A 54,598-nucleotide genomic window follows, 5' to 3' on the forward strand; every position below is an offset into this window, starting at 1 on the left:
AAACAGAAAGATCAACTGGTAGTAATCCGTACTGAACATATTATACATTATTTTCAGTATAGTTGAGCTTATTATTGACTAGAGTCATGCTCCCCCAGCTACGCCCTGGATGAGGCGGTGGTGGACTACTATTACCGGGCAGCTCACCAAGCGGGGGCTCAATTTGCCCCCCGTTCTTTTCTCACCGGCAAGCTCAACTTGCCCATCGAAGACGACTTTCGCGTGGTGACCAAGCCCATGGTTCTGGTCTGGGGAGAACAGAACCGCCTCACCGGCCCAGAACAGGCAGAGCGATATCGCACCTTGCGCCCGGAGGTGCCGATATACCGGTTGCCAGGGGCTGCTTTTCCGCACATTGAAGCGCCGCAGACCTTTTTGTCGGTGGCTTTGCGCTTCTTGGCCGAAGCCGATCCTGCCCTGCCGGGATAGACAGATGGGGGATCCCTTCACCCCTTGGAAGAAAACAGCTGGGGATTGACGCAAGAAGCAGCCCTGACATCAGGGGGAACGACCGTACTCTCGGCTGACGCGACCACCCCCAGCCACTTCCCTGAGGGGAAAGGGGAGTTGATACAAGCCCGGCAACTTAAGTGGGCTCCCCGGCCTTATCTTCCCAGGGATCACCATCCACAGGAGTGGAGCTGGAAGGAGGAGGGGCAGGCTCAGAAGGAGGGGCCTCTTCTTTGGCATACTCCTGTTCCCAAGCCGGTTGTTCGGGGGCGGGTGCGGGCTCAGGCGGGCGTGGACGCACAGGCTGCGGCTCAGGTTCAGGCTCTTCTTCTGCGTAAACGTCTTCTTCTTCGGCTTCGTATTCCTCGTCGTATTCTTCTTCGTAATCTTCCTCGACGGCGGAACTCTCGACAGCACTGGGCAGGGCAGGAGCAGGGCTAACTCCGGCTTCCCAAGGGGGCTTGCCGATTCCCAGGGTTTCCAAAATCCCCTTGGCCAGTTGGGTTAGGCGGGTCTCAGCGCCATCGGCAACAATAAGGCGATCCCCGCCCACAGAGACAATCTCATCGGTGGAGAGCAGATAGGTGCTGAGGATAAAGCCGGGTAAAAAGGTGAGGCCAAGGTTGGAGAGCACCAAGCCCGTGATGATGCCGGAGACGGAGTTGAACTCAAAATCTTTAACTTTGCCAAGGCGGATCCCTTCTTCGGTTACCACCTCGCTGCCAACCACGCGACTCAGGCCCTCCAAGTCCAAGTTGTCGAAAACTTCTTCGCTGGGGACAAGAACTGCATCCTGACCCAAAGCTGTTACCTGCCGCAGCTCCATCAAACGGGGGGATCCGGCAAAGGCTTTCTCCAGCACCCCCAGCACCAGAACCTGCTTGGCTTCCAGATCCGCCCAAACTTCGCTGACTACCCCAAGCCGGGCTGCGTTGCCCTGGCTGATCACCTGCGTTCCCAGAACCTGTGACCGCCGACGAACCTCTGATCGCACCAGCGCAACAGATCCTTTCCCAGTCGTCATGATGGTTTCCCCGTCGTAAGTCAAAACGTTCCCGTTGTTGGGCTGCGTGTCTGACACAGTTCGCCAGAATTAAGTAAGTTAATAGTACCACTGCCTGTCTCCTCCCTCGCGGGCTGCCCAGGTGGGATCCCGGCCAATCTGCCTGCTCCAGGCCAGAAACTGCTCTGCCATCGCGCCCAGGGAATAGTGCTCTTCTGCCCGTTGCCGACAGCGGCTCCTGTCGATGTGATCTAGGCGCTCTACAGCCTCTGCCAAAGCTGCCACGTTGTCCGGCTCGACGATCCAGCCGGTTTCTCCATCGCTGACAATTTCCGCGGGCCCACCCCGGCGGTAGGTAATCACCGGCACGCCACAGGCCAAAGCTTCCACCGCCACCAAGCCAAAGGCCTCCACCCACTTGGGGGTCATGATCAAGGCTGAGCATTGCCCCAAGATCCGCTGCATTTGCGGGGTGGGCAAAAACCCTCGGTAATCCAATTGGGCATGCGGGTACTGCTCTTGGATCTGCTGCCAGTAGCCTGGCTCTTGCAGGTGGCCTAGGATCACCACCGGCCTTCCCGTCTTCTCGGCCAGGGCAGCACAGTCTTCTAGGCCCTTTTCGGAGGCAATGCGGCCAATCCAACACAGGGATCCATTCCCTTGGGGCACAAAGTCGTAGAGGCGCAGATCCACCCCGCAGGGCAGATAGACAAAGGGATCCCGACCTGCCGCCATCTCGGCTCGGGCAAAGGCAAAGGTCTGGGCTTGCGCCCGCGAATGCACCGCCAGCCGACCAGGGTAGCGATGGGCAATGTGCTCTAGAGCCTGATCGACGGCATCGCTGAGGGATCCCATGCTAACAATGTGGGCCACCGGGGTGCGGAAAAAATCCGTCAAATAAAACGAGAGCCAATCGTAGCTCCAGTTCACGATTAGATCGAACTGATCTTGCAGGTGGGCAGCCCGCTGCCACAGGTTGGCCAGCAGAGAGGGGGTGTGGATCAGAACCGGCTGATCGCGGCGCTGGGTTTGCGCATAGGCCGGGGGAAGGCCCGCCACCGGCTCGATCACCTCCTCCGGCAACTCCGCCATTCGGGATCCCACAGGGGCCAACACCCGCACTTGGGATCCCATCTGGAGTAAGACACGCGTCAGGTTGGCAAGATTGAGCTCCACACCACCACCGGCCCCGGATCCCAGAGGTCCAACAGGGGTGGAGAGGAACAGATAGCGGTAGGGACGAGCCATAGGGAGAGCCTCGGTAGCTCAGCCCATTGTCTTCTCAATCCGGATACCCGACTCCTTTTGCCTGGCCTCAAAGCCCACAGCCTGCCCAGAACTTTATGAGGCTTTGGCTACAAAAATTTCTCCCTTCTCCACCTTGACCTTGTAGATGGCCAGGTCTGCCTTGGCCGGGCCACGGGTACGGCTGCCATCGGCAGCAAAAGCCGAGCCATGACAGGGGCAGACAAAGTTCTCCCCCCGCCAGTTCACATCACACCCCGCATGGGGACAGGCGGCATCCAAAGCCAGCAGAGAATCTTCTTTTTGCGGATCCCCTACCAACCAGAGGGTGACGGTGTTTTTCCCAAAGGCGTTTTCCACCTTGAAGGGGCCATCTTTGAGATCGGCCAGGGTGGCAACTTTCACAAACTCCGGCTCAGAAGCCTTAGAGCCAGAAGCAGTTCCCTGGGCCAGGGCAAAACGGCGCTGGGTAAACCCAGGTAACCAACCCACCAACGAGCCAAAACCGAGAGCCAGCCAGCGAAGAAAACCACGACGATTGTTGTACATGGCTATGTGTCCTTGGAGGTGTGCGAAATGTAGGTCATGAGCCAGCAAAAGACCGGCCCCTTCAGAAGGGATCCCCGTACAAATGCTGCCCTTAACACTTTGTTACACCGGAACAGTTTCGGCCAGGGCCAAGCCGCACTTTTTCCGGCTAGAGTACGCAGCAGCAGGCATCTTGGTTGCTTCATTGATTTGGCCGATGGGATGGGATGGGATCCCTTTCGGCTGTTGTACGCCTGGAGCCTAGGGTCGGGAGGTAAACAGCTCAGCAACCGTGCAGACAAAGCCGGGCAACAGGGGAGAAGACAACGCATCCTGAGCCAACAGCGTTTCTACCAAGACCAACTGGGCCTGTTGTCTGCGATACACCTCTACTCTCTGAGCCAGCCGATCGACGATCCAGTACTCTTGCACCCCATACACAGAGTAGAGTTTCCGTTTTGCCAAGCGGTCTCGATCCTCATGAACTTTTCCAGGTGATAGGACTTCAACCACCAGCTCAGGGGCACCCCGAAAATGTCCTGCTTCATCTTGAATCTGTGATAGCCGCTCATAACTAACCCAAACAACATCGGGAGACACATTATCAAATTCGGAAAAGAGGATCCCTGGCATGATTGAGGGTTCTCCCAATCCTGTTTCTAGCGACCACCGATGCAGTGCGGAGAACAAACACCCGATAATGTGCTGATGTTTGTGATGAGGAGAGCGAGTCACCAGCAGTTCTCCGTCGATGATCTCGTAGCGGATCCATTCATTCTCTGGAAGAGCCTCGATATCCCGAGTAGTCCAGCGTACTTCTGTAGCAGTCATTAGCTATCCCTATAGCAATAAATGGTGCTATGCCCAGGGCACCCTGCTGCTGTACCTACGACACTGGGCCGACAACTGCAACGCTGTCGCAACAGCGGGAACCGCACTTGGCGTAGCCAAATCTTAGCCCAGGATCCCGTTCACCTAAGCGGGACAGAGTCCCTTTTCTGTGGCCACCATGCCTCAATGGATACAGCGTCCATGGAGCTGAATGATTGGGTTGAAGTATTGTGTGGGGCTAGTTGGGATAAATGCGCAAGCGGCGGTTGGGCTCTTCCCCAAAGCTTTGAGCCCGCAGGTGATAATGTTCCACCAACTGGTGTTGGAGCTTGCGGATCAGAGGCGAACGGGGCAAAAGTTCCACCGGCTGAGACTTGGGAATGACAATTTGCTCCACCGCCAGGCGGGCTTCTTCCAGAGCTTCGGTTTCATCGCCTGAGCTGGCGCGAATGAACAGCTCCAGGTCGGAATCGGATCCATCTTCGCTTTCGATGTTGAGGATGTGGCGCAGGGCGCGAGCCAGGGCAATCAGAGTATTGGCCTTGACGGTGTGAATCGGGATCTGGCGGGAGTGGGCCATCTGCTGGATCTTGGAACGGCTGCGCACTTGGGATCGCAAGGCCAAGACAATGTCCGCCCCATCCAGGTCTTTGGTGACATCCGCCGGCAGTTTCAGGGTTTGGATCACCTGCTCCAGGTAGAAGCGGCTCACTCCATAGGGATAAATCATCAGCGGCCCATCTGGATTCTGCTGCCGCTCTGGTGGGGCCAGGGCGGATCCCTCCCAGTCCAAATCTTCTTCATCAGAGCCCGATTCCGCTTTGGATTCGGCCACCACCTGAGGGGCAGGACGGGATCCCGCCGGCGTTAACGGGACAGAGTCCTCTTGCCTATCCAGGAGCAAACCCGATGCTCCTCCCTGCGGCGAGCGACTTTCAAGCGGCTCTGAAGGCAGAGCTTCCATCCGTCCAGAGCGTTGCCATCCTCCCCGCTCCCGTGCTGCGGAGATTGTGCTGCCGGCAGGGGGCCATTGGGGGCCAGATAGAGCCGGGCGCCCGTTTGCGCCAGCGGTGCTCCGCACTATCACCACCTGGCCGCGTTCGTCTAGACTGCGGGTTTGGGTCAGGGGCTCGCGGTTGCGCAAGAGGCGATCCACAGTGGCGGCCACATCTTCATGGATGACCCAGCGGGATCGCTCCAGCATCTCTATGGCAATCTCAAACGTAGGGGGAGCTTTGCGCTCCAACACACTCTTTTGAGAGCCGCGCCGCCGCGCCTCTTCATCTCCTAGGGTGACGGATTGGATCCCGCCTACCAAGTCGGAGAGGGTGGGATTTTTGATCAGGTTGTCGATGCGGTTGCCATGGGCGGTGGCCACCAGTTGTACCCCCCGCTCGGCAATGGTACGAGAGGCCAAAGCTTCCAGTTCAGTGCCGATCTCGTCGATAACTACCACTTCGGGCATGTGGTTTTCCACTGCCTCGATCATCACCTTGTGCTGCAGCTCTGGGCTGGCCACCTGCATCCGTCTGGCCCGACCAATACCCGGATGGGGCACGTCTCCATCGCCGGCAATCTCGTTGGAAGTGTCGATAATGACCACTCGTTTGCCCAGCTCATCCGCCAGCACACGGGCAATCTCCCGCAGGGCCGTGGTTTTGCCCACCCCTGGTCGGCCCAGCAACAGCATGGAGCGCCCCTGTTCCACCAGGTCGCGGATCATGCTGATCACGCCGATAACGCAGCGACCCACCCGACAGGTAAGGCCAATGATCGTGCCTTGGCGGTTGCGAATGGCACTGATCCGGTGCAGGGTAGAGGCAATGCCTGCGCGGTTGTCACTGCTGAACTCTCCAACCCGGCTGATCACCTGATCCAAGTCGGCCCGGGTGATCACGTCCTCGGAAAGGTAATCGGCAAAGCCGGGGAAGCGGGCTTCGGGGCGGCGACCCAAATCCAGCACCACCTCCACCAACCGATCCAAGTGGGGATGCTGTTCTAGGCGCTCGCGAATCGGAGCCGGCAGGATATCCAAAAGCTTGCTCAGGTCGTCGCTGTATTGAACCTGGCCGGGAAAGCCGGTACGTTCACGTAAGCGGTGCGGAGCACTTTCCGGATCCATCGACGGACTTGGGGTTGAGGGCTGTACGGGGAAACTCATGGCTGAGCAACGTCGTTAAACGCAGGAAAAACAGGTTTGCCTAAAAGCAACGGATCGCCGCTTTACTTGCTGCACCAACTGCTTGGCCAACGGGATCCCTGCCGCCAATCCGGGATTCCATCCTGACTCCGATGAGCTGTGGGCTGGCCCTTCCAGATAGGCTGACACCAACTGTCGCGCGTAGCTGCCGAAGGCTACCCCCGCCACCGGCCACCGGGGATCCAACAGCGGCACCGTTTGGGCGTTGGTTCCTCCTGCCAATTGCACATAGCCTGGCAGACCCATATTCAGTACCTTCTCGGCCAACTTTAGGGCAGCTTTGCCGGTGCCAGCTCCAATATCCCCACTCATAGGCCGGCCATCCACCTGCCAGATCAACACCTCCGGCAAGGGATCCATGAGGGCCAGCAGATCCCTCAAATAAGCCTCTAGGCCCGGACCATCGTTAAAGCTAATTGAGATGGCCTGGAGCTGAGGTAGCCAGGGCTTCAGGGATCCCCACAATTGCTCGAATGGCCTCTGGCGACCGATGCAGGTGTGAATCTCCACCGCTTGAATGCCCAGCTCGACCAAAGGCGGCAAAACTTCTGACAAAGCGACCTGGTAGCCGAAGGTGGCAATGCGCCGGTGGGGGCAAACCGGCTCGCAGCGCCCACAGCCGTAGCACAGCTCTGTCTGGATGTGGACTTGAGCAGGAAGGGCTGCCTGTGTCAAGGCATGGGGAGGACAGACTGCCAAACAAGGCTGAGGACAGTCGGCAGGACAAACAGGAGCCGTCAGCACCGCCTTGCGGAAATGCACGTCTTCGCCGTCATTGACGCTGACCATCAACCAAGGGGATCCCGCCTGGGGATCTTCGGCTTGTGCCCGTTGGATCCCTTCTTGAGCGGCCCGCACAATGGCCGGATCGGCAGCAACATCAATACAATCTGCCCCGGCCAGCGTGTAAAGGAAAGCCAGCTCCCGAACCGAGGGCAAGTGGTGGAAACTTGCGCCGCAGATCAGCTTAAACCAAGTACCCTGTTGCAGCGAGGCGGTTGGCAAGGTCACAGGCACGAGAAACCGCTAGCAGGATGGGGATCTGAGCCGCAGGCCATCTACTTGAGATGGTAGCAAAGAAATTTCCAGGATCCTGAAGAGATGTTCAGGCGCTCTGCAGAGGTTGCCAACGAATTGACCGTTCTCGGCCCAGTTCCACCACAAACTTCACTCCCTTGTCTTCCCGACTCAGCTTCACCAGGTAGGAGAGTTCCTGTTGGCTGAACACATGCCCCTCGTAAAACCAAAACACCAACCCCTTTGCTTTCGGGGGCAAGGTGGCCCGATACTGCTCGATCAACGCGGGAAAGAAATAGGTGCGCCGCTCCGATTTGCCCAGCGTGGCAGGCCGTACCCCATGAATGCGCGTCAAATAGCTGGCCAGATCCCCGATTCCCTTACTGGAGAGGGTGACCACCTCATACCCAGCTCCGCGCAGCCGCCGCAGGTAGTGCCCTTCGGATCCCCCCTCTGGGGTTACAAAGATGGCCAAAGCCCCAGATTGCTCCAGTTGCTGTACAAACTTTGCACCTGAGCCGACCAGCAGCATAGGAAGAACTCCATGACTCGTCTAGGGTTGGACAAGCAGCCCACCTGCGCTCATTGTAACGGGATGGCGCCTGAAGCTGGGGATAGAAGCTGCCAATGGAACCCATAGAATACTGGCTATCTCCCTGTTTTGCAGAAGGGAGCGTAAAGAAGGGTTAAGATACGGGTAACCTGCTTGCAGGTCTCAACCCACAGGTGGCGGACAAAGGCGGATGGATCCCCCTAGTAGGGATGGCCTCCCCGCCACTTACACAGCGACAACAGATGAACCTCATCATGCGACGACGCGAGCTGTTGACCTTGGCGGTGGCCGGGTTCGTCACAGCACCCCTCAGCTTGGCAGGAGAGCAAAGAGCAATGGCCCAACAGACTTATCCCTTCACCAAAACTGACGCCGAGTGGCGGCAACTGCTCACCGAAGAGCAATACTATGTGCTGCGCCAAGAGGGCACTGAGCCCCCCTTCCGCAACGCTTACTACGACAACAAAGCTGCGGGCATCTATGTCTGTGCCGGCTGTGGTCAGGAGCTGTTTTCCTCGGCGGCCAAGTACGACAGTGGCACCGGTTGGCCCAGCTTTTGGGAGCCGATTGCTCCCCATGTGATCGGCACCAAGACGGACTGGAAATTGTTTGTGCCCCGCACGGAAGTCCACTGCTCTAACTGCGGTGGGCATCTGGGGCATGTGTTTCGGGATGGCCCCCCACCCACGGGTTTGCGCTACTGCATCAATTCTGCTGCCCTCAAGTTCATCCCAGCCACCACTTAGAAATCCTCTTGGCTCCAGCTAAAACTGAGCCGCCTGTCTGGGTGAGCCTATGTCGGACTACACGTTCCTGGATGCTGCTTCGATTCTGCTGCGGGAGGGCCTGGAAGCTCTCTTGGTGCTGGTGGCACTGCTGGCCCTTTTGAGCAAGAGCGGGCAATCGGCTCAGAAGCGCTGGGTGTGGATAGGGGGATCCGCGGGCTTGCTGGCAGCGGTGATGCTCGGTCTGCTGGTGAAGCTGTTTTTCCAGCAGATGCTCACCCACACGCGACAAGAGGTGCTGGAAGGGATCACCGGGCTGGTGGCAGCAGGTTTGTTGTTCTCGGTCAGCCTTTGGTTGCACCGCCGGGCTGCAGTGGCTTCTTGGCAAACCTTTGTGCGGGAACAGGCGCAGGCGGCACTGGCCACGGGTCAGGTTTTTTCCTTGGCTTTTCTGGCCTTTGTGGCGGTGTTTCGCGAGGGGGCGGAAACGGTGCTGTTTTATGTGGGGTTGGCCTCTTCTCTCTCGGCAAAAGATTTTTGGCTGGGGATCGGCCTGGGATCCCTGGTGTTGGTGGCACTGGCGATCTTGCTGCTGCAGGTGGGGCTGAAATTGCCGCTGGGAGTTTTTTTCCGGGGTCTAAGTCTGCTGATTTTCTACTTGGGCTTTAAGTTTTTGGGCAGTGGCTTGCACGCTCTGCAGGTGGCGGACTGGCTGCCCATCACTCCTCTTGTTGGGATCCCAAAGCTGCGCTGGCTGGGCATATATCCCACTTGGCAGACGCTGCTCCCCCAACTGCTGCTGCTGGGAATAGCCTTCGCCTTGTGGGTGGGGCAATGGCTGCGAGCTGATTCTGCTCAGAGGCTTTCTTCGTGAAAAACGCTCTCCACCGGCACTGGGGATCCCATAAGCCATAAGTTTGATGAATCCCTGTCCTGGTTTTGATGGATGGCAATGATGCAGGTCACAATTTCATAGTCGTTTCAGGTTGGGACAAGGCGACCGAGGTACTGGGAAAAGCCTTCTGGCCCTGTGCATCTAACGTTTTAAGTGCGGGTGCAGTGTCCTGGTTTGAATCAAAATGACCCTAAAAAGAAAGCGCTCTGTACGTCGCGCCTGAAACCGCACCTAGTCAAGCCTTCCAGTCCAAGAAAGCAAAGCCTACCGGCAGGGATCCGGCAGGCCGCTGGATTTTGTCGGAGATCCCCAGTAGGAAACCCTGTCGATCGCTACGGAATCGACAGAGAGCATCCACTCTGTGGGGTTCCCGAGAATCAGGTATCGTAGACCCGGCATTCAACAGCATCTGGGTTTTCAGCGCAGTGCTTCTCTAGGCTGCTGGGAGTCCTCGGCTGGTGGCTGCGAGCTGCCAGCACTTCTTCAACCGCATCCCAGGCCGCACGGCAGTGGGGATCCCCTTCGCCGTACTCAGAGCAGACGTTGCGAGCATTTTCCAGCTCTTTGGCGATCACTTCAGACAGTCCCATGTTCTCAAGCTCCTTTAGACTAGATGGGGCCGGTGGCCCGCTGATGTAACCGGTTGACGCAGAACCTGTAGGGATTCGGTGTAACCGAGGATCAACAGGTAAAAACCAGCCGATCCAGACGGGGAATAAGTTCAGGATAATGACCTTGTGCCAACCGAATTGATCAACCGGATACATTACCTATTCTAAACAGTGACGGCAGGGGGGTGCAGCTGCGCTTTCGCGATCTCTTTGGGATCAGGATGCGCAGGGATCCCTCAGGCTCCAAACAGTTGTTCAATCCGTTGCCGCACCTGCTCTGGGGATCCCTGTTGACGCACTTGACCTTCCGAGAGCAAAATCGCCCCATCTGCCCATTCCAGTTCCGCCAGCCGATGGGTTACCCAGAGGGCGGTGATGCCTTCTTGATCCACCAGTTGCCGGATGCACCGCAGCAAATCCGCCTGGCTGTCGGGATCCAACAGGGCTGTCGGCTCGTCCAAAAGCAGCACCTCGCTGCGCCGGGCCAAAGCCCCTGCCACTGCCACTCGTTGCTTCTGTCCGCCGCTGAGGCCGTGGATGGGCCGACGGATCAGGTGCTTTAATCCGACTTGCTCCAAGGCTGTTTCCACCCGCTGGTGAATTTCCGCCAAGGTCAGAGCCTCTGCTCCCAAGCCAAAGGCCACATCGGCTCCCACCGTGGGCATGAACAGTTGGTGATCCGGGTTTTGAAACACATAGCCCAGCCGACCGCGAATCTCCAGGTGGCCCGAAAGGGGCTGGGGATGGGTCAGGGATCCGGACAACAGTTGCAACAAAGTGGACTTGCCGCTGCCATTGGGCCCCAACAGCATCCACAACTGGCCCTTGGGAATGACAAAACTGCACGCCTGCAAAACCGGCGGACGTTCCGGCCAAGCAAAGGTCAGGCTCTCCACCCGAATGGCCACCTCAGACATGGGGATCCCTTAGCGGCAGAGAGAAAAGGGCTGTCCTCAGCTTTGCAACTGGGCCAAAAAACCGGGACGGGCTCCCATGGGGCTGGCGCCGCCCGACTTGGAAGTCATTTGCACGCCACATAGCTCACCGGTGAGCAGAAACACCTTTTTGCCGGTGCGGTCGCAGGTCAGCTCCAAACTCTGAGGGGATCCACTCTGCAGAGCATTGACGATGCTTTGGTAGGCCCGGTTGGCCGCTTCTTCCTCTTTTTGGTGGACAACGATGGGGGCAGGGTTCCCTTTCAGGAGCAGTTCCAGAGTGTACATGGCTGACCGTTGCGTAGTGGGCCGTGGGACAAAAGAGAGGCACCCAGAGGACGCCGTTGGCGACAGCAGGACGAAGTCCTTTTCCAGTATCGCAGGTTGGGCCAGGGTACCGGCAGGCTCAACAAATGACGGGGGAGTTTCTCTCGCCAGATTAGGCCAGGCCGGTGCCGAGAAAAGGCAGCAGGCTAATCAGCAACAGGCCCAACGTGGCCAGGGATCCCGCCAAGAAGGAGAGGGATCGCCCAATGGGAATATCGGCAATGTAGAAAAAGTTGTAGAGCAGCCGCGCCAGCAGAAACACCCCACACAGCACAGCTACCCCTTCATCTCCGCTGAGGCCAAAATACCAGGGATCCGAGTGAGGGCCGGTGATGTAGGCGATCAACGCTGCTGCCGCAAACATCCCAAAGGTCTCAAACCCGTTGGCATGAGCCCAGGTGGCCCGCTGTCCATATGGAGGTAGCCTATCGAACATAGCCCGAGGAGCATGCAGGTCGTAGCCAACGCGGGCACGGGCATAGCCCACCACCCCCATGGGCAGATAGACCAAGAGCATGGCTGCCGCGATGGAGAACAGGGGGATGGCTACGAGAGGAGGATTTGGCAACATAAGATAGGCAAAAGGGCGGTGCACAATGACAGAGGAGAGAAAAGAGCCCAGCTTGGGTGGGAGCTATTGCCGGGAAAATCAACACCAGAACCATTATCCATCTATCGGGCTGTCTATCCAGGCAGATGCTTGCGTCAGGAAATCTTGCGGATTTGCCGGCGGCGCTCCTCATATTCAGCGCGGGTGATCAAGCCCTGTTTCAACTGGCTTTCCAACTGCTGTTCGGGATCCCGGGCTTCTCGCCCTTCCACACTGGTCCATTCCAGCTCGATCAACTCTCGGTTGAATCGAAAATCGAAATCGGCATTGCTCATGGTCAGGATCCACAGCCCTTCCAGCAAACAAAGGGCGCGTACCCCGTAGCTGAGGATCTGCAGCGGGATGGAAGGAACGAACACCATCAGCCCCACCACCAAGTAGCCCCAGCCCCAGCGTTGGTGCCCCATATAGAAGCGCTGCAACCCTGGAATGAACACCCCCAGCATCGCCAGCCAACCGGCCACCTCGCGGACCAACCGCCGACGTTCCTGTGGGGGCATATCAGGGCCCCTGCTCTCGGCCATAGACTGCACCAGCTAGATGTGCCATTAAGCTAGCTCAGTTTTGGCCGCACAGGGCTCAGGAACTTGGATCCAACCTCAGAAGATTTTTGAGCAGTATCCCGCCGCCTATACTTGATGGGGGCGGTTCGGGGAAGGAACATGGCAGAGCGGGAACTATCGGTAGCGATCTTGGCAGCGGGCAAAGGTACCCGGATGCGGTCGCAGTTGCCCAAGGTGCTGCACAAACTGGGATCCCTGTCTTTGATCGAGCGGCTGCTGCGCACGGTGCTGACGTTAAAGCCCCACCGCTGTCTGGTGGTCGTGGGTTATGAACAAGAGCAGGTGCGCCAAGCCCTGCGGGAGTACCCGGTTGAATTTGTGGAGCAGGCCCAGCAATTGGGCACCGGACACGCCGTTCAACAGCTGTTGCCCGTCCTGGGCGGTTTTCAGGGGGATCTGCTGGTGATCAACGGGGATGTGCCCCTGCTGCGGGCAGAAACCCTGCAAGCTCTGGTGGAGCGCCACCGCCAGATGAACCCAGAGGTAACCTTGCTCTCGGCTCAGGTGGCGGATCCCTATGGCTATGGGCGGGTATTTTGCGATGCCCAACAGCGGGTGCTGGAACTGGTGGAAGAGCGAGACTGCACCCCGGCCCAACGGCAAAATCGCCGCATCAACAGTGGGGTGTATTGTTTTCACTGGCCGGCTCTGGCCCAGGTTTTGCCCCATCTCAACAGCAACAACGCACAGCAGGAGTACTACCTAACAGATGCCGTCAAGCGGGTGGGCAAAGCCATCGCTCTGGATGTTGCCGATCCGCAAGAAATTGTGGGCGTCAACGACCGCCGCCAACTGGCCCAGGCGTACCAGATTTTGCAGGATCGCCTCAAAGAAGCCTGGATGGAAGCCGGGGTCACCTTTGTGGATCCCGACAGCAGCAGCCTCGAGGAAACGGTGGAATTGGCCCCCGATGTGATCATCGAGCCCCAAACCCATCTGCGAGGGGTGTGCCGCATTGGCTCGGGAACCCGCCTGGGGCCGGGCAGTTGGATCGAGTCCAGCGAGATTGGATCTGGGTGTCACATTCTCTACTCGGTGGTCAGCCACAGCCGCATCGGCAACCAGGTTTGGATAGGCCCCTACGCCCACGTGCGCCCCCACAGCCAGATCGGGGATCATTGCCGCATCGGCAACTTTGTGGAAACCAAAAATGCCCAGATTGGATCCCACAGCAATGCCGCCCACTTGGCCTACCTGGGCGATGCCAAGCTGGGATCCCAGGTCAACATCGGGGCGGGCACCATCATCGCCAACTACGACGGCCAGCAAAAGCACTTTACCGAAATTGGGGATCGCAGCAAAACAGGCGCCAACTCGGTGTTGGTGGCTCCTTTGCAGGTGGGATCCAATGTCACCATTGCTGCCGGCTCCACCATCCCTGCCCGCTACCCCCTGCCGGATGACTGCTTGGTGATCGCTCGCTCCCGCCCAGTGGTCAAGCCCGGCTGGCGACCCGGGATCCGCTCTTCCCGCCCCCAGGAGCCCCAGCCCATGCCGCCGGGATCCCTCAAGATTTATCCCTTGCGCCTTTTCCCCGGCCAAGATCTCAAGCAGGAACTAGAGCGATTGGCCCGGCAGCAGCCCTTGCAAGCGGGGTTTGTCCTCAGCGCCGTCGGCAGCCTTAGCCAAGCCACCCTGCGCCTGGCCGACCAAATGGGGGATCACCTGCTGTCGGAACGCCTGGAGATCCTGGCCCTGAGTGGATCCCTGTGCCCTGACGGAGTCCATCTCCATCTCACCGTTGCCGATGCCCGAGGCCAAACCTGGGGGGGACACCTGCGCCCCGGCTGCCTCATCTACACCACCGCCGAAATTGTCCTCGCCGATAGCCCGGAGTATCGCTTCTCCCGTCAACCGGATCCGGCCACCGGCTACCTGGAGTTGCACATCCAACCCGTGGCAGGGGATCCCTGCTGGCCGTCCCCACCCCCCCAACCCCAGCAAAACCAGCAGACAAAACCAGAGGCTGACAACAGCAGGCCGAAAAGCTTACAGTAGTCAACATGAGTTACCTAAAGCTAAAGGGGGCTTGTGAGCGCCAAGCCGAAAGCTTCACGGAACTCATGGACGCTTTGCGGTGTGGCGGGCATATTACTGGGTTTTCGGACGCAACTCATTCTTAACCGCAAGCAAACAACTCTAGCCGCCCAACACGCTGGGGTAGCCCGCCACGCCTATAACTGGGGCTTAGAAGTCTGTCGGCAAGCCCTGGAGAACCAGCAAAAACTTCCCACCGCCATTGACCTGCACAAGCGCCTAGTGGCCGAGGTGAAGAAAGAACATCGCTGGTACTACCAGGTCTCCAAATGCGCCCCTCAGCAGGCATTACGCAACTTGGAGCAAGCCCTTAAGCGCTGGCGGGGTGGGTTGGGGAAGTTTCCCCGCTTCAAACGCAAGGGAGTGCGAGACAGCTTTTACCTGGAAGGGAGTATTCGCACTTCTGGCAACCGCATCAAGGTACCTATCTTCGGTTGGCTGCGCTGCGCAGAGCTGCTCCCGGTGACCACACCCAAGAACGTGGTTGTTAGCTTGAGAGCATGACTCTAGTCAATAATAAGCTCAACTATACTGAAAATAATGTATAATATGTTCAGTACGGATTACTACCAGTTGATCTTTCTGTTTACTTTCGAGTCTGCCAACATGGTAGCCAAAGCAAAGCAGAAAATTGGTAGTAAGACGACACGGAAACTGCGCTTTGGGTATTCTACTCAAAGCTTTGCGGGATACCGCCATTCTGGTTGGAAACAAACAGAATGCTATCGCTGCATAGTTGAACAGTGATGTTCAGCAGTGTTCAGCGTAAATGTATCAGACGCGACAGGCACTGAACACTCTGGAAGTGTTTGTTAGCGTTTCGTAGGTCTTTCGGAGCGGTCATCAGTACCCCGTTGAGCAGCCAGAAATTGTTAAGCTTAACGCACGGATGGCAGTATCCGGCCATGCCCCGAGTGACAACTGCTGACGATCTGCTGACAGAATATGCCTCTGGCGAGCGCAACTTTCAAGAATCCAACCTGGTGGGGGTGGACTTGGTGCGCTCCAACCTGCAAGGGGTGAATCTGAGAGGGGCCAACCTCTCCTTTGGCAAGCTGAGTGGCATTAACCTGCAGGAAGCCGATTTGCGCGGCGCCGATCTCAGCTCGGCCAACTTGATGGGGGCCAACCTCCGCGGGGCCAATCTTTGGGAAGCCAACTTGATCGGCGCGGATCTCAGCTTTGCCGACTTGCGGGAAGCCAACTTGCACGGTGCCTACCTTTGGGAAGCCAAGCTAACCCGTGCACAACTGCAGGGATCCGATCTAAGCGGGGCAAAAATCGGCGGAGCAGTGCTGACCGGCGCTGACCTCAGCGGAGCCACCCTACCCGACGGGAGTGTGCGGGCTTGAGCCACCCCCCCAGCAGACAAGGCAGAATGGAACTGTTGCGACGGGATCCCTGATGTTACTGCTGTTCAACTTGGTCTTGACACTGCTGCTGGCTTTGGGAGTGGCAGTCCTGGCCGGGCAAAACCCCACCACCCTGACCGTACATTTCTTAATGTGGCGCTCGGTGGAGCTGCCTTTGGGATTTCTCATCGCCGTGGCCGTCGGCCTGGGCCTGTTGACGGTGGGGCTGGGCTCTCTCCTCTGGCCTGGGCGCAGCTTTTCTGCCACCGCCCGCCAATTACAGGAACGGGTGCGCCAACTGGAAATGCAGGATCAACCGCCCCAATAACGGCCAATTCCCAAAGGGATCCCTCTGCTTTCTGGCTTTGGCTCAACAGCTTCGATCCCCTGCAATTCTACCTGCAATTCTATAGTTGACTTGACAATCTTGTCGCTGGCCCTAGGGAAAGCATGCTGGAATGGCCCACCGATGCGAGACTGGGCGTAAGCTGAGAAAGGATCCCTTCGCCGTCTGCTTGATCAGTGCGTATCTCCAACCGTAACCATGGCTTATTTCCAACCTACTTCCCCGGATAGCTCTCCCCAAGACCCACGGGCCCTGCGCAAAGCCCTGCGCGGATCCAGCACCTACTTTGCCAAGGGATTTGAAGAACACAAGGATCAGGCTCAACTGGAGCTGCAAACCACCTACAAAAGCCCCCTTGTGGAGCAAATCCGTGCCCAGTCCTACCGCTATCAGCGGGGCGACATTACCATTCACCTGGCCAGGGCCTTTGGCTTTTGCTGGGGCGTGGAACGGGCGGTGGAATATGCCTATGAAGCGCGGCGACGCTTTCCGGATCGGCAACTGTGGATCACCAACGAGATCATCCACAACCCTCTGGTAAACCAGCACCTGAAGGAGATGGGGATCCGCTTTGTGGAGAAAGGCCCAGACGGCAAGAAGGACTTCTCTCAGATCCGGCCCCAAGATGTGGTGATTTGGCCTGCTTTTGGGGCAAGTGCATCGGAAATGGCGTTTTTTCGGTCGCAGGGCAATGAGATTGTCGATACCACCTGCCCCTGGGTTTCCCGCGTGTGGAACCAAGTGGACAAGCACCGCGCGGCCCAATTTACCTCTGTGATCCACGGCAAGTACAACCACGAAGAAACCGTAGCCACCAGCTCCTTTGCCGAAAAGTACCTGGTGGTGCTGAACCTGGAAGAAGCGGAATGGGTCGCCCGCTACATTTTGCAGGGCGGAGATGCGGCAGAATTTCGGCGGCGCTTCGGCAAGGCCACTTCCCCCGGTTTTGATCCGGATCGCGATCTGGAGCGGATCGGCATCGCCAACCAAACCACCATGCTAGAGGGGGAGACCCGCGCCATTGCTAAGCTCTTTGAGACCACTATGCTGCGCAAATATGGCCCCCAGGAGTTAGACAACCACTTCATGAGCTTCAACACCATCTGCAATGCCACCCAAGAGCGGCAGGATGCCATGTTCGAGCTGCTCGAGCAGCCTTTGGATGTGGTGGTGGTGATCGGGGGGTTTAATTCCTCGAATACCACCCACTTGCAGGAAATTGCCCTGGCCAAAGGCCTGCCTTCCTTCCATATCGATGGTCCTGACTGCATCCAACCCAACAACCGCATCCGCCACAAGCCCCTTCACCAAGACCCGACGGTTACCGAAGGGTGGCTACCCGATGGGCCGGTGCAAATCGGCATTACCTCCGGTGCCTCTACCCCAGACCGCGTTGTTGAAGAGGTGATTCAACGCATCTTCGCCCTGCGTGAAGAACCTCGGCGGATCCCTGCCTAGGGATCCCTTCCCTCTCCCTCTTGAGCGTGCTCAACACCCTTTTTCAGGTTTATCCTCCCTTGCTGGGCTGGACGCTGCTGGGGTTTGCTCTCCAGAAGGGGCTGCCCGGCGGCTGGAATCGTTGGCTGGATCCCCACGCCTTGGGGCGATTCATGTTTTGGGTGGGAGTGCCCCTCAGCATTGTTGGGTTTATGCAGGGAGTGGATCTGTCGGGTCAAATCTGGATTGCTCCCCTGATCTGCTGGCTGTCGGTGGGGCTGGGGTTTGCCTTGACCAGCGCTTGGCTGTGGTGGCAGCACCGTGGTGTGGGGGATGTCCCCAACTGTTGGAGCAGCGCACAGCAGGGCAGCTTTCACCTGACCGCCACCCTGGGGAACACCGGGTATTTGGGCTATCCCATCTGTCTGGCTGTGGCCGGAAGGGCTTACTTTGGCTGGGCCCTGTTCTATGATCTGCTGGGCACTCTGTTCATGGCCTACGGGTTTGGCGTGTGGGTGGCCAGCCGCCACGGCAGTTCCCATGCTCAGCCTTGGCAGGTGGGCCTCCACATTCTGCGCACCCCTGCTCTTTGGTCTTTTGCTATGGGCCTACTGCTGACCCGCGAACCTCTGCCGGGTTGGCTCTCTCAAGCGTTGGCGGCTTTTGCTTGGAGCATGATCCCGCTCAGTTTGATGATTTTGGGGATGCGGCTGGCCCAGGTGAAGCGCTGGGGATCCTTTCTTGCCGCCGGAGTGGCCCTCTTGATCAAAATTGTGATTGTGCCGCTCTTGGTGGGAATCGGCCTTGCCTTCACCCCCTACCCGCCTCTGGCCAAGCTGGTGCTGGTCCTGCAGAGCGGTATGCCCCCCGCCATCGCCACCCTGGTGCTCACGGAAGAATACGACTTGGATCGGGAAATTACCGTAACTGCCTTGGCCGTGGGGTACTTAGCCGCCTTGCTGACCTTGCCCCTCTGGCTGGGACTCTGGGGATCCTAATAGGCCAGGTGAGACAAGGTTTGCTCGAGGTAGCTATGCACCAGTTGATCCAGCTCTGCTTCCTGAGTGGGCAACTCCCGGCCCTGGAGCCATCCCCGAAAACCCGAGCTTTCCACAATGGCCTGCCGCAATGGCTTCCAAACTGCTTGCGTGCGCAGTGCTGTATCGGAGCTGAGAGCAGGACTGATCATGAGAAGAAGGTGAGTAGGAGTGATTCACCCTCAGAATAGCTTGGATCCCAGTTGACTTTGGCTCTCTAGGATACAAATCTCCCCTCTATGCTGAGCAAGCCTTCTCTCAGTCGCTCAAGCCAAAAAATCCTCAATATAGTCATTCCAAACTAGATTGAGACACTCCCCAGGCGTTCCGCGCTGCTTCCGCGGCCACCCCCAGACCTTCTCCCAGAGGGAGAGAGGAGCTGGACAGAAATGTTTCATTCCTGTTTAAAATGACCATACATCCCATCAACTCGAGCAAGAGGCCCAGGGATCCCTAAACGAACAATTGGCTGCGCTGCTCGACCCGTAAAGTTGGCCCCAAGGCATTGAGAAGAGAGACGCCGTAGCTGCGGACGATAATGCGGCTATCCAAAATAGCCACCCATCGAGTGGGGGAGCTGGGGTCTTCTCCCGAATCAGAGCCTTGCCGCAGAGGCGCGACGGCCCGTTGCAACTGGGCAGCAGCCACCGGCAAAAGGTACTGACGAAACCAGTCCTGCTGGGTGCGTTGCAGATATTGCACCCGTCCGGCCACCCTTGGGTCTTCCACAGAAGGGAAGGGCAAAGTGGTGATCACCATCAGTTCCGGGCGAGGCAAGCCGGCCTTGTGGTGTAGCCAGTAGGGCCAGTCGCAGACCAAAATGCCCTTTTCGCCGGGGAACGGGCTGTTTACCCGCACCCGCGAGCCGAATTCGGCAGCCAAAGCCGCCCCCACCTGTGCCTGCAGAGGTTGATCCGACACCAACACCACCACGAAGCCCTGCGCCTGAGGGATCAGCTTTTTCAGCTCTTGCAGCAGGTGATCCCGGAATAGAGGGCTATTGGGCAAGGGCAGGCGCGGCAAATACAGGGAAAGCTCCGCCCCGCCGGAACGTGGCCAGCTCTCCCCTGAAGCAAACCGCAGCGGCGTTAGATCCGGCAAGCCCAACCGTCGCCGGTAGGTTTCCGCCTGGCGATCCAGATCCAGCGCTTCCCCGATAATCACCACCGGCTGTGTGGCCCAAATGGGGGCCAGCCAATCGTGCAGAGCCGCCGGGCTGTGGTGAAGGGTGAGGCGACCGGTTTCTCGGTCGGTTTCGGCCCACCAAATCCATTTGGAGACGGGATCCCCCTCAGAGCTGAGCCGCCGGCGGATTTGATCCCAGGGATCCGGCAGCCAGCCGGGGTAGCCTGTCACCAAAGACAGCACAGCATCCAGGTGAACCTGTTCATCCGCATGAAGCAGACAGCGGGAAAGAGGCCGCCGCAAAAGCTGCAGGGACAAATTGACCTGAACCTGGGAGAGCTGCTCCGCCTCGGCAGGGAAGATTTGCCGGAGCTGTTGCCAATGGCTGGCTTCCAGGGTCACCGTTAGCGCCTGGTAGGCCCAATCTTCCAGGTCTTCGGCTCCATCCAGGATCAAAGGGATCCCTGTCGGCACTTGCGAGGATCCCTTTCTCAAGCGAGCTTGCAGCCAATCCAGGGGATCCACCAACAGCAACCCCTGGAAATCGGGATCCGGCCAACGGTCTTTTTGCAGGACGGGCTTATGCAACTGCAGGGTGTGCTGTAGCCAGGGGATCTCTTCCCCCAAAATTTGCGCCTGCACAGGAGCTGTAGCGCAGAGCAAGGTGGGGTTGGGCCACATCAGGGCCGGCAGCAGGTAACTGAGGCGGTGCTGACCCCCAGCAGGCACCTGGATCAAGGTGCTGCGACCCAACCGCAACCCTCGCGCCACCATGCGAGCCATCGTCAACTGGTGGGGCCACAGGGCTTCGGGAGACTGCCGCAAAAGCTGCCGCAACTGTTGGTGGACTTCAACCTCAATCACAGTTCAGTACGCCGGGGGTCTGCCACAGACGGTAGGGTGAACTAGCCTATTCTAGGGTAGAGAAGAAAACCAAATCCCATCTCTGGGGTGAGCGATGTCTCTTCTAGCTGCTGTTTCCACAGAGGGCCAACCCGTTGCACAGACGGGATCCCTGCTTCTAGACCGCTCCGGGTGGGGCCGCTTGCGCATGAAGGGATCCCCAGGCTTGGACTATCTGCACAACCGAAGCACCCAAAATCTGAAGGCCCTCAAGCCAGGGCAGGGGGCCGACACGGTTTTCGTGACCCCCACCGCCGGCATCCTGGATTTGGCAACGGTGTACGTGGGAGAAGAAGACTGCTGGATCTGGACTTCACCCCAGCGGCGCAGCCTGCTGATGCAGAGTTTGGGGCGCATGCTGCCTTTGGTGCGGGGAGCACAGTTGAAAGATGAGACAGATCAGACCTTTGGTTTTGGATTGCTCGGATCCCAGAGTCAGGCTCTCCTGGAGAAAGTGGTGAGCTCAGAAGAGATCCCGACCGGGCCCCATGAGCACCGCCCCGTGGAGATCCAGGGGATCCCTGTCCATCTGGCTTGTGGCACGGGTCTTGCCCAGCCGGGGTTTACCCTCTGGGGCACCATTGACCAGAAAGTCGCTCTTGAAGAATGCTTGCTCCAAGCCGGAGCCAAGCTGGCCCCACCTGAGCTGTGGGAAGTCCTCCGCCTAGAAGCGGGTCGCCCCGCCGCCGACCGAGAGCTGACCTCAGACTACAACCCCCTAGAAGCCGGCCTGTGGCAGGCTATTTCCCTTGACAAAGGTTGCTACGTTGGCCAGGAAGTCTTGGCCAAGCAGGTAACCTACCGGCGCATTCGGCAAACCCTGTGGGGGATCCGCCTTCAAGGAGAGGCTCAGCCCGGCACAGAGATTTTGCGGCAGGGGGAAAAGATTGGTTTACTGACCAGCGCGGGCTTGACTTCGCAAGGGTACCTGGGATTGGGATACGTGCGCACCAAGTTTGAGCCCGCCGAAGGTCTACAAGTAGAAGTCGGCTCGGTGCCGGGAGTCCTGACTCGAATGCCGTTTTTGAGCTTTCCGCCTATTGTCTGAGGTTGTTTTTGCAGACCTCTCTCCTCTCTTTTCTAGAGGGAGAAGCTTAGGCGAAACACCGCAACTCACCAGTCAAAGTGGCGGCGAAAGCGGGGATCCCGTCGATCCTTTTTGCGTCGGTTACAGGTTTTGCACAACGTTTGCAGATTGCTGATGTCGTTGCTGCCCCCTTGGGCAATGGGGATGATGTGATCGATCTGAAGCTGAACCTCTGGGGGCGACTTTCCGCAACCGCGACAACGGAAGCCGTCTCTTTGGAAAACATACTCCCGCACGGCTGCTGGAATTAGAATCCTTTCGCCGGATTTTCTTTCTTTCATCGTTATTCATCCATACTGCGAAGATCGTCCAGTGGAGACTTTTCATCTAGAGGTTCTAATATCTCTTGGTCGGGTTCTTTTATCAGAAATTCAGGATTGTCAGGATAAAAGTCAATCGTAACTTCTACTCTTACTTTTACTCTACCGGTCTGCCAACCGTTAGTTTTAGGAGAAAGAATCGAGCATGGAACTCCTTTATGGAAAAAATGAACCTGATCTTCATAGGGAATACCTGTTTCTATCTGTATCTCACACGAACTCAAGTAACTGTCTAGTCCTCTTCCCATTTGGTCAAACCTCAGGAAATAAGAATTGATAGAATCGCAAAGCTTGGAAATCATGTAGACTTCCTGCTTATTGTTCTCGTTGATAAAAGTGATAACTCCGTCTCGCAGTTGGCTAAGATTAATGGATGTTTTTGTCATCTTATCGACCTCAAGACATAGAGACAACTTGAACAGCCCGTAAATCATCCAGTATAGAATCCTCTAGTTTTCTGGGAGCGCTATCTCCAGAATCTCTATATGGGTCATCAGGAACAAACTCGAGATAAACTTTGACTGATATCTTGCCAGAGATCCACGACTTTCTGGGCTGTAAGACTCTAGATTCTATTCCATCCACGAGCATTCTAATGTCCGCATAAACCTTTCTTGATTGAAGGTAACCGTTTGTCTGGAAAATATCTGAAAGAAGGTAATTAATAATTGCACTATGCAAGCTACTTGGAAGGTAAACTTGATCACCAATCTCAACAACAGTTTCCCTATCATCTGACCTAAAAACTATCGGATCGACCACGGCATTGTCTCCTATTGCTAACAGACTTTACTGACTGACACCTCCCCGAATGTCATCCAAAGGCGATCTACTGCTCCCTGATCCCGTTTCTTCTGGCTCAAACTCAACCACTAGTCTCATCCTAACTCTACCAGCAATCCACGGTGAGCCAGGACGTAAGAGTTTAGCAGGAATTCCTTTCACGTTAGTTATTCCGTTCAAGTTGCTCCATAGAATCGAGACTCCCTTTTCGCTAAGTTTGCTGGATAAGTAGGATCTGATACTCTCATAAACAATCTCTGAGTACACCTGAGCAAACTCTTGCGAGTAGATTAGGCGTCCTCCTATATCAATGACAGTATTTTGGAAAATATCTAGCTCAACAAAGCACTCCTGAGATTGATCATTACTTGACACTTGCCCAACCCCCTCTATGTCTCTCTGGCTTAGGCTAGCTCTCACTTTCGCGAAGGTCATCCAGAGGGGATCCGCTGCTGCTCTCTGAGACTGTATCCTCTGGCTCAAACTCTACAATGATCCGCAATCTGACTCTGCCTTTTTCCCAATCTTTCTTGCCCGGCACCAAGAGCTGACAAGCAAGTCCCTGCCCAAACCACTTCGCTTCTTGCAACAATTTTTCTTCTGGCTTGGGAGCAAGAAGGCTACTGGCAATGTTGAGCAAGTCTTCCGGCGGCAGGATCCCTGAGGATCTCAAGGCAGCAATGAACAAGCGATGCAGCTCTTCTTTCTTGGTCAAGTCCTCTTGGGCCGCTTTGACCAAGTTGGCAACCTTGAAAGTTTTCTCCCTTACAGAGAGGATCCCTTCTGGGTGCTGCTGTAGAGGTATCGATTTGGATCCCATGACTTTATCTGGATCAAGTGAAAGGCCAAAAACAAAGACAAGCCGCTCTATCTCAGATCATCGAGAATGCTATCCAACTCTGGAAAACTCTCGTCTATGGGTGTAGAACGACCAAGAGCGACTGCTTCGCTTGCATTGCTGTCACCTACTTGCTGTTCAGGAAGACTTGCCAAAATCTGAACTGACTCACCAACAGAGGAAGGTTCAGGACGAGTAATCAAGGGCAGCATCTCACGATTGAGGCCCAAAGCTTGCAAGCAGAGGTTGATCCCAGAAACAGCTTGGTTGTACTTGTCTATGCTTGCCTCCAGTTCTTTCAGCCGCTGTTGGTTAAGCGCAATTTTCTCTTCAGCCTCTTTTCTGAGAGTTGCTTCCATGAACTGCTTTGCTTCTGGGTACTTTTGCAAAATCTCATCGGCTACTTGCTTGGCAACCGGCAATAGCTGAGTTTTTAGAGTATTGTTGGTCTCTTGTCGGAAGCTAGAACGCACTGTCTGGTTAATTTTCGGCTCAAAGTCAAGCTTGAGTAATTGTCGGATTCCAGGCTCTGCGTCGCGAATAGCAGAGATGTCGTATGATTGGCTGGTTTGTTTTAGGACTTCTCGAAACTGGTAGATCGAGAATGTTCCTTCGTCGTAGAAGCGGGGACTTTCTCTGAGGTAGCGGTCGCACTCTTTTCGGGCACCATTGACAAGAGAACTCAAAGTTACCTCCTTAACCAAAAGAAGCTTTTTCTCCAAGTCCCCATCGGATCCCAGTAGGCGAAACAACTGCCTGTAGTAGCTCGAGCTGCGAACTTCATCAACAAGGCGACGAAAGAAGTTCTCTACAAGCGTGCTGGCTGATTCTACCAGGATGTCCTCTAGATGGTTGGACAAATAATAAAAGGCTTCGACCAATACAGCTAAGAATGGAGCTGTGGAGTTGCGGGGACGAATGCGAACGGCTTGACTGTAAACATTGTCCAACGAAAAAGTATCCAAAAGCTCATCTAGCCTCCGTACCATCCTAGCCTGCAATTTACGGAAATCGTTCTCAAATTCTTTGTTTTCTCCGTTAATAACTTTATTGACTACTGTCTGGATATGCTCGTCAAACTCTCGGCCGATACTGGCTAGCTGCTGATTGATCAGCGTCAGCTCATAGGAAATCATGCTGTCAATCTCTTTGGGCTGGCTATCAATGTCTCGGTAGAGATCTAGATAGGACTTCCTCATCTCGATGCAGAGAGGTTGCAAATCATCGGCCAGCGCGGAAAATAGCTGTGGCCGCTTTTCTTCCGTTAAATAACGAGTAATCCCAGCCCGAAAGTCTTCAATACCGCTATCTTTAATCATATACTCAATCAAAGGTTTTCCCCACTCCCTCAGAATCCGAACGTAGTTATTTATGGGTGTGTCGTACCCATGTACAGAAGGGCGGAACGGGGATCCAACCAACCTACCTGACGTGCAGTACTTATTAAACTCGCTGACAAACTGGGGCGTTTCTTCCTCACCACCCAATTCTTTGATGCTTTCTGAAAAGATTGTATCCAGTCCAAATCGATCCTCGGGGGTAGTTGCCTTGATCTGGGAACCATAGAAGCCGAGAAGGCCGCTTGTCTTAAATACGCGGAGTTGACGAAACTGCTGGTCGATAATGTTTTCTAGTCTATGCTTTAGTTGTGCGTTGTACCAAGTCTCATCAATCCGGTTAAACACATAGAAGACGCGATCCCTGATGCTGTCATTACCTTGAATGTGTTCAATAAGTTCTGTCTCTTCCTTGGTCAGCTCACCCGTTGCAGCACACTTGAGAACGCAAACAACTGCGGACGTATCCGGATCGGCAATTTTTCGATAGGTGCGCTCTGCATCCGCTTTGACTGGAGCATCGATCCCAGGAGTATCGACAATAACGTTTCCATCTTCCAGCAAGGGGTGGTGGCAATAGTATTCCACCTTTCGCAAAACTGCGCTATTGGCGCCGCGCCGGGCAAAACCCGCAGCTTCTCTTAGGTTGCCGAAGTTGAGCTGCTCCATTGAGAAAACTTTGTTCTCGGTAGGGTGAATTTTGTCCCGGTTCTGCTGGAAACCTGTAATCAACAAGCGAAGTGCATCCGCCTGCTTCGCCCGCTCTGACTTGCTTTTGCCTCCCTCCTGCTGAATAATAGCCTCAGCACGCTCCTTCAGGGGATTCAGTGCAGTGTCTTCCAGCCTGCTGAGTGACGGAGCCAAGTTTAGGAAAGCGCAGAAGGCGGTCATCTGTTCTTGCACTTCCTGCTCGCTAAGAAAAGTGAGCACTACCCTCTCCGCATTTGGCTCTGCGTAGGCGATGTAGCACTCTGTCCCTGTGGCGTGCCCTTCGGCGCTGTAGAGAAGCTCTCTTTCTAAGAGGGCATTGATTAGCATAGACTTGCCGGCACTGAAAGCACCGGCAAAGACAATCTCGAAGGTTGGAGAAATAGCTTTGCTGAGGGAAGCTTGAATCCGAGTGGTATCTTGCTTGCCTGAAAAAGTGGAATCCTGATGCCAGAGTTGCAGGATAGCTTCAACCTGCTCTTTCAAGTTCTCACACTGAGGCAGGAGCTTTACAGACATAAGAGAGCAATCTCCACAGAGGCTGCCGGGATTATAACTTGCCTATGCTTGAGGTGAGGATTCCTACAACAATTTTCTTCAGTCCCGGAGCTGTGTGGCTATATGTGCATACACGTGAAGAGAGAAGAGCAGAACTCCCCAGACCGACATAGCAAAAAGGCTTAGGTCGTTGACCCAAGCCCGCCTCAGCATACTCATACCAGATGCCAGGAACCAGACTTGAACTGGTGACACGAGGATTTTCAGTCCTCTGCTCTACCAACTGAGCTATCCCGGCTCTGGACCTACTATCTTACGATGTCGAGGGGGGTTTTGACAACTGGTGGCGCCCCCAATTTAGCCAATCAATTTCTCCAAAGCCTCCATCTGGGGGATGCAGAGAACATCTCGGTTGCGATCCCGGCGGATCAGCTCCTCTTGCTCCAGCTTGGACAGGACGCGAGTGACCGTTTCCCGGGCTAGGCCACTTAGGCTGCTCAGCTCCCGATGGGGCAAGTTGGGGATCTCTACACCACTCCGGCTAACCCGGCCACGGGATTCGGCCAAAAACAGCAGGATATCGGCAACACGGGCCGTACTACTGGCCTCGCGCAACTGCAGACGACGGTTGATCTGCCGTAAGCGGCGCGACATGAGCTGAGCAAGGCGGATGCCGGCCTGAGGATCAGAAGCCAAAAAAGCCAGAAAGTGCTGGGCCGACAGACAACCGACTTTGGTGGCGGTTAGGGCTACAACGTCGGTAGAGCGAGGTGCTTCATCCAAAGCAGCCATTTCCCCGAAGATTTCCCCTGGACCAAGAATGGTGAGGGTGATCTCCCGGCCTTCGAGATCATGGGTGCGAATCTTGACCCACCCTTCCAGGATGAAATAAACGGCGTTACCCCAGTCATTTTGTAACAAGATGGCCTGATTGACTGGGTGGGAGCGCAACGACATTTGCCCGGCCAGAGGCTCTAGCCTCTCAGGAGGAAAGCCCTCAAACAGGAGCATCAGGCGTAGGTCATCTGGAGTTACATCGCTCACCGTGGGATCCTCCTGCACGTGGTCAGTTCTGGTCGAGTGGGATGGGAAAAGGGTGGGCCTGCACAGACACGTCAACATGCCCCTCAGCCTACCGTCTCTCTCAGGTCTATGGCCCGCCGAGGCGAACTGCGTACCAATAGGACAGAGCTTTAGACCCAATTTTGACCTCTACTTTGGAAAGGGATCCCTGCCCAAAAAAGCTGCTGCCATCCTCTAGCCCAGAAACGGCAAAATCCATCTTGCTGATAGCAATTTTCTCGAGTTTGTGCAGTTTGAGTCGAGATCTAGACCTGCTGAAGTTGAGATGGCCAATCTTGGCTGGTATCCAAAACCTTTAAAAAAGGCCGTTCCGAATCGGAAAAATCCTGCCAGTGGGCCTGCTGTTGGGAGAGCATCTCGGCGGTGGCATCAGCAATGTCGGCAGAGTGCTGCTGATCTCCATCGATGCAGCCGGCTGGGGCCAAGAGGGGTTGAGGAGCTGGGCTGCGGCGTTGCAGGCGCTCCCGCAAAACAGGTTCAGGGGCGTAGCAGTGGAGGATGCGCAGTGGGATCCCTTGGCGTTGGGCCTGATCAATGGCCATCCCCCGCAGGGCTTGCCGGTCAAACTTGGCGTCCAGAATCACGGTGTAGCCTTCCTGGGCCAGCTCTACTCCCAACTGCACCAAGCGGCGGTAGGTTTTATCGGTCATCTCCGGGGTATAAACCTCCGGCCCCCCCCGTTGCCGCAGAGGGATCCCGGCCAAATGCTTGCGCACCGCATCGGAGCGAATGTGAATGGCTCCCCGCTGACGGGCCAAGTGGCGGGCTACCGTGCTTTTGCCGGATCCCGACAATCCCGACATCAGGAACAACTGCCCCCGCTTGGGGAGGGTGTATTCCCAGGCAAGACGGTAATAGCGGGCGGCGGTGCTAAAGGCTGTGGCCTTGGCTTCCTCTGCTGCAGTGGGATCCTCCAGCAAAAAAGAGGTGACCTTGGCCCGCACGTAGGCCTGCCGATTGAGGTAAATAGGCAAGATCTTCAACCCTTCCCAATCTCCGGTTTCTTCCAGGTAGGTGTTCAAATAGGCGTTTCCCAGATCGGGGCGATGGCGGGCATCCAGATCCATCACCCCATAGGATACGTCGTACATGACATCCACAAAGCGGAAGGCTTCGTTGAACTCGATGCAATCAAAAAGCAGGATCTTCCCTTCCCAAAAACAGATGTTGCCTAGGTGCAGGTCTCCGTGGCATTCACGAATGCGGTTTTGTTCTATTCTTTGTTGAAACAGCTCCTGCCGCTCAGCAAAAAAGCGATCGGTGTAGGCTTGGGTTTCTCGATATTGCTGAGCTGTTTGTGGGCCGCCGACGTAGCGCTGGGTTTGGGCGTAATTCTCGTCAAAGGCTTCTCGCACCCGTTCTGGCCGGCCAAAGCTGCGGATGTAGTCGTTGGTCTCGGTTTGGGCATGAAACGTCGCCACCACCCGCCCCAGCTCCTCCATCAAGGACGGCGTTAGCTCTCCCCGCTCAAACAGGTTGCTGAACAGTTGCTCTTGGGGAAATTGCCGCATTTGCAGAGCGTATTCTATGGGCTCGCCGCTGCTGTTGAACTGAAATCGGCCATCGGTCTGGACAATGGGCAACACTTGCAGATAAAGGCCGGGAGCACCGCGCTGGTTCATGCGCAGCTCTTCTTGGCAAAAGTGGCGCCGCCTCTCCAGGGTGGTGAAGTTCAAAAAGCCAAAGTCTAAAGGCTTTTTCACTTTATAGGCATAGTCGCCTGTCAGCAGAATATAGGAAATGTGGGTTTGAATAAGCCGAATGGGATCCTGTACCGGATGAGGGTAGAAGGCGGGATCCAGCATCGCTTGGATCAAGGGGGGCAGGTGGGTATCGACCATGAAAAACGATAGAGATGGAAAAAGGGCTTGGACGGGGATCCCTATCTTCCGCCGACAGAGCAGATTGTCCTCCACCTATTCCTTAAAGGGCAAGGCGGCTTCTTGGGGGGAAAGACGGATGAGGCTGATCTCCTGCTGAATTAGCGTATCTTGAGCAGCGCTGGAAAGGGCGTAGGGCCAGACCAGATATTTGGTGTTGATGTAGTCTTGTCCGCGCTTGGCCAGGTTTACCTGTTCCGAGAGCATGCGCACGTCTGGCCCGCGGCTGATAGTGGCTTCGGCCCGGCGAATGCGCTGCATCAGTTGGCTGAACAGCTCTTGGGGCTGCTGCACAAACACCACAATGGCCAAGTCACAGGGGTTGTAATAGTTGCCGATGCCGCAGAGGAGCAGGGCTTCACTGGAGAGAACAAGGGTTTCTTGATCCCCCAGAGCCACCACCGGATACAGAAAGGTGCGCACATCCTCCAGTTGCCAGTGGTTAAAAGAGTGGCTATCTACCTCCCCCCGCACCCAAGAGGAGATGGCAGGAAAAACTGCTTCGCTCAACAGTCGATAGGCCGTCTGGGGTCGCCCTAGCCAGCAGAGGGCATTTTCGTAGAAGCTCTCGTTCTCCAGCAGGTGGGGGGTGAGAGGAGCAACCATGGGCAGATCCTCAACGGGCTTTCTCCAGCATGCCTACTCGGGGATGGTTAAGGCAATTTTGCCCAGAACGGATCCCTGCTCCAGCAACCGGTGGGCGGCAGCCGCTTCGGCCAGAGGAAAGGTGTGGCTGAGCTGGATCCGCAGTTGGCCTTGGTCGATGAGGCGGGCACATTGCCTGAGGATTTCCGCCTGATTTTGTTGGGCGTTGGTCAGGCTTTTCAGCATCGGGGTGAGCATCAGCTCAAATCCCACCCGCAAGTTGCGGTCGCGAGCCACCCGCCAGTCGATCTCTGGGGCCGGGGCCAGCAGGGTGACGATATCTCCGTACACGCGCACTGCGGGGAAGGTCTGCTCCAATAGCTTGCCGCCCAAGGTATCTAGGGCAAGATCCACCCCCTCTCCCCCTGTCCAGTCCAAAACGGCGCGCACAAAGTCTGTCTGCCGGTAGAAGATGGGCAAGCCGGCGCCTAGGGAACGGACAAACTCTGCCTTTTCCGGGGTGCTCACGGTGGTGGCCACTTTGGATCCCCGTAGACGGGCCAGTTGGATGGCCACATGGCCAACTCCACCCGCTCCCCCGTGGATGAGCACACTTTGGCCGGCCTGGAGACGTCCCCGGTCGTACAGCGCTTCCCAGGCGGTGATCAGCACCAGCGGGGCAGCAGCAGCCTCCGCAAAGCTCAGAGTTCTGGGCTTGGGAGCCACAAAACGCTCGTCCACCACGATCAGCTCGGCGTAATTCCCCGCCTGCCTGCCCAGACCCCCGTGGCAGAAGTACACCTCGTCTCCCACTGTAAAGTGCCTAACTCCGGATCCCACGGCTTCCACAACGCCGGCACCGTCACACCCCAAAATGGCGGGCATCTCCTCTGGATAGAAGGTGCCCCGTTGCCGCAGTTTGGTGTCGATGGGGTTGACGCCGGCTGCCCTCAGACGGATGCGCAGCTCCCGCTCGCCGCGAATTTGGGGCTCAGGTACTTCTCGGAGCTGCAGAACCTCTGGCCCGCCGGGCACACTCATGACTACGGCTTTCATGCGCTCAAGTTGTCAGCTTCAGTTGGGTTGGCCCGCTCAAAGGATGCAGGGTAGAGTTTGTTCTGGTGATGAGAAGATGGGCATCTCCCCATTGGGGTGTTGCTTTGCAACCCTGCGGAGTCTTGCAGCTGCTCTCTAGCCTATTTTAGCTAAACCGCCGAGAAGCCCCGCGCTGTATGCGCAGGGTCAACATACCCACGCAAAACCGAAGCCGTCACCCCACTCCATGAAGCAATAAAAAGACTAGTGGCTAGTGACTAGTCACTACACACTACTCTACAGGGCGGTGGGGCATCCCGTCCTTTTCGCGTCAGCGGGACGTAGTCCTTAAGCTCAGGAAATGTGTAAACTACCCGACCCTGACTGCTTCGCAGTACAGAGCAGGCTTTCGGTAGCCCTGCAGTTGGCAAGCCAACCACGAACCTCTAGGCTGGTTTACAGCAGCCCCCAAAAGCGCAATCACATTCGCACCATTCAAATCCGCATCCCCTTCCCATCCACAGTGCCCACACTTAAACTGCTTCCCACTGCGATAGGATTGCGCAGGGTCGGGATGAATGTGCAAACACCGGTGGCAGGTCTGCGACGTGTAGGCAGGCGGCACCAGAATCAGAGCAACCCCCGCACGCAGAGCCTTGTACTCCAAAAATTGACGGAGTTGATAAAACGCCCAACTATTTGCCCGCCTACGCTCTGTCTTGCTGCGTGGCTGTTGATTGACCCTTTCCCGAATCCCTGTCAAGTCTTCCAGAGCAAGAGCGCTATTTGTCGCCTTTGCCCTAGAGACAATAGCTTTGGAGATGCGATGATTGACCCACACTTGAAAGCGTCTCTCCTTGCCAGACAGCCGTTGCAACAGTTCTCTGCATCTGCGCCGCGAACTGCGTGTGCCCTTACTGGCTTTGCGTTGGAGTACCGCCCTCAACCGGGAGTAGTGGTCTCGGACTCTGTTCAACTGCTGTCCATTCCAGTTGTCCCCCTCTGACGTATGGGCAATATCTGTCCTTCCAAAGTCCACCCCGATCACCCTGTCGGTATCTTGTTGCTTGGGCGGGTTTTTCTCTACGCAAATCTGGATGTAGTAGGAGCCGTCCTTCCGCTGGACTAGGGTGGCCGATTTGGGGTTAGAACCAGCCAGCATCCCACGCTGGTAGTTGCCAATGGCCAGTTCAAAGCGTTCTCTCCCTTCCACCGTGGTCAGCGACACCGTCCAGTCTTTCTCGCGGAATGAAAAGATACGTGCGTCGTAGGTAGCGAACCTACGCTTGAACTCTTTAACCGGACGGTTGCGCTGTCTCGCCACTTTGCGAGCGCCGGCCACCCGTCTGCAGATCTGTTGGGCCAAGTTACTGGACAAGCCGAACCGGGCTCGAATCTCGTAGTAGCAAAGGGATTGCAGTTTGACCGCGTTGACGATCTTCTCCGGGGTGTTCTGGTTGACCCAGTTCAATGCCTGCACAAAGACATCCATCGTCGCGTCCAATTTGGCGGCTTGTGACGGGAACGCCTTGAGCTTACAGGATATGGTCAGGACTTGGCTCATAAGTTCATTGTACTTCATCAAAGCGCATTCCTCCCGGCACTGACCCTACGGGTACAGTGCGGGGCTCCTGCGATTTCTAGCTGAGAAGCCCGCGCTGTGTGCGTAGCAACCCTGCGGGAAGCTAGCTACAGCGTCGGGAGTATGTCACGCAGCCTGCGACTTCATGGGCTCCGAGCAGGCCAAAATGAACTGAATGAACTGGTCGATCTCCAGCAGAATGTGTTCCGCCTCGGCCAGAGAGGTCGGTACGGTTGCCAGCACCTGGGCATCTACTTCTGCAGCCTGCCCCGCTTCTCGCAAGAGGTTCATCGAGTTATGGCTGAGCAGGAGCTCCAGCTCGTTCAGGGTTACCATGGCCAGCTGCTCCTCGGCTTGATGGAGCTTATTTTGCAAAGTCTGAACTTGTTCGGTTTGCACCTTCAGCCTAGCTTCCGCCTGCTCAGCGCGAGATACAGCCAGTTGTGCAGCTTGCTGGGCCTCATCCCGCTGAGCTTTCAGGAAGGCCATCTCTTGCTCCAATTGTGCCAATCGCTCTTGCAGGCTGTAAATGTGCTGATCCCGGTCTCCCAAAGCTCGCTCCAGCTCGCGATTTCGAGCCTCCATCTGCTGACGAGCTTCGTTCGCTTGGGCTAGCTGTTCCGCCAAGTTTGCCATTTCCTCTTCCATGTTGGTGAGCCGACTCAAGCGTTCCAAAACCTGAGCATTTTCGGCTTCCAGTTTCTCAATCAGCGCTTGAGCGCCCAACAGTTCTGCTTTGGTGGAGTCCAGCTCGCCACAGACTTGATCGTAGTTGGCGATTAGCTCGCCAAGCCGGGCTTCTTTGGCTTGCAGTTCTTCTCGCAAGGAGTTCATCCAGCGGTCGCTCTGCTCAATCCGCTGTTGCAAGAGCGGCAGTTGAACCAGAGCTTGTTGGGCAGCACTGAAATAGCCAAGGAGTCGTTTGAAGTGGCGCTGTAGGCGGCTGTGGGACTGATCCAATTTGTCGAAGGCTTCGTTGAGAGAGAGATAGGCCTCGCACAGTTTCATGTAGCGCCGAGCCACAGAATCAGGATGATCCATAGGGTTATAGAGTCCAGGTGGGGGTGCCGTGTCTATTTTATGCTGTTCATTCTATTGGCCAAGCCTGGAGAAGGAGGCATTTGATACAACAACTGGGGGCTTAATTTTACTTTAATATCCGGTGCCCCAATCTCTCTTGCGAGCCAAGGCCAAAGATTCTGCCCCAATACAGCTTCAGACGTTACCCACAGGCTACACAGAGACTAAAGCGGCTCCTCAAAAGCAATTGAAATCTTGTCTTGACCACACAACCGGTTCATCTACATATTTAGTGTTCATGAGAAGATGCCCACGAGCTCTAGCGCTAGATGTGCTGCAAAAGCAGGGCTCTTCATGGCTCAGACCGGCTGGGCATTGGGGATCCCTAGCTTCTCCAAATAGGCGGCTGCCCGCAGCAGTTTGGCTTCTTGATAGGGGGCGGCCACCAGTTGTACGCCAAAGGGCAGGGATCCGCTCTCGCGCAACGGCACTGAAAGCACCGGCAGGCCGATAAACGAGAGGGGCTGAGTGTAGAGGCCGAGGTTGGGCCGAGTGAGAACCTCTACCCCATCGATCACCATCTTCTCTTGGCCGAGCAAGGGGGCAGAGCAGGGGGTGGTGGGGGCAATGAACAGATCGATCTCCTGAAAAATGGTCTGCACCTGCTGGCGATACCAGCGGCGAAAGCGCTGCGCCTGCAAGATCCAACTGGCAGGCAACAGGGCTCCGGCCAAAAAGCGATCCCGGGTGGCCGGGTCAAAGTCGTGGGGGCGAGTTCGCAGGTTGGGCAGGTGCAGGTTGGCTCCCTCGGCAGCCGTGATCAGGAAGGCGGCGGCACGGGCGCGCTGGGCTTCCGGGATCCGCACAGTCTGGCCGACCCCCAAGGCTTGGGCCACCTTTTCTACCCCGGCCAAGATGGGGGGCTCTGCCCCTCGGGCAAAGTAATCATCCGCCACCGCGATGCGCAAGCCCTCGATCCCCTGCCCCAACTGCCCAAAGGTGGGATCCACAGGACGCCGGGTACAGACGGGATCTTGGGGATCCGGCCCTTGCATGACATCGAAGCTGAGGGCAATATCGGCCACCGAACGGGCCAAGGGGCCCACGTGGTCAAAGCTGGCGGCAAACAGAGCCGCTCCTGCCCGCGACAGACGGCCATAGGTGGGCTTGAGGCCGTAGACGCCACACAAAGAGGCCGGTACCCGAATCGAGCCGTTGGTGTCGCTGCCCAGGGCGAGAGGCACCAAACCTCCTGCTACCGCTGCTGCCGAGCCGCCGGAGGATCCCCCCGCACTGCGGCTGAGATCGTGGGGGTTGTGGGTGGGGCCGTAGTGGCTGTTTTCGGTGACGAAGCCATAGGCATACTCGTCCATATTGAGGGTGCCCACCAAGATTGCCCCTGCCTGCTTGAGACGAGCCACCACCGTTGCATCTTGGATGGCCGGGGGATTCTCGCGGTTGATCGCCGAGCCAGCCAGGGTGGTGAGGCCGGCCACGTCAAATAAGTTCTTGACGGCAAAGGGCACCCCTGCCAACGGGCCTACAGGGATCCCTTGAGCCACCTGTCGATCCACCTGCTCCGCCGCTTGTAAGGCCGATTCCTCCAAGACAGCTGTAAAGGCATTGAGCTGGGGATCCCGCCGGCGAATCCGCTCCAGACAGGCGGCCACCACCGCTTGGGCGCTCACGGATCCCTGGCGGACAGCCCTGGCAATAGAGAACGCGTCAGCGCTGCCGAGAAGGTGGGGATCCCCGGTCATGGCTGAGGGTCAAAGGTGGGATCTGGCTCAACTATCGGCGGCAACGGGAACTCCAGCACCTGTTGAGCAATGGGCAGAAAGCGGGCAAAATTTTCGATCACCCCTGCTCGGTGTTGAGGATGCAGGGGCAGTTGCAGCAGTTGGGCCATTTGATCGACGTAGGTTTCGGGATCCCAGGGCTGCATGGTTTTGGGGTCAGGGAGCCGATTGCAGCAAAAATACCACCACTAGCCTCCAACAACAAGACCGTCGTCAACTAGGGAGCGGACATCTGCACAGCGTTGCCCTGCAGCGACCAGAAGCGCTCGTTGGGCAAGACAGGACGGGTTACCGCTTGCCGTTCCAGCTCCTCCAGAGCGACGCGACGGCTATGTGCAGAGCGATTGGAAGCAGCGCTGGCTTGCAGGCGTTTGCGGAATAGGCGCAACTGCTGCTGCTCCGCGGCGGGAGAGACATGCTGGGCAAAGAGGGGATGCAAGATTTTCTCCTCCTGATCAAACTGAGCCCGCAATTGCCGATAGAAGTGAAGGGCAGCAGAAGGATCCACCTGCTGCGGGGTGCGCTCTGATTGGTGCAAAAAGCGCGTCAGCTCTGGAATCTGATCCCGCAGATGTTGCTCCAGCCGCTCAGTTTGGGCGCTGAGGTGGGGATCCGCCTGGAGAGCCGACCTGAGCAGGGGGTAGAGAACATGGCGCTCCAGTTGAATGTGGCGGGAGAGGCGCTGCCGCAACCTTTGTACACAGAGGCGTCGCTGCTCCAGATCCAACTCCGGCGCTCGAGACAGGCGAGTCAAAAACTGCAGGATGACGCGGTGCTGTTCAGCACAAAGGGCAACCAGCGTACCGGCAGAGGTTGCTCGCGTCAGCGGGAGGGACTCCTCAGAAGACATGGCAGTTGACAGCAGAGAAGTTTCATCTCAGCTTAACTTTGTCAAGAAATGATGGCCTGCGTAAGGGTACGGGAATAGCGCAGGTGTCTTGGATACACTCGGGCAGCAATCCTGGGAAAAGTTGTCCAGATCTGAACTCCGGCAACGCCACTCTCTAGGCTTGCACAGGCCAGCGGCGTTTCCAAGCAGAAGTGGGCTCCAAAGGGGATCCCTGCTGTTCCCGTTGGCGTTGCAGACGGATTTGCGCTCTATCTCCTTTCAAGGTGGGATCCCGGTAGGGCACGGCAGCGCGAGTTTTCAGGTGCTCCCACTCCATGGGGGAAAGAGGCGGCAGGTGGTCAGGTTGGGGCGAGGCCACTGTCCCCGGCCAAGGACGACCTACCGGGGGGGTAGAGCCGATGAAAAGCCCTGCTTCCAACAGAGCCGCTCGCACCGCCGCTGCACAGGAATAGGTGGCCAAAATGCCGGTTGGTCGCATCCGTTCAGCCACGGCCCGCAGGAAATCCACCGTCCACAGCTCTGGGCAAACAGAAGGCGAGAAGGGATCCAAAAACACCGCATCTGCCCACCCCAGCGGCACCTGCAACACCGTTTGCCGGGCATCGCCCCACAGCAGCGTTCCGCGCCAGCGCTCCGATTGCCAGGATCCCTGTTCAATCCAGTGTTGCCATTCTTGCCCAAAGCTCCAGTCGGATCCCACCCCTGCCTGCCAAGCTTGCCGGGGTACTTCCGGGGATCGCTCCAGGCCGATTACCTCCACAAGACAATCGGGCCGGATTTGCCAAATGGTTTCTAGGGCAAGGCCGGAGTTGTAGCCCAGGCCAAAGCAAATATCCAAAAGGCAAATGGGCTGGGCGGGATCCCGTTCCAAAGGCAGCCGATCCAGCCGGCAAGGGCGGACAAACTTCTCCAAAGCCTCCTGGGCGGCACCACTGACGTTGTGAAAAGCCTGTCCAAACTCTTCCGAGAAAAAGGTCAGGGATCCATCCCCTGTGGTCAGCACCTGCCACCGAGTCTCCATCGCTTGCTGTTGTCTCTATTTTCAGTCGGGCGATTCTTTGATAGCTTGAGAACGTTGAGATGTGTTTCGCAGCTCACCGGCAGGGCTCTCAACATCCCTGGCCAGAAAAGGTGTTTCAACGGCTATGTCTTTACTGGATTGGTTTGCGGAACGGCGCAGACAAACCTCTCTAAACCTGACAGGTAGCAGCCCCTTCGACAAAGAGCGTCAGGTAAGAGAGATTGCCGACGGCCTCTGGCAAAAGTGTCCTGCCTGTGACACTCTGACCTACACCAAGGATCTGCAGCAAAACTGGCAAGTCTGCCCTAGCTGTGGGCATCACCATCGCATTACAGCTCCAGAGCGGCTGGAACAGCTTTTGGATCCCGGATCCTGGCAGCCCCTGGACGAACACCTGGCTCCCACGGATCCCCTACACTTTTTCGACCAAAAGCCCTACTCCGAGCGCCTGGCCTCTTATCAGGAGCGCACTCAGCTCAAGGATGCCATCGCCACAGGGCTGGGGAGTCTGGAAGGGATCCCGGTGGCGATTGGAGTGATGGACTTTCGCTTCATGGGCGGCAGCATGGGCTCGGTGGTGGGAGAGAAGATCGCCCGCCTCACGGAACGGGCCACCTGCGATCACCTGCCCTTGATCCTGTTTTCGGCTTCGGGGGGGGCCCGCATGCAGGAAGGGATCCTCAGCCTCATGCAGATGGCCAAAACCTCAGCCGCCCTACAAAGGCACCGCGACGCCGGACAATTGTTCATCTCCGTGCTCACCCATCCCACCTATGGCGGGGTAACTGCCAGCTTTGCCATGCTGGGAGATTTGATCCTGGCCGAGCCGGGCGCGCAGGTGGGGTTTGCCGGGCCGAATGTAATCGAGCAAACCATTGGCAAGGGCAAGCTGCCAGAAGGCTTCCAAACCGCCGAGTACCTGCTGGCCCAAGGGCTCATCGACGCGATTGTGCCCCGCACTGAGCTGCGCAAGCGGCTGGCCCAGTTGCTCTCTATGCACCGCCCCCGTTTGCATGTGTCCCTTCCCTCCATAGACTCGGAGGCTTTAACCCTGCAACCTATGCTGTAGGTAGATCCGCCTAAGATGCGGAATTTGTGGCCGAGGCCGGATCCCTTCCCTGCGGGGGATGGAGTTCCTGCTAAGCTCTGGGGCGGCTCTTACTTCATGGGTTTACACGGCTTCCCTCTGGCTTGTTGGGAGAGGAGCTGGGGGCGAGAGGGCAGATGTTTTTGGAGGGAGCCGCGCTGTCCCTGGGGATCTTCACAAGATTTCCTGGTGGGCGGTAGCGGATGGTGTTAAGGTGGGGCATGAGGTCTTCACTGGAAACGATGGATTTCAAGCTGCGCATCCGTACTGCTGAAACTCCGCAAGGGCAAAAACTGGCAATTGTGCCCCTGGAAGGTCGTTTTGACGCCAAGGCCGCCTCAGAAGTTCGGCAATTGCTCCAGCAGGTTTTAGATTTCGGTTACACCAATATGTTGATCGACATGTCATCGGTCACTTTTATGGACAGCTCTGGGCTGGGGGTGTTGATCTCTGCTTTGCGCAAGTGCCGTGCTGCCGGGGGCAACCTCAGCCTCTGTTGCGTGCCGGAAAATGTGGCCCTCGTCCTCAACCTCACCTCTATGGAAAAGGTATTGACCTGCTTTAGCGACCTGGAGACCGGCATCGCCAACTTTTCCAGCGCTCCCACGGCTCGTTAGGCCGACATTAGGCCTTACTTTTGGGGATCCCCCGATGCTCTTTTCAGCCCATCAGCGAATTCTGGTGATCCCTCTAGCAATTTTCTCAACAATCTTCAGCCATGCCCCAGACCGGCCTCGATACCTTTCAGCTTCTCTACCAGCACCACCGTGGCCCCAGCTTCTGCGAGCGCATGCTGGCAACAGCTCCTGGGCGCTTTAACGAGGCGTTTTGGCAGTTCTGGCAGATGCACATCGAGCCCTGTCTGCCTCCTGCACCGCGCTTGTTGGATCTGGGAACCGGGCCGGGGTTTGCTCTGGGTCAGTGGGCGCAACGCTATCCCGGAGGACACTTCATCGGGGTGGATGTGATGCCCTACATGTTGGAGCGAGCGGCGGCAGATTTGAAGGGGATCCCTGGAATCCAGCTGCTGCAGGCCGACCTGCACGACCCTCACTTGCCGCTTGCGGCCAACAGCATCGATGCAGCTCAGGCAGTGGTGGTGTTGCACGAGATGGTGCAGCCCTTGCGCTTGTTGCAGGAGGTGTTGCGTCTACTCAAGCCGGGGGGGCGATTTTTGCTGGTGGATTGGGTGCGCGCCCCGCTCAGCCTCTACTTCGATGCCGATACAGAGGCCCAACTCTTCCAGTCGGACACGCCTTTGGAAACGCTGCTGGATCAGTTTACCCACTTCTACGAGCACAATCGCTTCAGCGCCGAAGACCTGGTGTGGTTGCTGGAGAAGGTGGGTTTCGCAGTGGTGGCTCAGCAGCTCTACAACCAAAATCGCTTTGTGCGACTTGCAGCCGAAAAGCCTATCTCCTGAATGTCCAACTGCCCATAACGAGATGTTTTGGACTACGGAGTGCAGAATAGACCAATAAACAGAACAGTGTCCAAATCAATTCAGATTACTCTCGCTGTTTTCGTTCATGGCTGCAGGGATCCAATGGGCAGGCTGCGCCTGGGCAAACACCTGCACTTCAGTGCTCATCTTGCGCAGTTGGCGGGCTAACTTGATTGCCTTGTCGCGGGGAAGGGGTGGGCTCACCACCGCCGGCAGACAGCCCAATAGGGGTTTCAGGGCCGTTTTGGGCAGGCGTGCGTAGAACGATAAAGCCGAGAGGATCTCCTCTTCAAAATAGGGGTTGCGATACTCTAGGAGGCGCACCTGATACAGCTCTGGGGGCAGAGGGCGTCCTTGGGTCAGGCGAATCAGGGATCCCACCGTTCCCATCACATAGAGTTGATCGCCTTCTTTCAACGGGGTCTTGCCCTCTTTTTGCCAGATCTTGGGAAAAACACAGGGTTTCCCCGGTCGGGAGCGATGCAGCAAGATCACCAGGTCATAATCCTGGGCCAGTTGGTGCAAGGATAGCCCCAGGTAGTGGCAATCGGCCGAGACCTCCAGCAGCGTCACCAGCAGAGTTTCCCCCTGCCAAGCCAGGGTGCCGTAGACGGATCCCACCAGTGCTGCTGTGGCAAAAGCCCGTGCCCCCAACCCGGTAGCACTGTAGCTGATCCCCAGGGTCTGCATGTGGCGCTGCATGCGAGCCGCCAATTTGGGATCGGTAACCCGCAAAATGGTGCGGATCCCCGGTTGCAGGCTGTGGGCCGTCAGGGCCGTCTCCAGGTTGGTGAGATCGTCAGGGGTGGTGCAGATCAGGCAGCGGCTGCCTTGAATGCGAGCCTGCTGCAGCGTGCTTGCCAGGGCATAATCCCCACGAACCACCACCGCTCCCTCCCGTTCCGCTGCCTCCAAGAGAGGGTTCTCGCTATTGGGATCCACCACCACCACCTCGTAGCCCATCTGCCGCAACAACTGCAGCACCAAATAGCTCAGCCGCCCCAACCCTGCGATCACCACATGATCCTCTTTGGGCATACGGGCAGCCCGACCCAAGCCAAAGCGACTGCTCACCAATTTGTCGGTCACCAAGCCGTAAATCAACCCCACCAGGGCAGCCCCCACCAAGGTCATCATCACCGCCAGCACCTTCACCCCCAGCGGTGTTTCCGGCTGTTGAAAAGCCTCAATATCCCCGTAGCCCCCTGTCAGCACCACGATCGTCAGCAAAAGCCCATCGATGAGGGGTTTGCCGATCATCCTGAAGTTGATCACCCCCAGCACCAGCATGGCCCCCAAGGTGAAGGTGAGGGTGCGCACGATGGGCTTGACCTGTAGGAGTCCCTGCACTCCTCTGCGCAGCCAAGACCCAAGGGATCCCCGCCCCAACGACCTGCCTTGCCGTTGTTGTCGCTTGTCCTGCATCTGGCCGCTGGCCCAGCGCTGTGCCCGTGAGGAGCCCCGTCGCCCGTTGCGTTCCAACAGTTGCAGGTAGGCTCTGGGATCGCAAATGACCAAAACGCGATCCCCCTCCAGCAGCTCTGCCTCGTGGTCAAAGTCGTCGAAAACTCGCTGTTTGGAAAAGTCAGAAAGCCCATCCACCGGGTAATGAAACAGCACCCGCGCCCCAAAAGTTTCCTCCAGCTCCGAGAGGGGCATATGCAGCAGGCGGGAGTTGTATCCGATGGTCAGCTCTACCACGTTCCAGAGGGTGGTCTCTCGGTCTGAGACAAAGTAAGCCGGATCTGCCAGCTCTGGCGGAAGCGTGGCCGGCTGGGCTTCCAGCTGGGGCAGCTCAAAGTAGCCAACAAATTCGTCGGAAACAGCCTTAAGGGCAAAAGCCGGGGCAGCCAAAGCCGCCACCGATAGGGAAAAATGCTGCGGCAAAACCGAGTCGAGATAGCGGGCAAGGCTGTGGTTGAACAGACGGGAGACGACGCGCACCTGTGGGTTGAGATCTCGAATCAGCAAAGCCAGCTCAAAGTTGGCTTGGTCGCTGTCCTCCAGGAGCAGCGCCACCCTAATCCGCTCGATCCCAGCCCGCTGCAACACCCCCGGCTGGCGGGGATCCGCCTGTAGGTATTGCCACTGCTCTTCCAAATGAGGGGGCAGATCGGGAGCAACTACTACAGCGCGATGTCCAAAAGCTTCTAGGGCTTGGAGAGTGAGCTCCACCAAATCGTTGTAGCCGCAGACCAGGATAGAGACACCTGGATCCCTGCTATTCTCTTGCACCTGTGCATGAGGCGATCTCGAAAGGGAGCTCACCATAGCTCTGTCATCTACCCTGCTCCCTTTATACCCGAAGCCTCTTCAGCTTTCGCGAGTGCTGTCAATACCGCTGACCGCAAAGCCCTGGGTAGAGACCCGTTGCTCAACAAGACCGGCTGCGTTGCTGGCCATCTCAGGCGCTGTCGAGGACAAGGGGAAGCCACCCAGTTTCATCCCAAAGGGTGAGAAGTGAGAACAACTCCCAAGAGCTTGACCTGGTACTTGAGATCTCCTATCATTGCCTCAAGGCAAAGTTCTTGAATAAAAGTCTCAATAAGGTTGGCCCAAGATAAGAGCCAACAGAGTGAGGCTTGCGGGGACTGTCTTTGTCCTTTGGGCTTGGCTTTCCGGTGCTTTCTCAGAGAGAGCCTGGCCGGTGGAGCTGTGTCTCTTGAGATGTTTTTGAACTTAGGAGTTGGGTATGCGCTTATCGCGACGGCAATTTGTCAGTGGAGCCACGCTAGGTTCTGCGGCTCTGGCAGCAGGGTCTCTTCTGCGTCCGGCCCATGGCGCCAATCGGGAAGTGAACCTCTACACCTCGCGACACTACAGCACAGACGAGAAATTGTACGAACTTTTCCAGCAGAAAACGGGCATTACCGTGAATTGGGTGCAGGGCAAAGCCGATGAGATCATCGAGCGCATCCGCAGCGAGGGATCCAACAGCCCCGCCGACATCTTCATGACGGTGGATGTTGCCCGGTTGTGGCGCGCTCAGAACGAGGGCTGGTTTCAACCCATCCAGTCGGAGACGCTCTCCAAAAATATTCCCGAGTCTCTGCGGGATCCAGAGGGGTACTGGTTTGGCCTCACCAAGCGGGCGCGGGTGATCATGTACAACAAAGACAAGGTGGATCCCAAGGAGTTGTCCACCTATGAGGACTTGGCAAACCCCAAATGGCGGGGCAAGGTGCTCACCCGCTCCTCCAGCAACGTTTACAGCCAATCCTTGACGGCTTCGATCATCTTGGCCCACGGGATCCCGGAAACGGAGCAATGGGCCCGGGGCTTGGTGGCCAACTTTGCCCGTCCGCCGGAAGGGGGAGACATAGATCAGATCAAGGCCGTGGCCGCCGGGGTGGGAGACGTGGCTTTGGCCAACACCTACTATTTGCCGCGTTTGATCAAATCCGACAATCCAGAAGAGCGCGCCGTAGCCGAGAAAATCGGCGTCTTCTTCCCCAACCAGCAGGATCGTGGCACCCACGTCAACATCAGCGGGGCCGGCATTCTGAAAACAGCTCCCAACAAAGACGCGGCCATCCAATTTTTGGAGTTTCTCTCCGGGCCAGAGGCGCAGGCCATTTTTGCCCAGAGCAACAATGAGTACCCGGTACTGCCCGGGGCTGAGATCGACTCGTTGGTGGCCAGCTTTGGCACCTTTAAGGAAGATACGATCAACGCCGCCAGCATTGGCCGCGTCACCCCTGATGCCCTAAAGGTAATGGATCGGGCCGGTTGGAAGTAGATCAGGCCTCCAGGACAGGCCCTGAGTGCAGCCTTTCATTGCTTGACGCCGTGAACGTTAAGCAGCTCGACGGTTCTTGGCCAAGCGTCGATACTCTAGGACGGCGTTGCTTCCGTTCGAGGCCGCTCAGGCGTCCTGTCTTTCTTTTTCAAAAGCTTCTGGAGGTTTGCCAAATGAAACAACTGCGAACAGCAGGCTTGTTCTTGCTCCTGCTTTCTTTAACTTCTTTCTACACCAATAGCCCGGCAAAGGCAATTGAAAACCTTCCCGAAAAGGCTCCTGTTCCAAAGCGGGATCTGCTTTTGAACACAGAAAACAAAGAAGAAGTATTTGACATTATGTCGATCCCCAATTATCCCCACGACAAGCCCGAGGGGTTGGCCATTCTCAACTCAACTACCCTAGCGATAGTTAACGACGACGACTTTGGCATCGTCTTGGAAAAGGGCGCGGTTCAAGAAAAAACTATGCCTTACCTTGGTAACAAGCAAGACGAGAACATCGTTTATTTCGTTAAGCTGCCCAAGAGCTTGTTTTGAGAGAAAACTTGGTTGGGGAGCCCTGGAGGATCCCCTTTTCTTCCCCAGGAGTTGCTCAAGAGGTAGCTCCCGCCTGTTGAGATGGACAAAGAGATGAGGTTGAAGTTGTTGAGCAAATCTCTGCCGGGAAGTGGCTTCTTTCCTCTGAACGGCTGGGCGCTTCTGACTCTGACCCTCAGCGGTCTCATTCTCGTTCCTGTCCTTACGGTGTTGCTCAGCCTTTTTGCGGACGAGCGGCAGGTTTGGGAGCACCTGGCCGATACGGTCTTGGGGCTTTATGTGCGCAATAGCCTGGTGATGATGGCAGGGGTGGCGGCGGGGGTCATCCTGGTGGGCAGTGGCACTGCCTGGCTGGTGACCATGTGTCAGTTTTGGGGGCGGGCCTGGCTGGAGTGGATGTTGGTGCTGCCCCTGGCGGCCCCCACCTATGTGTTGGCCTACGCCTACACCGATTTTTTGCAGGTAACCGGCGGTTTCCAGATCTGGCTGCGGCGGGTAACAGGTTGGGGGATCGGCGACTACTGGTTCCCTAACATTCGCTCGTTGTGGGGGGCGATCCTGCTGCTGATCCTCACCCTCTATCCCTATGTTTACCTCTCGGCCCGGCTGGCCTTTCAGGAGCAATCGGTGGCCTGCTTAGAGGTAAGCCGCTCCTTGGGCTACGGGCCTTGGGCCAGCTTTTTCAAGGTGGCTTTGCCGCTGGCCCGACCGGGGATCGTGGCCGGCTGTCTGCTGGCCTTGATGGAAACCCTCAACGATTTCGGCACCGTCAGCTATTTCGGGGTAGATACCTTTACAACCGGCATCTACCGCACCTGGACGGCCCTGGGCAATCCGGTGGCGGCGGCTCAGCTTTCGGCGCTGCTGTTGCTGCTGGTGTTGCTGCTGATAACGATGGAGCAGGTCTCCCGCCGGCGGGCGCGCTACTATCGCCAAGGGTTCAAACCCACCCCAACCCGTTACCGCCTACAAGGGATCCGGGCGGTGGGGGCTTGGCTGGCCTGTGGGATCCCGATTGGGCTGGGCTTCGTCGTGCCGGCCTTGATTCTGCTCCACATGACCCTGCGGCAGGGGGAGTTGGGTCGCCGCTTTTGGAGCTACGCCCAGAACAGCTTTCTGCTATCCACCATCACGGCTGTCATTGCCGTTTCCGTGTCGGTGGTGGTGCTTTACGGGCTGCGCATGCAGGGGCTAGGACGGGCGGGATCCCCGTGGGGCCTGCGGCTGGCAGTGCAGTTGTCTTCTCTGGGCTATGCGCTGCCTGGGGTGGTGATTGCAGTGGGGGTTCTGATTCCCCTAGGGTGGTTGGATCAACTGCTGAGCTACCTGCGGCAGGTGGTGCTGCAACAGCCACCTGGCCTGGTGATCAGTGGCACCCTCACGGCTTTGGTGTTCGGCTACCTGGTGCGGTTTTTGGCCGTGGCTTTGGCCACCGTCGAGGCCACGCTGCTGCGCATTCCCCCCAGTTTGGATGAGGCAGCCCGCAGCCTGGGGCAGGGATCCCTGGGCACCCTGTGGCAGGTGCATTTGCCCTTGATGAGGGGTGGCCTCTTGGGGGCTATGTTGCTGGTATTTGTGGATGTGATGAAGGAGCTGCCGGCCACGATGGTGCTGCGGCCCTTCAACTTCGACACCTTGGCGGTGCAAACCTACCGCTTGGCAGCCGATGAGCGTCTCGCAGAGGCAGGGGCACCGGCTTTGGCCATTGTCTTAGTGGGGATTTTGCCGGTGATTCTGCTCAACTCCCAGATGGCGCGACAACGCAACCTCGGCTCCTCAGGGAATCCCCTCTGAGAAGTCTACAGGGCTTCTGCTCCGGCCACCACCTCCAGGATCTCCTGGGTAATAGCCGCCTGGCGAGCTTTGTTGTAGGCAAGACCCAGCGTGCGAATGAGCTCGCTGGCATTGTCGCTGGCGTTGTTCATGGCCGTCATGCGAGCTGCCAATTCGCTGGCCGCCGCCTCCTGCAAGGCCCGTAGCAACTGGTTGTTCAGGTACAGCGGCAGCAGTGCATCCAAAATCTGCACGGGATCCTGCTCAAAGATCATGTCCTGAGGTGGGGCCGAGACCGCTGCGATGACTTTGCTGCGCTCGACAGTAAACTCTCCGCCCCGCACCAAAAGACGAAAAATTTCATCGTCTTGAGTGGCCAACCGCGACGGATCGAGGGGCAACAGGGATTGCACCACCGGACGGGAGCTGATCAAAGAGACAAAGCGGGTATAGAGCAGCTCTACCTTGTCCACCTTCTCCGACAAGAAGGCCGAGAGGAGCTGATCCCCAATCTGGGCAGCCTCAGCCGCCGTGGGGATCTGCGACAAATTCACGTAGGTCTTGGCGATGGGAGCGGAGCGCCGCTGGAAATACTGCACCGCCTTGCGGCCCACCAGGTAAAGCTGCACCTGCTGCCCTGTCTCCTGCAGCTCGCGAACCCGCTCCTCGGTGCGCTTAATCACGTTGGCGTTGTAGGCTCCGCACAAGCCCCGATCCCCGGCCACCACCAACAGCCCCACCGTCTGGATGGGGCGCTGCTTCAGCAGAGGCAAGTTGACATCTTCCAGCCGCAGCCGAGTTTGCAGCCGATAGAAAACCTGGGCCAGTCGGTCGGCAAAGGGACGGGTGGCCATCACTTGCTCTTGGGCGCGCCGCACCCGAGCTGCTGCCACCAGCCGCATGGCCTCGGTAATTTTGCGGGTGTTTTTCACCGCCTTGATGCGATCGCGGATGCGCTTGAGGTTTGCCATAACCTACTCCCTCTATTTTGGTGGTCGACAGGGATCCGGGCCAGGAGAGATCCGCGTCACCCTAGGCCGCCTTGGCCACGAAGCTCTGCTTGAACTCTGTGATGGCCGTTTTCAAGATTTCTTCTGCCTCGTCGGTGAGTTGCTTGGTGGAGAGGACGATCTCGCCATACTTGGGATGGGTGGTGCCCAGGTAAGCCAAAAGGCCCTGTTTGAAGCTGGAGACCTTCTCCACCGGAATGTCATCCAAATAGCCTCGCGTCCCCGCATAGATAATGGCCACCTGCTGATCCAGAGACAGGGGAGAGTACTGTGGCTGCTTCAGCAACTCCTGCAGCCGTTGGCCGCGGGCCAGTTGCTTTTGGGTAGCTTCATCCAGGTCAGAGGCAAATTGGGCAAAGGCCTCCAGATCCCGAAATTGGGCCAGTTCCACCTTGATGGAGCCAGCCACCTTTTTCATCGCCTTGGTCTGAGCTGCCGAGCCGACGCGGCTGACGGAAATCCCGACGTTGATGGCCGGGCGGATGCCAGCGTTGAACAGATCCGATTCCAAGAAGATCTGCCCATCGGTGATGGAGATAACATTGGTGGGAATGTAGGCCGACACGTCATTGGCCTGGGTTTCCACGATTGGCAGCGCCGTCATGGATCCCTCTCCCAGTTGGCTGCTCAGCTTGGCGGCTCGCTCCAATAGCCGCGAGTGCAGGTAGAACACATCCCCAGGATAGGCTTCCCGACCGGGTGGACGGCGCAGCAGCAGCGACATTTGCCGATAAGCCACCGCCTGCTTGGAGAGGTCGTCATAGACCACCAGGGTGTGTTTGCCCTGGTACATGAAGTATTCAGCAATGGTGGCGCCACAGTAGGGGGCCAGCCACTGCAACGGGGCCGGGCTATCGGCGCCGGCAGCCACCACAATGCTGTAGTCCATAGCCCCTCGCTCGGTCAGGATGCCCACCACCTGGGCGATGGTGCTCTGCTTCTGACCAATGGCCACGTAAATGCAGATCACATCCTGCCCTTTTTGGTTCAGGATTGTGTCCACAGCAACGGTGGTCTTGCCGGTTTGGCGGTCGCCGATGATCAGTTCCCGCTGCCCCCGCCCGATGGGGATCAGGGCATCGATGGCGGTAATGCCGGTTTGCAGGGGCTCGTACACAGAGCGGCGATCGACAATGCCAGGTGCCGGAGATTCGATCAGGCGAGACTCCGTACACTGGATCGGGCCTTTGCCGTCGAGGGGGTTGCACAGGGGATCCACCACGCGGCCCAAGAGGGCTTCCCCCACCGGGATGCTGGCAATCTTGCCCGTGGATTTGACGGTGGATCCCTCTTGGATATTCCGCCCGGAGCCGATCAGCACGGCACCGATGTTGTCTTCTTCCAGGTTGAGGGCAATACCGGTGGTGCCATCCTCAAATTCCAGCAGCTCGCTGGCCATCACCTTATCCAAACCGTAGATGCGGGCAATGCCATCCCCCACCTGCAGAACTGTCCCCACATTGGAGACCTGCATCTCCTGGTTGTACTGCTCAATCTGCTGTTTGATGATGGTGCTAATCTCGTCTGGGCGAATGGTAGGCATAGCAGTCCTCTCAAGTAATGGGAAGGGATCCTCAAAAACCAACTTAGGCCAACTGCAAGGCCAGCCGGCGCAACTGTCCACGCAAGCTGAGGTCGATCACCTGGGATCCAATCTTGATGACCACCCCTCCCAGCAGCTCCGGATCCTGAGTGGCTTGCAACTCCACACCGCTGGCCTGGGTGAAGTCCATCACCCGCTCGCGAATTGACTGCTGCTGAGCTTCCGTCAAGGGTATCGCCGTCGTCACCTCGGCCAGGACGATGTTCTGGAGCTTCCGCTGCAGATCCAAAAAGCGCCGGCAAACAGTCCCGAGAAACATGATACGGCGGCGGTCGGTCAACAACTTCAGCGCATTCAGCAGCAGAGGGTGGATCTGATCGGCAAATACTTGCTGCAGCAGGTTCTTTTTGGCCTCGGCCTTGATCACCGGGTTGGCGAGAAACTGGCCCAGCTCCGGCGTAGCCCGCAAAACCTCGGCAATAAAGCGCATATCGGCGGCAAAAGTGTCCAGCAATCCCTGGCCTGACCCAAGAGCAATGAGAGCCTCGGCATAGGGATCCACCACCTTCTCGGCCATTGTGCTGCTGATCATACCTTTCTCCTCCTTGAGAGCTAGCGGGCAATCATTTGGATCCCTCTCTCGATCAAGCTGCGGTGAACCTCTTCGTTGAGGTGCTGCGGCAACTCCTGCTCCACCTTGCTCAAGGCTTGGCGAACGATCTGCCGACGCAACTCTTGAAGAATCCGCTCCTGCTCGCTGGACAACTCTTTCTCAGCATTGGCCCGCAGCCGCTCCACTTCCCGCTCCGCCTGCTCCAACAACTCTTGCCGACGGGCTTCGGCGTTGGCTTCCGCCTGCTTGCGGATACGTTCAGCCTCCTGCTGAGCCTGGGCCAGCTTTTGCTGCTCCTCCGCCAGCCTCTCGATGGCTTCCTGTTTGCGCTGCTCCGCTTGCCGCAGTTCTTCTAGGATCCCCTCCCGCCGCTTGGCCAGGGCTTCTCCCACCACTTTGCGACCCAAGATAAACAGCAAGGTGAGAATGATCGCGATGTTGATCAGGTTGCTCTCGAGAATCTTGGCCAAGAGATCCCCCTCTCCTGCCTTGGCTTCTGGGAGTAGCTCCGTGGTCTCGGCCACAGCCAAGATCCAACCGGCCACCCAACTCCACACAGGCATCGCAAGCTCCTCCAAAAGTACTTCCAACCAGCGATCTAACGAGCACTGCCCAACAGTTTCTGGGTAATCTGGGCGGCAATGGCATCCACCTGCTGCTGCAGCTGTTCGAGGGCTGCCTGCTTCTCTTGCTCGACCTGTAGCCGCGCCGCCTCCAGCTTCTGCTGGATCTCTGCCTGCACAGCAGCCAGTTTCTCGGAACGAATGCGAGCAGCTGCAGCCTCTGCCTCAGCGATCACCTGCTGGGCTTGCAAGCGGGCCTGGCTGATCTCAGACTCATACTGTCGGGTCAACGACACCGCCTTGTCCAACCGCTCTTGGGCTTCCGCTTGAGTGGTGCGGATGTAGTCGCTGCGGCTGTCGATAGCCCGCGTAACCGGCTCATAGAAGAGGGAGTTGAGCACTGCCACCAACAGCAAAAACTGAATGGCAATCAGGGGCAGGGTGGCATCCAGATCGAAAAGACCACCTTTTTCAGCCGCTTCAACAGCCAATAGAGTTTGGAAGAGCATGGGTGTTATGACCCCAACAGAAACTTAGGTCTACCGTCAGGCCGGGTTGGGGGGCGGATATGGCTCACCTCGGCCATCGCTGCGGCCCGCCCCCGTAGGACACTAGGCGAAGGGGTTGGCAAACAAGAGCACCAAAGCCACCACCAAGCCGTAGATGGTCAGAGCTTCCATGAAGGCCAGGCTAACCAGCAGGTTGCCGCGGATCTTGTCTTCCGCCTCCGGTTGGCGGGCCACCCCTTCCATCGCAGCAGCAGCGGCGTTCCCCTGTCCGATCCCAGGACCCAGGGATCCCAGACCAATGGCCAGAGCAGCAGCTAGAACAGAAGCAGCAGAGGTTAACGGATCCATAGTGAGATGCTCCTTGGTGATTGACACAACAACAACGTCTCTTGAGCTTCAGAGGTGATCGGGTCTGATACACTACAGCCTCAAATCACTCCCTTGTCGGCGGCTTTCAGAACCAATCTGTCAGCCCCAACAAACCTTACCAAAAGAAGGGATCCCTTGCGCTGACCCCCTTGAGATGATTTTCCCGAAAAGGGCCAAGGTGGATCGACCGAACAGCGGCCTCAATCACGGTGATCCCCTCCTCCATGACCTTCCAGCGCCTCTCCAATGTAAGCTGCCGAGAGGGTTGAGAAGATCAAAGCCTGAATTGCCCCCGTAAACAGAAACAAAATCATCACCGGCACTGGGATAAACAGAGGCACCAGCAACACCAACACCGCTATCACCAGCTCTTCTGCCAGGATGTTGCCGAACAGACGGAAACTCAGGGAGAGGGGCTTGGTGAAATCTTCCAAAACATTGATGGGCAGCAGAATCGGGGTAGGCTCAATGTATTTTTTGAAGTAAGACAGCCCCCGCTTGCTGATGCCGGCCACGAAATACATGATGCTGGTGAGCAGCGCCAACCCGGCAGTGGTGTTGATGTCGTTGGTGGGGGAGGCCAACTCCCCTTCCGGCAGGGGAATTAACTTCCAGGGGAAGAGGTTGCCCATCCAGTTGGAGACGAAGATGAACAGGAACAAGGTGCCGACATAGGGTACCCAGGGCCGGAAGTTTTTCTCGCCAATCTGGGCACGGGCAATGCTCTGCACAAATTCCAGGGCATACTCGACAAAGTTTTGCAGACCAGCCGGCTCCCGCTGCAGTTGACGGGTGCCCAAGATAACCACCGTCAAGATCAGGGCAATGGCGATCCAGCTGGCGATCAAAACCTGCCCGTGAACCGTGAATTTGCCCAGGTGCCAGTAAAGGTGATGGCCGACCTCGAGTTCTGCCAAAAGAGGAGGAGAGGAGAAGGACAGGTTCATGGGCATCACACAGAAGAAGATGAACGGGTCAAGGTCTGGACAAGATGAATGAGCAGGGTGACCTTGTAGGTCATGAACCCCAGGAAAATGGGCAATATCTGTAAAGACTTCACCTGAGTGGCTAAAACGATCAGCCCGACAAACAGAGCCAAACGCGTCACCCCCAAACGGTTGCGGCTTTTGCCCAGCTCCGCTACGCCGCGGCCCAGCATGCGCAGATAAACCACGCCAACAACCGCCCCCAGCAAGTAGTTGGCAGCTACCCCCAGAGAGTAAACCAGGGCCACTCCCACGGCAATGGCCAGACTTACCCCCAAGGTAACCAGCACCAGCCACAGCTGCAGCGCTTCATAGCTCCCGCTGCCAGCAACTGCTGCCCCCCTAGCTCCACCCTTCACCTTCCTCGCCAAATCGGGCTTCCCCAGGGCAAGGGGTGGCTCTGACGCAACTGGATCCCCTGTCTCTTCCTCCCGCTTCGGAGAAGGAGGTGCATTCTCCAAGGGAGGCAGTGGTCTGGGCTTCCACTGGGTCGCCTTCCAACGGGTAGAACTGTGAGAGAGGAGTCTGGAAGAACGGGCCATGGTTTCGAGGTCATGCCTCTCAAGGTTTGACCTTAACCCAAGATAACACGATTAAGTAACAATACTTAATGAGATTAAGTTGGGCCAAGGTCTGAAGGAGACTCCGCTGGTCGCTCAGACAGGCAGCTGGCCTTCCGAACGACAGGGATACTCCTCTGAGGAGCTAGCTAAGAATCTACCACTTTCGGGGATCGGTAGCGGCAAAATGGAAAACTTTCTGAAAGCTGTCTGGTGTAAAGTTTTGCTGGGGATGGTCAGCAGGCGTTAACATTCCGTAACTCTCTGTGTCCCGTCCTGGATCCCCCAGGTTTCATATACTAAGGGGCAGGAGTGGCAGAGGGTGAGGATGACTCCCCAGAGTTGGCTGGTGGATGCAATCTGGCTGGACTACCGCTTGGCAGTGGCGCTGACGGTGGTGATGCCATTGCTGCTGCTGATTTGGGCTTTTGCGGTGGGGTTGCGGCCCTTGATTCAGCTATTGATCGTTTATTGGCGGGTATCGAGCCTCTTGGCGGTGACGGTGTACCTGATGATTGGGGGCCTGCCCGTCAGCTTTCTCAGTGGAGCAATGGCGCGGCTGTTGATCTTGGTTTGTCTTTGGTTTTGGCGGGATTGGAGTGCTGCTCTCGAGCAGTCGAGAACCTGGGCGGCGCGAGCCTTTTTGCTCTGGCGGTGGGGCCTGACTGGTTATATGGGGGCCGGGATCCTCTTTTCGGGGGCCTTTGTGCCCTGTGCTTTCCGCACTTCTCTGCCAGAGGAGTGCCGGGCTTGGTTTGGGCCACCGCTGGGGTTTCGGGAGATCTTCCATCCCAATGTATCGCCGGAGCTGCTGGGGAGCGTGGGGGCCTGGGGGCTGGTGGCCTACTTGCTTTACAGCGTCTATTTCGTCTGGCGGCTGCGACCCGGAACTGATAAGGGGGAACTGGAAGCATGAGGGCCCTGCCTTGGCCCTTGGCCTTGGAGCGCTATAGCCAAGACCACCCGCAAGAGGTGCTGCGGGTGGAGGTGGAAAGCGAGGGAGAGTCTGATCTGGTGCTGATCTACCGCGGCTACAGCAGCTCCTTGCGCCGACCCACTCCCCCCGATCCCGAAGCGGCGGTGATCCCTCCCCAGGCCCGCTTTTTGCAGTTGGAGCGCTTGGCTGCCCCCTATCACCCCGATCGCTCACGGGTTCTGGCTGTCTATCGCAACTGGGGAGAGCTAACAGCATGGCTGGCCCAAGAAGGGATCCCAGTGACGGAGTAAGGGATCCCTGGATCTAGCGCCCCACAGGACTGGGTTGCCGCTGGAGGATGGTGTATTCTGCCGGCTGCAAAAGCGAGCGTCCTGTCATTTCGGGAGGTTGAGGCAGGCCCAAGATCTCCAGCAGGGTGGGGGCCACATCAGCCAAAGTGCCGTTGGAGCGCAACTTGACATCGCCGCCACAGCCGGGGATTTTGCGCCTTTCCCCCTCCACCAGAATGCAGGGAACGGGGTTGGTGGTGTGGGCCGTCCAGGGGTTGCCGTTCTCATCCCACATCAGCTCTGCATTGCCATGATCCCCCAGGATCAAAGTAGTGCCTCCCGCATCTACCACTGCCGCCAGCAGCCGGCCCAAACAGCGATCCACCGTCTCCAAAGCGCGGATGGTGGCTTCGTAGTTGCCGGTGTGGCCCACCATGTCGGGATTGGCATAGTTGAGCACCACCAGGCCGTATTCGCGGCGGGCGATGGCCTCTATCGCCTTGTCGGTCACTTCCACTGCCGACATCTCCGGCGCCTGGTCGTAGGTGGTCACCAGCGGGCTTTGCACCAGGATGCGATCTTCGCCGGGGAAGGGCTGCTCGATGCCGCCGTTGAAGAAGTAGGTGACATGGGCGTATTTTTCCGTCTCAGCAATGCGCAATTGCTTGAGGCCGGCCTCGCTCACCACTTGGCCCAGCAGGTGATCCAGGTTCTGGGGCTTGAACAGCACCTGCACCGGCAGCTCCGCCTCGTACTGAGTCATGGTGATGAAGGTGAGATCCGGCAGCAAGGGGCGCTGAAAGCCTGAGAAATCTGGGCAGACAAAGGCTTGGGTAAGTTGGCGGGCGCGATCTGGGCGGAAGTTGAAGAAAAGCACCGCATCTCCCGGCTGCACAGCCCCCGGAGCCAGGCGGGTGGGCGGGATGAACTCGTCTGTGAGATCCTGGGCATAGAAAGCTTCCATCACCTCGGCGGCGCTTTGTCCACAGCCAGGGCCGTCTTGGGTCATGATCTCGTAGGCTTTTTGGGTGCGCTCCCAACGGCGATCCCGATCCATGGCGTAGTAGCGTCCGCTCAGGGTGGCGATGACGCCATTGCCCAGCCATTGCAGCTCTTTTTCCAGGGCGGCCAGAACCCTGGCACCATCGCGGGGCAAGGTGTCGCGGCCATCGGTGATGGCGTGGACATAAGCCGGAATCTCAGCCTGGGCCGCCAGCTTGAGCAACCCATAGAGATGGTCGATGTGGGAGTGAACCCCCCCCTCGGAGCAAAGGCCAACGAAGTGAAAACGGCCCCCTCGCTCTCTGAGCTGGCGACAAACTTGCATCAACAAGGGATCCTGGAAAAGGGATCCTGTCTCTATCGCGTCGCTGATGCGCACCAATTCCTGCGGCACCACCCGCCCTGCCCCCAAGGTCAGGTGCCCGACTTCAGAGTTGCCCATCTGTCCTGCCGGCAGGCCCACGGCCCGACCCGAAGCTTGCAGCAGGGTGTGGGGATA

58 protein-coding genes, 1 tRNA gene and 2 pseudogenes (1 of these 61 cut by a window edge) are annotated in these 54,598 nt (G+C 57.4%); 20 read left to right on the forward strand and 41 right to left on the reverse strand.

Going from position 1 to position 54,598, the window contains the following annotated elements:
• The first annotated feature begins 120 nt into the window (after nt 1-120).
• A complete protein-coding gene (locus ACVWZU_RS05870) occupies nt 121-429 on the forward strand; it encodes an alpha/beta fold hydrolase (protein WP_457443856.1) in 309 nt (102 codons plus the stop codon).
• A 157-nt stretch (nt 430-586) separates the two neighbouring features.
• Here the strand turns inward: ACVWZU_RS05870 and ACVWZU_RS05875 are convergent, their stop codons facing one another.
• The 7 genes from ACVWZU_RS05875 to ndhN all read right to left on the reverse strand — a co-directional run bounded on the left by ACVWZU_RS05875 (nt 587) and on the right by ndhN (nt 7,806).
• Entirely contained in the window at nt 587-1,444 is an 858-nt protein-coding gene (locus tag ACVWZU_RS05875) for a PRC-barrel domain-containing protein (RefSeq protein ID WP_414522191.1), read from the reverse strand.
• Nucleotides 1,445-1,552: 108 nt separating this feature from the next.
• The gene (locus ACVWZU_RS05880) at nt 1,553-2,701 is read right to left on the reverse strand and encodes a glycosyltransferase (RefSeq protein ID WP_414384084.1); all 1,149 of its coding nucleotides are present in this window, start codon (nt 2,699-2,701) and stop codon (nt 1,553-1,555) included.
• A gap of 93 nt (nt 2,702-2,794) precedes the next feature.
• Nucleotides 2,795-3,247 (reverse strand): QcrA and Rieske domain-containing protein, encoded by a 453-nt coding sequence (locus tag ACVWZU_RS05885; protein WP_457404897.1) that lies wholly within the window; start codon nt 3,245-3,247, stop codon nt 2,795-2,797.
• A 240-nt stretch (nt 3,248-3,487) separates the two neighbouring features.
• Complete coding sequence (locus ACVWZU_RS05890) at nt 3,488-4,057, reverse strand: Uma2 family endonuclease (RefSeq protein ID WP_011434179.1); 570 nt, start codon at nt 4,055-4,057, stop codon at nt 3,488-3,490.
• A 238-nt stretch (nt 4,058-4,295) separates the two neighbouring features.
• Complete coding sequence (locus ACVWZU_RS05895; protein ID WP_457441621.1) at nt 4,296-6,179, reverse strand: R3H domain-containing nucleic acid-binding protein; 1,884 nt, start codon at nt 6,177-6,179, stop codon at nt 4,296-4,298.
• A gap of 54 nt (nt 6,180-6,233) precedes the next feature.
• Nucleotides 6,234-7,274, reverse strand: coding sequence for a Light dependent period protein LdpA domain-containing protein (locus ACVWZU_RS05900; protein WP_457443858.1), 1,041 nt, complete (start codon nt 7,272-7,274; stop codon nt 6,234-6,236).
• 88 nt (nt 7,275-7,362) lie between these two features.
• The gene (gene ndhN, locus ACVWZU_RS05905) at nt 7,363-7,806 is read right to left on the reverse strand and encodes an NAD(P)H-quinone oxidoreductase subunit N (protein WP_414344253.1); all 444 of its coding nucleotides are present in this window, start codon (nt 7,804-7,806) and stop codon (nt 7,363-7,365) included.
• A 275-nt stretch (nt 7,807-8,081) separates the two neighbouring features.
• Between ndhN and msrB the strand changes: the two genes are divergently transcribed.
• Nucleotides 8,082-8,573 carry a peptide-methionine (R)-S-oxide reductase MsrB gene (gene msrB / locus ACVWZU_RS05910; RefSeq protein ID WP_457443860.1) on the forward strand — a complete coding sequence of 164 codons (492 nt, stop codon included), beginning with the start codon at nt 8,082-8,084 and terminating at the stop codon, nt 8,571-8,573.
• Nucleotides 8,574-8,622: 49 nt separating this feature from the next.
• Complete coding sequence (locus ACVWZU_RS05915) at nt 8,623-9,426, forward strand: FTR1 family iron permease (protein ID WP_457443863.1); 804 nt, start codon at nt 8,623-8,625, stop codon at nt 9,424-9,426.
• Nucleotides 9,427-9,824: 398 nt separating this feature from the next.
• On the opposite strand, the gene ACVWZU_RS05920 is transcribed toward ACVWZU_RS05915, so the two are convergent.
• The 5 genes from ACVWZU_RS05920 to ACVWZU_RS05940 form a co-directional block, all read right to left on the reverse strand.
• Nucleotides 9,825-10,037: a CP12 domain-containing protein gene (locus tag ACVWZU_RS05920; protein WP_457384595.1), complete on the reverse strand. Its 213-nt coding sequence runs from the start codon at nt 10,035-10,037 to the stop codon at nt 9,825-9,827.
• 257 nt (nt 10,038-10,294) lie between these two features.
• Nucleotides 10,295-10,975, reverse strand: coding sequence for an energy-coupling factor ABC transporter ATP-binding protein (locus ACVWZU_RS05925; RefSeq protein WP_414331746.1), 681 nt, complete (start codon nt 10,973-10,975; stop codon nt 10,295-10,297).
• Between the two features lie 36 nt (nt 10,976-11,011).
• Nucleotides 11,012-11,281 (reverse strand): hypothetical protein, encoded by a 270-nt coding sequence (locus ACVWZU_RS05930; RefSeq protein WP_414332008.1) that lies wholly within the window; start codon nt 11,279-11,281, stop codon nt 11,012-11,014.
• A gap of 151 nt (nt 11,282-11,432) precedes the next feature.
• The gene (locus ACVWZU_RS05935; RefSeq protein ID WP_011434188.1) at nt 11,433-11,891 is read right to left on the reverse strand and encodes an MAPEG family protein; all 459 of its coding nucleotides are present in this window, start codon (nt 11,889-11,891) and stop codon (nt 11,433-11,435) included.
• A 134-nt stretch (nt 11,892-12,025) separates the two neighbouring features.
• Nucleotides 12,026-12,454 carry an SHOCT domain-containing protein gene (locus ACVWZU_RS05940; protein ID WP_414384099.1) on the reverse strand — a complete coding sequence of 143 codons (429 nt, stop codon included), beginning with the start codon at nt 12,452-12,454 and terminating at the stop codon, nt 12,026-12,028.
• 138 nt (nt 12,455-12,592) lie between these two features.
• Between ACVWZU_RS05940 and glmU the strand changes: the two are divergent.
• The 8 genes and pseudogenes from glmU to ACVWZU_RS05980 form a co-directional block, all read left to right on the forward strand.
• Nucleotides 12,593-13,948, forward strand: a pseudogene (glmU, locus tag ACVWZU_RS05945) (bifunctional UDP-N-acetylglucosamine diphosphorylase/glucosamine-1-phosphate N-acetyltransferase GlmU); the annotation flags it as partial.
• A 36-nt stretch (nt 13,949-13,984) separates the two neighbouring features.
• Complete coding sequence (locus tag ACVWZU_RS05950) at nt 13,985-14,491, forward strand: PPC domain-containing DNA-binding protein (protein ID WP_457384634.1); 507 nt, start codon at nt 13,985-13,987, stop codon at nt 14,489-14,491.
• A gap of 81 nt (nt 14,492-14,572) precedes the next feature.
• Nucleotides 14,573-15,034 carry an RNA-guided endonuclease InsQ/TnpB family protein gene (locus ACVWZU_RS05955; protein WP_457443865.1) on the forward strand — a complete coding sequence of 154 codons (462 nt, stop codon included), beginning with the start codon at nt 14,573-14,575 and terminating at the stop codon, nt 15,032-15,034.
• Between the two features lie 48 nt (nt 15,035-15,082).
• Nucleotides 15,083-15,266 (forward strand): annotated as a pseudogene (locus tag ACVWZU_RS05960) (hypothetical protein); the annotation flags it as partial.
• 169 nt (nt 15,267-15,435) lie between these two features.
• Nucleotides 15,436-15,882, forward strand: coding sequence for a pentapeptide repeat-containing protein (locus tag ACVWZU_RS05965; RefSeq protein WP_414522633.1), 447 nt, complete (start codon nt 15,436-15,438; stop codon nt 15,880-15,882).
• Nucleotides 15,883-15,934: 52 nt separating this feature from the next.
• Nucleotides 15,935-16,210 carry a lipopolysaccharide assembly protein LapA domain-containing protein gene (locus ACVWZU_RS05970; protein ID WP_414328974.1) on the forward strand — a complete coding sequence of 92 codons (276 nt, stop codon included), beginning with the start codon at nt 15,935-15,937 and terminating at the stop codon, nt 16,208-16,210.
• A gap of 216 nt (nt 16,211-16,426) precedes the next feature.
• The gene (locus ACVWZU_RS05975) at nt 16,427-17,686 is read left to right on the forward strand and encodes a 4-hydroxy-3-methylbut-2-enyl diphosphate reductase (protein ID WP_414388748.1); all 1,260 of its coding nucleotides are present in this window, start codon (nt 16,427-16,429) and stop codon (nt 17,684-17,686) included.
• A gap of 26 nt (nt 17,687-17,712) precedes the next feature.
• A complete protein-coding gene (locus ACVWZU_RS05980; RefSeq protein WP_457443868.1) occupies nt 17,713-18,663 on the forward strand; it encodes an AEC family transporter in 951 nt (316 codons plus the stop codon).
• Here ACVWZU_RS05980 and ACVWZU_RS05985 read toward each other — a convergent pair.
• Both ACVWZU_RS05985 and ACVWZU_RS05990 read right to left on the reverse strand, forming a co-directional pair.
• The gene (locus ACVWZU_RS05985) at nt 18,660-18,854 is read right to left on the reverse strand and encodes a hypothetical protein (protein WP_011434196.1); all 195 of its coding nucleotides are present in this window, start codon (nt 18,852-18,854) and stop codon (nt 18,660-18,662) included. The genes ACVWZU_RS05980 and ACVWZU_RS05985 overlap by 4 nt on opposite strands.
• 301 nt (nt 18,855-19,155) lie before the next feature.
• Complete coding sequence (locus ACVWZU_RS05990) at nt 19,156-20,691, reverse strand: hypothetical protein (protein WP_457443870.1); 1,536 nt, start codon at nt 20,689-20,691, stop codon at nt 19,156-19,158.
• Between the two features lie 94 nt (nt 20,692-20,785).
• Between ACVWZU_RS05990 and ygfZ the strand changes: the two genes are divergently transcribed.
• Nucleotides 20,786-21,778 (forward strand): CAF17-like 4Fe-4S cluster assembly/insertion protein YgfZ, encoded by a 993-nt coding sequence (gene ygfZ, locus ACVWZU_RS05995; protein ID WP_457443872.1) that lies wholly within the window; start codon nt 20,786-20,788, stop codon nt 21,776-21,778.
• A 65-nt stretch (nt 21,779-21,843) separates the two neighbouring features.
• Here ygfZ and ACVWZU_RS06000 read toward each other — a convergent pair whose 3' ends face one another.
• The 17 genes from ACVWZU_RS06000 to ACVWZU_RS06080 form a co-directional block, all read right to left on the reverse strand.
• A complete protein-coding gene (locus tag ACVWZU_RS06000) occupies nt 21,844-22,098 on the reverse strand; it encodes an HNH endonuclease (RefSeq protein ID WP_011430012.1) in 255 nt (84 codons plus the stop codon).
• 2 nt (nt 22,099-22,100) lie between these two features.
• A complete protein-coding gene (locus ACVWZU_RS06005) occupies nt 22,101-22,523 on the reverse strand; it encodes a KGK domain-containing protein (RefSeq protein ID WP_457443874.1) in 423 nt (140 codons plus the stop codon).
• A 10-nt stretch (nt 22,524-22,533) separates the two neighbouring features.
• The gene (locus ACVWZU_RS06010; protein ID WP_414522636.1) at nt 22,534-22,899 is read right to left on the reverse strand and encodes a KGK domain-containing protein; all 366 of its coding nucleotides are present in this window, start codon (nt 22,897-22,899) and stop codon (nt 22,534-22,536) included.
• A gap of 27 nt (nt 22,900-22,926) precedes the next feature.
• Nucleotides 22,927-23,355 carry a KGK domain-containing protein gene (locus ACVWZU_RS06015; RefSeq protein WP_457443876.1) on the reverse strand — a complete coding sequence of 143 codons (429 nt, stop codon included), beginning with the start codon at nt 23,353-23,355 and terminating at the stop codon, nt 22,927-22,929.
• A complete protein-coding gene (locus ACVWZU_RS06020; protein ID WP_457443878.1) occupies nt 23,330-23,740 on the reverse strand; it encodes a KGK domain-containing protein in 411 nt (136 codons plus the stop codon). Before ACVWZU_RS06020 ends, ACVWZU_RS06015 begins: the two co-directional genes overlap by 26 nt.
• Nucleotides 23,741-23,787: 47 nt before the next feature.
• Nucleotides 23,788-26,322, reverse strand: coding sequence for a dynamin-like GTPase family protein (locus ACVWZU_RS06025; RefSeq protein WP_011434199.1), 2,535 nt, complete (start codon nt 26,320-26,322; stop codon nt 23,788-23,790).
• A gap of 204 nt (nt 26,323-26,526) precedes the next feature.
• Nucleotides 26,527-26,599, reverse strand: a tRNA-Phe gene (locus ACVWZU_RS06030).
• 59 nt (nt 26,600-26,658) lie between these two features.
• Nucleotides 26,659-27,312 (reverse strand): Crp/Fnr family transcriptional regulator, encoded by a 654-nt coding sequence (locus ACVWZU_RS06035; RefSeq protein WP_414332238.1) that lies wholly within the window; start codon nt 27,310-27,312, stop codon nt 26,659-26,661.
• A gap of 317 nt (nt 27,313-27,629) precedes the next feature.
• On the reverse strand, nt 27,630-29,225 hold the full coding sequence (locus tag ACVWZU_RS06040; RefSeq protein WP_457443917.1) for a bifunctional aminoglycoside phosphotransferase/ATP-binding protein: 1,596 nt from the start codon (nt 29,223-29,225) through the stop codon (nt 27,630-27,632).
• A gap of 75 nt (nt 29,226-29,300) precedes the next feature.
• Complete coding sequence (locus ACVWZU_RS06045) at nt 29,301-29,870, reverse strand: hypothetical protein (protein ID WP_457443880.1); 570 nt, start codon at nt 29,868-29,870, stop codon at nt 29,301-29,303.
• A gap of 33 nt (nt 29,871-29,903) precedes the next feature.
• Entirely contained in the window at nt 29,904-30,905 is a 1,002-nt protein-coding gene (locus ACVWZU_RS06050) for a zinc-dependent alcohol dehydrogenase family protein (protein ID WP_414349833.1), read from the reverse strand.
• Between the two features lie 349 nt (nt 30,906-31,254).
• On the reverse strand, nt 31,255-32,448 hold the full coding sequence (locus ACVWZU_RS06055) for an RNA-guided endonuclease InsQ/TnpB family protein (protein WP_457443919.1): 1,194 nt from the start codon (nt 32,446-32,448) through the stop codon (nt 31,255-31,257).
• Nucleotides 32,449-32,592: 144 nt separating this feature from the next.
• Nucleotides 32,593-33,507 (reverse strand): hypothetical protein, encoded by a 915-nt coding sequence (locus tag ACVWZU_RS06060; protein WP_457443882.1) that lies wholly within the window; start codon nt 33,505-33,507, stop codon nt 32,593-32,595.
• 338 nt (nt 33,508-33,845) lie between these two features.
• Complete coding sequence (locus ACVWZU_RS06065; RefSeq protein ID WP_457443884.1) at nt 33,846-35,246, reverse strand: AtzE family amidohydrolase; 1,401 nt, start codon at nt 35,244-35,246, stop codon at nt 33,846-33,848.
• A complete protein-coding gene (locus ACVWZU_RS06070) occupies nt 35,243-35,431 on the reverse strand; it encodes a DUF4089 domain-containing protein (RefSeq protein ID WP_414427682.1) in 189 nt (62 codons plus the stop codon). Before ACVWZU_RS06070 ends, ACVWZU_RS06065 begins: the two co-directional genes overlap by 4 nt.
• 71 nt (nt 35,432-35,502) lie before the next feature.
• A complete protein-coding gene (locus tag ACVWZU_RS06075; protein WP_457443886.1) occupies nt 35,503-36,135 on the reverse strand; it encodes a hemerythrin domain-containing protein in 633 nt (210 codons plus the stop codon).
• 154 nt (nt 36,136-36,289) lie between these two features.
• Nucleotides 36,290-37,156 carry a tRNA (5-methylaminomethyl-2-thiouridine)(34)-methyltransferase MnmD gene (locus tag ACVWZU_RS06080; RefSeq protein WP_457443888.1) on the reverse strand — a complete coding sequence of 289 codons (867 nt, stop codon included), beginning with the start codon at nt 37,154-37,156 and terminating at the stop codon, nt 36,290-36,292.
• A gap of 124 nt (nt 37,157-37,280) precedes the next feature.
• Between ACVWZU_RS06080 and accD the strand changes: the two genes are divergently transcribed.
• From accD to ACVWZU_RS06095, 3 genes are all read left to right on the forward strand, one after another.
• Entirely contained in the window at nt 37,281-38,225 is a 945-nt protein-coding gene (accD, locus tag ACVWZU_RS06085) for an acetyl-CoA carboxylase, carboxyltransferase subunit beta (protein WP_457443890.1), read from the forward strand.
• Between the two features lie 239 nt (nt 38,226-38,464).
• Nucleotides 38,465-38,860, forward strand: coding sequence for an STAS domain-containing protein (locus ACVWZU_RS06090; protein ID WP_238376804.1), 396 nt, complete (start codon nt 38,465-38,467; stop codon nt 38,858-38,860).
• Between the two features lie 101 nt (nt 38,861-38,961).
• Nucleotides 38,962-39,666 carry a class I SAM-dependent methyltransferase gene (locus tag ACVWZU_RS06095; protein ID WP_414407702.1) on the forward strand — a complete coding sequence of 235 codons (705 nt, stop codon included), beginning with the start codon at nt 38,962-38,964 and terminating at the stop codon, nt 39,664-39,666.
• Nucleotides 39,667-39,741: 75 nt separating this feature from the next.
• Here ACVWZU_RS06095 and ACVWZU_RS06100 read toward each other — a convergent pair whose 3' ends face one another.
• Nucleotides 39,742-41,922 carry an NAD-binding protein gene (locus ACVWZU_RS06100; protein ID WP_457443892.1) on the reverse strand — a complete coding sequence of 727 codons (2,181 nt, stop codon included), beginning with the start codon at nt 41,920-41,922 and terminating at the stop codon, nt 39,742-39,744.
• Nucleotides 41,923-42,379: 457 nt separating this feature from the next.
• Between ACVWZU_RS06100 and ACVWZU_RS06105 the strand changes: the two genes are divergently transcribed.
• The 3 genes from ACVWZU_RS06105 to ACVWZU_RS06115 all read left to right on the forward strand — a co-directional run bounded on the left by ACVWZU_RS06105 (nt 42,380) and on the right by ACVWZU_RS06115 (nt 45,759).
• Nucleotides 42,380-43,426, forward strand: a complete 1,047-nt coding sequence (locus tag ACVWZU_RS06105; RefSeq protein ID WP_457443894.1) for a Fe(3+) ABC transporter substrate-binding protein — start codon at nt 42,380-42,382, stop codon at nt 43,424-43,426.
• Between the two features lie 173 nt (nt 43,427-43,599).
• The gene (locus tag ACVWZU_RS06110) at nt 43,600-43,965 is read left to right on the forward strand and encodes a hypothetical protein (protein ID WP_457443896.1); all 366 of its coding nucleotides are present in this window, start codon (nt 43,600-43,602) and stop codon (nt 43,963-43,965) included.
• Nucleotides 43,966-44,058: 93 nt separating this feature from the next.
• Nucleotides 44,059-45,759 (forward strand): ABC transporter permease, encoded by a 1,701-nt coding sequence (locus tag ACVWZU_RS06115; RefSeq protein ID WP_457443898.1) that lies wholly within the window; start codon nt 44,059-44,061, stop codon nt 45,757-45,759.
• 5 nt (nt 45,760-45,764) lie between these two features.
• Here ACVWZU_RS06115 and ACVWZU_RS06120 read toward each other — a convergent pair whose 3' ends face one another.
• The 8 genes from ACVWZU_RS06120 to ACVWZU_RS06155 form a co-directional block, all read right to left on the reverse strand.
• Nucleotides 45,765-46,709, reverse strand: a complete 945-nt coding sequence (locus ACVWZU_RS06120) for a F0F1 ATP synthase subunit gamma (protein WP_414330493.1) — start codon at nt 46,707-46,709, stop codon at nt 45,765-45,767.
• Between the two features lie 61 nt (nt 46,710-46,770).
• Nucleotides 46,771-48,291, reverse strand: a complete 1,521-nt coding sequence (gene atpA, locus ACVWZU_RS06125) for a F0F1 ATP synthase subunit alpha (RefSeq protein WP_414357040.1) — start codon at nt 48,289-48,291, stop codon at nt 46,771-46,773.
• A 43-nt stretch (nt 48,292-48,334) separates the two neighbouring features.
• Nucleotides 48,335-48,883: an ATP synthase F1 subunit delta gene (atpH, locus tag ACVWZU_RS06130; protein ID WP_011434219.1), complete on the reverse strand. Its 549-nt coding sequence runs from the start codon at nt 48,881-48,883 to the stop codon at nt 48,335-48,337.
• A 20-nt stretch (nt 48,884-48,903) separates the two neighbouring features.
• Nucleotides 48,904-49,467, reverse strand: a complete 564-nt coding sequence (locus ACVWZU_RS06135) for a F0F1 ATP synthase subunit B (RefSeq protein ID WP_414424088.1) — start codon at nt 49,465-49,467, stop codon at nt 48,904-48,906.
• Nucleotides 49,468-49,502: 35 nt separating this feature from the next.
• Nucleotides 49,503-49,976 carry a F0F1 ATP synthase subunit B' gene (locus tag ACVWZU_RS06140; RefSeq protein ID WP_414349846.1) on the reverse strand — a complete coding sequence of 158 codons (474 nt, stop codon included), beginning with the start codon at nt 49,974-49,976 and terminating at the stop codon, nt 49,503-49,505.
• 102 nt (nt 49,977-50,078) lie between these two features.
• Nucleotides 50,079-50,324, reverse strand: coding sequence for an ATP synthase F0 subunit C (gene atpE / locus ACVWZU_RS06145; RefSeq protein ID WP_235280127.1), 246 nt, complete (start codon nt 50,322-50,324; stop codon nt 50,079-50,081).
• Nucleotides 50,325-50,545: 221 nt separating this feature from the next.
• Nucleotides 50,546-51,292, reverse strand: coding sequence for a F0F1 ATP synthase subunit A (gene atpB / locus ACVWZU_RS06150; protein ID WP_457443901.1), 747 nt, complete (start codon nt 51,290-51,292; stop codon nt 50,546-50,548).
• A gap of 5 nt (nt 51,293-51,297) precedes the next feature.
• Complete coding sequence (locus ACVWZU_RS06155) at nt 51,298-51,690, reverse strand: hypothetical protein (protein ID WP_011434224.1); 393 nt, start codon at nt 51,688-51,690, stop codon at nt 51,298-51,300.
• A gap of 529 nt (nt 51,691-52,219) precedes the next feature.
• Between ACVWZU_RS06155 and ACVWZU_RS06160 the strand changes: the two genes are divergently transcribed.
• Both ACVWZU_RS06160 and ACVWZU_RS06165 read left to right on the forward strand, forming a co-directional pair.
• Nucleotides 52,220-52,807, forward strand: a complete 588-nt coding sequence (locus ACVWZU_RS06160; RefSeq protein WP_457443903.1) for a DUF3177 family protein — start codon at nt 52,220-52,222, stop codon at nt 52,805-52,807.
• Nucleotides 52,804-53,118: a DUF7734 family protein gene (locus ACVWZU_RS06165; protein WP_414330481.1), complete on the forward strand. Its 315-nt coding sequence runs from the start codon at nt 52,804-52,806 to the stop codon at nt 53,116-53,118. Before ACVWZU_RS06160 ends, ACVWZU_RS06165 begins: the two co-directional genes overlap by 4 nt.
• Before the next feature lie 13 nt (nt 53,119-53,131).
• On the opposite strand, the gene gpmI is transcribed toward ACVWZU_RS06165, so the two are convergent.
• On the reverse strand, nt 53,132-54,598 hold the 3' portion of the coding sequence (gpmI, locus tag ACVWZU_RS06170; protein WP_457443905.1) for a 2,3-bisphosphoglycerate-independent phosphoglycerate mutase. It continues 126 nt past the right edge of the window; 1,467 of the gene's 1,593 nt are visible here — the last part of the coding sequence; the start codon falls outside the window, past its right edge — the gene reads right to left on this strand; the stop codon is at nt 53,132-53,134.

Source organism: Thermostichus sp. MS-CIW-26, from assembly GCF_054059115.1.

Excerpts from the sequence above, each read along its gene's own strand:
- ACVWZU_RS06050 (WP_414349833.1), bottom strand. The coding sequence starts at position 30,905 with ATGAAAGCCGTAGTCATGAGTGTGCCCGGCGGGCCAGAGGTTCTGCAG.
- ACVWZU_RS06165 (WP_414330481.1), top strand. The coding sequence starts at position 52,804 with ATGAGGGCCCTGCCTTGGCCCTTGGCCTTGGAGCGCTATAGCCAAGAC.
- accD (WP_457443890.1), top strand. The coding sequence starts at position 37,281 with ATGTCTTTACTGGATTGGTTTGCGGAACGGCGCAGACAAACCTCTCTA.
- ACVWZU_RS05930 (WP_414332008.1), bottom strand. The coding sequence starts at position 11,281 with ATGTACACTCTGGAACTGCTCCTGAAAGGGAACCCTGCCCCCATCGTT.
- ACVWZU_RS06070 (WP_414427682.1), bottom strand. The coding sequence starts at position 35,431 with ATGCAGCCCTGGGATCCCGAAACCTACGTCGATCAAATGGCCCAACTG.
- ACVWZU_RS06120 (WP_414330493.1), bottom strand. The coding sequence starts at position 46,709 with ATGGCAAACCTCAAGCGCATCCGCGATCGCATCAAGGCGGTGAAAAAC.
- ACVWZU_RS06040 (WP_457443917.1), bottom strand. The coding sequence starts at position 29,225 with ATGGTCGATACCCACCTGCCCCCCTTGATCCAAGCGATGCTGGATCCC.
- ACVWZU_RS05920 (WP_457384595.1), bottom strand. The coding sequence starts at position 10,037 with ATGGGACTGTCTGAAGTGATCGCCAAAGAGCTGGAAAATGCTCGCAAC.
- ACVWZU_RS06025 (WP_011434199.1), bottom strand. The coding sequence starts at position 26,322 with ATGTCTGTAAAGCTCCTGCCTCAGTGTGAGAACTTGAAAGAGCAGGTT.
- ACVWZU_RS06055 (WP_457443919.1), bottom strand. The coding sequence starts at position 32,448 with ATGAGCCAAGTCCTGACCATATCCTGTAAGCTCAAGGCGTTCCCGTCA.
- ACVWZU_RS06000 (WP_011430012.1), bottom strand. The coding sequence starts at position 22,098 with ATGAAAGAAAGAAAATCCGGCGAAAGGATTCTAATTCCAGCAGCCGTG.
- ACVWZU_RS06105 (WP_457443894.1), top strand. The coding sequence starts at position 42,380 with ATGCGCTTATCGCGACGGCAATTTGTCAGTGGAGCCACGCTAGGTTCT.
- ACVWZU_RS06090 (WP_238376804.1), top strand. The coding sequence starts at position 38,465 with ATGAGGTCTTCACTGGAAACGATGGATTTCAAGCTGCGCATCCGTACT.
- atpB (WP_457443901.1), bottom strand. The coding sequence starts at position 51,292 with ATGAACCTGTCCTTCTCCTCTCCTCCTCTTTTGGCAGAACTCGAGGTC.
- ACVWZU_RS05885 (WP_457404897.1), bottom strand. The coding sequence starts at position 3,247 with ATGTACAACAATCGTCGTGGTTTTCTTCGCTGGCTGGCTCTCGGTTTT.
- ndhN (WP_414344253.1), bottom strand. The coding sequence starts at position 7,806 with ATGCTGCTGGTCGGCTCAGGTGCAAAGTTTGTACAGCAACTGGAGCAA.
- atpE (WP_235280127.1), bottom strand. The coding sequence starts at position 50,324 with ATGGATCCGTTAACCTCTGCTGCTTCTGTTCTAGCTGCTGCTCTGGCC.
- ACVWZU_RS06005 (WP_457443874.1), bottom strand. The coding sequence starts at position 22,523 with ATGACAAAAACATCCATTAATCTTAGCCAACTGCGAGACGGAGTTATC.
- atpH (WP_011434219.1), bottom strand. The coding sequence starts at position 48,883 with ATGATCAGCAGCACAATGGCCGAGAAGGTGGTGGATCCCTATGCCGAG.
- ACVWZU_RS06115 (WP_457443898.1), top strand. The coding sequence starts at position 44,059 with ATGAGGTTGAAGTTGTTGAGCAAATCTCTGCCGGGAAGTGGCTTCTTT.
- ACVWZU_RS05895 (WP_457441621.1), bottom strand. The coding sequence starts at position 6,179 with ATGGATCCGGAAAGTGCTCCGCACCGCTTACGTGAACGTACCGGCTTT.
- ACVWZU_RS06080 (WP_457443888.1), bottom strand. The coding sequence starts at position 37,156 with ATGGAGACTCGGTGGCAGGTGCTGACCACAGGGGATGGATCCCTGACC.
- ACVWZU_RS06160 (WP_457443903.1), top strand. The coding sequence starts at position 52,220 with ATGACTCCCCAGAGTTGGCTGGTGGATGCAATCTGGCTGGACTACCGC.
- ACVWZU_RS06135 (WP_414424088.1), bottom strand. The coding sequence starts at position 49,467 with ATGCCTGTGTGGAGTTGGGTGGCCGGTTGGATCTTGGCTGTGGCCGAG.
- ACVWZU_RS05975 (WP_414388748.1), top strand. The coding sequence starts at position 16,427 with ATGGCTTATTTCCAACCTACTTCCCCGGATAGCTCTCCCCAAGACCCA.
- ACVWZU_RS06060 (WP_457443882.1), bottom strand. The coding sequence starts at position 33,507 with ATGGATCATCCTGATTCTGTGGCTCGGCGCTACATGAAACTGTGCGAG.
- ACVWZU_RS05940 (WP_414384099.1), bottom strand. The coding sequence starts at position 12,454 with ATGGCCGAGAGCAGGGGCCCTGATATGCCCCCACAGGAACGTCGGCGG.
- ACVWZU_RS05890 (WP_011434179.1), bottom strand. The coding sequence starts at position 4,057 with ATGACTGCTACAGAAGTACGCTGGACTACTCGGGATATCGAGGCTCTT.
- ACVWZU_RS05965 (WP_414522633.1), top strand. The coding sequence starts at position 15,436 with ATGCCCCGAGTGACAACTGCTGACGATCTGCTGACAGAATATGCCTCT.
- ACVWZU_RS05925 (WP_414331746.1), bottom strand. The coding sequence starts at position 10,975 with ATGTCTGAGGTGGCCATTCGGGTGGAGAGCCTGACCTTTGCTTGGCCG.
- ACVWZU_RS06075 (WP_457443886.1), bottom strand. The coding sequence starts at position 36,135 with ATGTCTTCTGAGGAGTCCCTCCCGCTGACGCGAGCAACCTCTGCCGGT.
- ACVWZU_RS06020 (WP_457443878.1), bottom strand. The coding sequence starts at position 23,740 with ATGGGATCCAAATCGATACCTCTACAGCAGCACCCAGAAGGGATCCTC.
- ACVWZU_RS05985 (WP_011434196.1), bottom strand. The coding sequence starts at position 18,854 with ATGATCAGTCCTGCTCTCAGCTCCGATACAGCACTGCGCACGCAAGCA.
- ACVWZU_RS05970 (WP_414328974.1), top strand. The coding sequence starts at position 15,935 with ATGTTACTGCTGTTCAACTTGGTCTTGACACTGCTGCTGGCTTTGGGA.
- ygfZ (WP_457443872.1), top strand. The coding sequence starts at position 20,786 with ATGTCTCTTCTAGCTGCTGTTTCCACAGAGGGCCAACCCGTTGCACAG.
- ACVWZU_RS06140 (WP_414349846.1), bottom strand. The coding sequence starts at position 49,976 with ATGCTCTTCCAAACTCTATTGGCTGTTGAAGCGGCTGAAAAAGGTGGT.
- ACVWZU_RS06045 (WP_457443880.1), bottom strand. The coding sequence starts at position 29,870 with ATGGTTGCTCCTCTCACCCCCCACCTGCTGGAGAACGAGAGCTTCTAC.
- ACVWZU_RS05935 (WP_011434188.1), bottom strand. The coding sequence starts at position 11,891 with ATGTTGCCAAATCCTCCTCTCGTAGCCATCCCCCTGTTCTCCATCGCG.
- ACVWZU_RS05880 (WP_414384084.1), bottom strand. The coding sequence starts at position 2,701 with ATGGCTCGTCCCTACCGCTATCTGTTCCTCTCCACCCCTGTTGGACCT.
- ACVWZU_RS06095 (WP_414407702.1), top strand. The coding sequence starts at position 38,962 with ATGCCCCAGACCGGCCTCGATACCTTTCAGCTTCTCTACCAGCACCAC.
- ACVWZU_RS06110 (WP_457443896.1), top strand. The coding sequence starts at position 43,600 with ATGAAACAACTGCGAACAGCAGGCTTGTTCTTGCTCCTGCTTTCTTTA.
- ACVWZU_RS06035 (WP_414332238.1), bottom strand. The coding sequence starts at position 27,312 with ATGCTCCTGTTTGAGGGCTTTCCTCCTGAGAGGCTAGAGCCTCTGGCC.
- ACVWZU_RS06065 (WP_457443884.1), bottom strand. The coding sequence starts at position 35,246 with ATGACCGGGGATCCCCACCTTCTCGGCAGCGCTGACGCGTTCTCTATT.
- ACVWZU_RS05915 (WP_457443863.1), top strand. The coding sequence starts at position 8,623 with ATGTCGGACTACACGTTCCTGGATGCTGCTTCGATTCTGCTGCGGGAG.
- ACVWZU_RS05950 (WP_457384634.1), top strand. The coding sequence starts at position 13,985 with ATGCCGCCGGGATCCCTCAAGATTTATCCCTTGCGCCTTTTCCCCGGC.
- atpA (WP_414357040.1), bottom strand. The coding sequence starts at position 48,291 with ATGCCTACCATTCGCCCAGACGAGATTAGCACCATCATCAAACAGCAG.
- msrB (WP_457443860.1), top strand. The coding sequence starts at position 8,082 with ATGCGACGACGCGAGCTGTTGACCTTGGCGGTGGCCGGGTTCGTCACA.
- ACVWZU_RS06015 (WP_457443876.1), bottom strand. The coding sequence starts at position 23,355 with ATGACCTTCGCGAAAGTGAGAGCTAGCCTAAGCCAGAGAGACATAGAG.